The following is a 56079-nucleotide window of genomic DNA, read 5'->3' as shown; positions in this document are numbered from 1 at the left end:
TGACTCAGTCCTTGATGACCGCGGGCCGCCATGCCAGCAGGCGCCGTTCGGCGGCGCGCACGAGGGCGTCGGTGAAGAGACCGAGCAGCGCGTAGATCAGCAGGCACGCCATGATGATGTCGGTGCGCATGAAGTTCTGCGCGTTGATCGCGAGATAGCCGATGCCGCTCGACGCATTGATCTGCTCACCCACCACCAGCGAGAGCCACGCGATGCTGAGCGAATAGCGCAGGCCGACGAGAAACGAAGGCAGCGCGCCCGGCAACACGATATGGACAATCTGTTCGGTGCGCGTGAGGCCGAGCGTGCCGGCCATTTCGATGATCTTCGCATCGGCGCCGCGAATGCCCGAGAACAGATTGAGATACACGGGGATCATGCAGCCGAGCGCGACGAGCGCAATCTTGGGCGTCTCGCCGATGCCGAACCACAGGATGAACAGCGGCACGAGCGCAAGGTGCGGCAGGGTGCGGGCCATTTGCAGGAGCGCATCGACGGCGTCTTCGCCGCGTCGCGAGAGCCCGGCCAGCAGCGCGAGCCCCACGCCGAGCGAGAGTCCGATGGCGAGTCCAGTGCCCGCGCGCGCCAGCGACGCGAGCAGATGCATGCCCAGCTCGCCGCTGGCTCCGAGTTGCCATAGCGTGGCGGCGATCTGCGAAGGCGACGAGAAGCGCCGCTCGCTGACGAAGCCGGTCGTGGCGGCAAGCTCCCATGCCAGAACCAGTACGGTGGGGACCGCGAAGCGCTGCCAGCGAACCCGTGGCCTGAGCCGTGCGAGCGGCGCGCGTGGCGCATCGACGGCGATCGTTGGATGAGACATGACGAATCTCCGTGAAGGTTCAGGCGGTGGTGGCGAGCTGTCCGTCGAAGGCCGCGCTGATATTGCCGATCGACTGCTTGATCATCCCGTAGCGATAGAAGCCGTCAGCCGACTGTTGCAGCGCGCGGCGTACGTCTGCGTTGAGCGGCGCGGGCGTCGGCTTGAAGTCGGCGAGCAGGGAGCGCGCGGTGGCGGGATCGAGCTTCGTGTCCTTGACGAGCGCGGCCGCTGCCGCATCGACGTTGGCGAGCGCCCAGCGTTGCGCACGTTCGCTGCGGGCGAGGAAGTCGCGGATCGCATCGCGCTTGTCGCGCGCCGCTTTCTCGTGAACCAGCAGGAAGTTGTTGCCGCTGAAGAGGTTCGGTACATCGCTCAGATTGGCGATCGGATACGCGCCGTTCTGCTGGATGGCGAGCGTGGAGTAGGGCGCCCACGTGAGCCATGCATCGACGGCGCCGGATGCGAACGCCGGCTTCGCTGCGGTGGGATCGAGGAATACGATATTCACGTCGCTGCGCTTGAGGCCCGCTTTGTCCAGCAGGCCGTAAGTCATCAGTTCGGGGCCGCCGCCTGCGTTCACCGCGAGCTTCCTGCCCTTCAGGTCAGCCACGCGCTTGATGCCTGAATCGCGTTGCGCGAGCAGCGGAATGAAGCTCGGCGCGAACGTGATGGCGCTGACCGCGCGAGCCGGGCAGCCGGCGGCGTAGGCGAAGAGAAACACGACATCGCCGGTCTGGCCGACATCGAGCGCGTCGGCATTGAAGGCTTGCAGTTCCTGCTGGCCCGCGGGGAACTTGCTCCATTCGATTTCATACGGCAGGTTTTTGGCCTCGCCGGAGGCTTCGAGAAACGCCTTCCAGCCGATGGAGTTCATGTCGCCCACGCGCAGCACCGTCGCGGCGCGCGCCGGGCCGCCGATCATGAAGCCCGCCGCGGCGGCGAGGCCGCCCGCCATGAGCTTGCGACGGTTGCGTGATGCAGGTCGATCGGGTCTGAATGTCATGCTGTCGTCGCTCAATGTTCATAGCCAGGGTTGTGTCGATCGACGAGCCGCTTGAGAGCCTCGAAATGTTCGACGTGATAGGGACGTCCGGACCACGCCGCGCCTTCGCGCGCGTGCTCGGTGTATTGACGATGCACCCGGTCCTGCTGCTCCTGCGACAGCAGCCGCAGCGGCTTGCCGGTGGAATACGCGAGGATCTGGAAGCGCGCCGCGCGTTCGAGCAGATACAGCCGGTCATAGGCTTGCGAGACGCTGCGACCGGTGACGATCACGCCGTGATTCGCGAGGAACAGAATGCTCCTGTCGCCCAGCCGCCGTGCGAGACGCCGGCCTTCGCCGATGTCGTAGGCGAGGCCGTTGTATTCGTCGTCATAGGCGATATGGCGCAGCAACAGCAACTCCGCCTGACCGATGGGCAGCAGACGCTGATCGGCCAGACGCGTGAGCGCGGTCGTGTAGGGCATGTGGGTGTGCAGCACGGCGGCGTGGCGTACGGGATCGGCCTGATGAATCGGCAGATGAATGCACAACGCGGACTGCTCGACCACGCCTTCGCCCGCGATGCGCTGCGCATCGTAGTCGAGCGTCAGGAAGTCGCTTGCCTTGATCTCGGACCAGTGACGTCCGAAGGGCGCGACCAGAAAGCGTCCGCGCGGATCGGGCAGCGACAGCGAGAAATGATTGGCAATGCCTTCGTGCAAGTCCTGCATCACCGCGATGCGATGCGCCGCGGCCAGATCGATGCGGCCAGTGCGTTCGACCTCGGCAAGGTCTGCTTCAGCCATGCGTGTGAACTCCCTGCAGTGACGGATCGTGCAGCCGCAGGCGCGGTGAAACTGGCGCGCGGCACTGGCACGACCATAAGTCAGCCGAAGCAGCGTTCAAACGAATGGATTGTTCGATCTATATCAGGGCGTGCGCGTCGAGCTTATGACGCGAGGATCGAAGAGGCAGGCGAGGGGAGAGGCGCGGGCATGACGTGATCGTCATACTCGCGCTGTGCTGCCTTACTGGTTTTCAGCGCGCGTCGGTTGGGCCGACGCGTGGATCGCCTTGCGTTCCTTCGCGACCTGCTCCACCGACACCGCCGGTGCATGATTGCCCCAGCTCGTGCGCACGAAGGTCAGCACGTCGGCGATATCGCGATCGGTGAGGCGTTCGGCGAATCCGGGCATCGCGTAATGCGTCGGGGCTGCCTTGGTCCACGGCATGGCGCCGCCCTGAAGCACGATATGAATCAGCGAAGCGGGATCGTCGGAGTTGACGACGGTCGAGAGCGCGAGCGTCGGGAACGTCGCGTCATAACCGCTGCCGCTCGTGCGATGGCACGCCGCGCAGTTGTCGACGAAGGTCATTGCGCCATTGCCGCGATCCGTGCCCGCACGCAACGCATGCGCTGCATCGGCGTTCGCGGTCAGCGGCTGCGACGAGGCATCCACGGGCGCGAGCGTCTTCAGGTACGCGGCGATCGCGCCGAGATCGGCATCGCTCATGTGCTGCGTGCTGTTCTCGACCACTTCAGCCATGCCGCCGAACGCCGCCGTATGCGCGGTGCGTCCGCTCTTCAGGAACGCGACGATATCTGCATCGCTCCAGCTTCCGAGACCGTCCTTTTTGTCGCCGCGCAGGTTCTTCGCGAGATAGCCGTCGATCACGCCGCCCGACAGGAAGGTGTGGCCGTCGTCGGTGAGCGCCTTCTCCTGCAGGCCGACGCCGCGCGGCGTATGGCATGCGCTGCAATGCGCGAGACCTTCGACGAGATAGCGTCCGCGCGCCACCGGATCGGCGGGCAACGGTGTATCGTCGGCGATTGCGTCCGGCGCGAAGGCCATGCGCCAGAAGCGCAGCGGCCAGCGCATCGACAGCGGCCAGACGATGTCCTCTGCGCGGTTCGCCTGATTCACCGGCTGCACGCCTTGCATGAAGTACGCGTAGAGCGCCTTCACGTCCGACGGCTTGACCTTCGCGTAGGAGACGTAGGGCATCGCCGGATAGAGCGACGAACCGTTCTTCGCGATGCCATGACGCACGGCGTTGTCGAAGTCCTCGACCGAATAGTCGCCGATGCCGGTTTGCTTGTCGGGCGTGATGTTGGTCGAGTAGATGCGGCCGATCGGCGAATCGATGCCGAGCCCGCCCGCGAACGGCTTTCCGCCCTTGGCCGTGTGACAGGCCACGCAGTCTGCTGCCGCCGCGAGATAGCGGCCTTTCTCGATCAGTGCACGGTCGGCGTCGCTCGCAGCTTGCGCCTGCGGCTGCGCGACCTTCGTTTCGACGCGCGGCGCGGAAGCCGGTTGCTGCGCGAACGCGAGCGCGGCCCACGCGGCGCCCGCGACGATTGCCGACGACACTGCGATCATCGTGAGTTGTTTCTTCGTCATCGCCGTGTCCTCAAGCCTGAACCAGCGGAGCGCCAGGGTTCTTCAGGTATTGCTCGCGGATCGCCTTCGCCGAGTGATAGGCGAGTGCGGCCACGATGCCCGTCGGGTTGTAGCCCATGTTCTGCGGGAACGCGGAGGCGCCCATCACGAACACGTTCGGCACGTCCCAGCTTTGCAGGTACTTGTTGACGACGCTCGTTTCCGGCGACGACCCCATCACCGCGCCGCCCGTCGTGTGCGTGGACTGATAGACGCGGGTGTCGTAGTGCTGTCCCTTCTTGCGGATCGCGCGGAAGTACTTCTCCGGATTCATCGCCTTCGCCACGTCTTCCATGCGCGTGCCGATGTAGTCGAGCATCGCGTATTCGTTGTCGTGCCAGTCGAAAGTCATGCGCAGCAGCGGCTGGCCGTACTTGTCGCGGTAGGTCGGATCGAGATCGAGACAGGCATCGCGATACGGCATCACCGAGCCCGAGATGCCGATGGTCATGTGGCGCTGATAGGCATCGGTGACGCCCGCTTTCCAGCCGCTGCCCCAGCTCGGCGTGCCCGGAATGGTGGGCGTCTGCTTGATCGGACGTCCGCCGTAACGGATATGCCGCACACTCGCGCCGCCGACGAAGCCGAGCGGGCCGTGATCGAACTGATCGCCGTTCAGGTCGTCCATGCCGACGCCGCCCGCGCCCGTGCCGATGAACGGATTGAGTTGCGTGCCCTTGGGCAGCATCACGTTGATGGCGCCATTCATCTGATATGCGTAGTTGCGGCCGACGGTGCCCGTGCCGGTGCGCGGATCGTACGGCTTGCCGATGCCCGACAACAGCAGCAGACGCACGTTGTGCATCTGGAACGCCGCGATGATGACGAGGTCGGCGGGCTGTTCGACTTCACGGCCTTGCGCGTCGATGTACTGCACGCCCGTCGCGGTCTTGCCGTCCGGTGCGAGCAGCACCTTGGTGACGTGCGAGCGCGTGCGCAGTTCGAAGTTGGGCTTCTTGAGCAGCACCGGCAGGATGGTGGTCTGCGGCGAGGCCTTCGAATACATGTAGCAGCCGAAGTCTTCGCAGAAGCCGCAGAAGTTGCACGGCCCGAGGCGCACGCCATAGGGGTTCGTGTACGGCTGCGAGGTGTTCGCGGCGGGCGCCGGGTACGGATGGAAGCCCACTTCGCGCGCGGCCTTTTCGAACAACTGCGCGCCGAGGCTGTTCTTCAGCGGCGGCGTGGGGAATTCGGAGGTGCGCTTGCCTTCGAGGGCATTGCCGCCGGCCTGGATCTGGCCATTGAGATTGCCTGCCTTGCCGGACGTGCCGAAGACCTTCTCGGCGAAGTCGAAGAACGGTTCCATCTCGTCGTAGGTCACGCCGAAGTCCTGCACCTGCATGCCTTCAGGAATGAACTTCTTGCCGTAGCGCTCTTCATAGCGCGTGCGCAGTTGCAGTTCTTCCGGAAGCATGCGGTAGTGCATGCCGTTCCAGTGGAAGCCTGCGCCGCCGACGCCATTGCCCAGCAGGAACGAACCGTTCTGACGATACGGCGTGGCGAGATCGTCGACGCCATGACGGATCGTCACGGTTTCGCCCGAGAGGTCCTGGAACAGTTCGCCGCGCACGGCGTACTTGAGCTCGTCGATGACCTTCGGATAGTTGGCGTCCGTCGGCGTATCGCGCATTGCACCGCGTTCGAGTGCGACGACGTTGAGACCTTCATCGGTCAGTTCCTGGCCGAGAATTGCGCCGGTCCAGCCGAACCCGACGATCACGCAATCGACCTTGTCTTTCTTGATTGCCACCTGCTTACCCCCGCCTGCCGTCGATCGATACCGGGCCGTACGGATACTTCACGCCCGGCTGATCGATCCAGTCCATGAAATCCGCCCGGGCACCCGGGAAGCCGATCATCTTCCAGCCCACCATGTCCTTGTTGCCGCCGTAGATCGGATCGGCCAGGAAGCCTTCCTTGGTGTTGCCGAGGAGGTAGGAGAAGAAGGTGCGCGCGGGCACGACGTCGAATTCGATCTTCGCGTGCTCCATCTCGCCGAGGACCGTTTCCTGGGTCTTGTGATCGAGTTGCGCGAAGGTCTTGCCGCCGTACTGCTTGATGCAGTGGTCATCGCAGGACTTGATGCCGTGGCGATAGAGGTCGCGCGGCGCGAGGTTCATCTGGTAGCCCATCTCGGGCGGCTGATCCGGATGGAACGGGCCCTGCATATACCACAGCTTGCCGTGGCCATAGGGCGTTTCCATCTGCCGGTCGATGTACTCGTGCACGTTGGCTGCGAGCGCGCCGGGCCCGTGATCGTCAGCGGGGATCAGGCGATCGATGGCGGCCTGGATGAAGGCCCATTCGGCGTCGGTGAAATAGGTGGGGGCGTAGGCCTTGGCGCTCGCGGCGGGCGTGGCGGGCGGCGTGGTGTTGCTGCTGCAGGCGCTCTGCGTGAGCGCCGCGCCCGGGACCACGGTGGCCGCGGGCACGATGGCCAGCACCTGCCGCAGAAAGCGACGGCGCGGCTCTTTGTCGTTCGACATGCTCTATCTCGTCTTGGTCGTCTGTGGGGGATGCGTGTGGGGTCAGCCGCTTCTTTGGCGGAAGCGACTCCACGTCAGGGCGGAGCGGGGACGCGCCCGGTTTCGCGAAGTGTCGTGGACGACTGTTTTGGCTTCGCGGTTTGGCGGGCGGACTGGAATGTGTGTAGCAGGAGCGAACGGTTCTTTGATGCGTTGTTGCTTTGTTGCTTTGTTGCTTTGTTGCTTTCCCCGATCCGGCGTTCGCTTCTTTGGCGCGAAGTTTAGACAGGTCGGATGAATAAATAAACTATATGAAGCTATCTTTTGGAAGATAGAGTTTGTTTTTTTCAACGGCGCATCAGTCGCAGAGGGCGGCAGATGCGGGTTTGAAGCCTGGGTTCACTGCAGACGCGGGTCCTGTGACTGAGGAGCAGGTTGGCCCGGCCACGTCACCCGAATGTGCCACTCCTTCAGAAGCTCAGCAACGCCCGGCCAGGACTTCGGAATGGATGGCGGTAGGGGGCCGGGGTTGCCGTTCGGCGGAAGAGTGATCGTGGCTACCGGCCCAACGCTGGTGCGCGATGCGGGCAGCAAGATCGCGGAGATCGTGGGTTCGGTGCAGCGCGTGACGGGCGTGGTGAGCGAGATATCGTCGGCATCAGAAGAGCAACGGACTGGCATCGAACAAGCCAATATGGCCGTCACGCAGATGGACGAAGTCACGCAGCAGAACGCGGCGCTCGTCGAACAGGCGTCGGCGGCGGCCCAGGCGCTGGCTGAACAGGCGGGGGCCTTGCGCGATGCAGTCGCGGTCTTCAGGCTGCACTGTGATTCTGTCTCGGCTGCGTAAGCGGCAGGCGATTTCCGACGTTCACGAGCGGCCGACAGGAAACCTGCAGGCATCGACCGTGTATGGCAGGCGTCAGTTAGCGCGAAGTCCACGGTCGAGCTTTCGGGACGTGGTCGCATCCGCGTGCCTGTTTCGCGAAAGCGTGATGAATGGGGATCTCGCGGCCGCCGATACGAACGAGGGCTTTCGACCCCGAGCCGCCGCTCGCGCTCCAGCGGCCTGAACGACCGGACTTGAGAAATGAACGCCCCTCATTCCGTCGCGCAAGCCGGTCAAAGTTCTACGGCTTTCTACCTTGTTCGTCGCGCGCGCTCGTCACGACAATCAACACTTCGGCGTCGCTGCCGAGGCTGTGAATGCGATGCCTGACCAAGCCCGGAAACTGGGCGAAGTCACCCTGGCGCAAGATGACGGACTGATCCGCCAGTTCGATCTCAATCGCGCCCGAGAGTACGAAAAAAATCTCGTCGCCCGAATGGAACGCGGCTTCCTTCAAGTCGGCGTCTGACGAAAATCGCACGAGCAACGCCGTTGGACCGTCGCCGTCATCACTGCCGTGAGCGCGGCTAAGCGGCGCGAAATCGTAGCCGGCGCCACCCTCACGGCTGAAATTCCTGTCGCCCGTCCGCACCACGTGCACCACGCCTTGGTCTGTCTTTTCGCCGAGCAGCGTTGCCGCGGACGTGGAAAGCGCCTGCGCCACTCGCATCAGCGCAGACACCGACACGCTCTTTTCGCCGCGCTCGAAACGCGACAGATGCCCCTTGCTGATCCCTGTGCGGCTCGCGAGTTCATCAAGGGTGAGACCGCGCCGCTGCCTGAGCGCGCGCGTCAGTTCGCCAGGGTGTTGGACCTCGGAGCCAGATGCGCGCTCCGCGGGCCGTACGGCCGCGCGCCCGCGCGATTTTGCAGTCAACAAACGTTGTCTCACCGATAAACGAGGGGCCCTGTCATGCCGCCCGAGAGCGTCTTTCGAATTTATTTTGACAGGGATTTCAACGGCGATTCTAAACGAATAGACTGGCAGCACCGTGGACAACTCTGTTGTCTACCGGGCAAACCTCAGGCAAACTTCGGGCAAAAAAGGCAGCACGACGCGACAGGGAGAGGCGATGGACACGGTGGAACAGAATGCGGCAAGTCCCGCGCGGGCCAGTGCGCCGGCGGATCGGCGGATGGTGCGGGTGGCAGCGGCCTCGATGGCGGGCACGGCCATCGAAGCGTTCGATTTTCTGGCCTACGGCACGGCCGCGGCACTCGTCTTCAACAAGCTGTTCTTTCCAAGTCTTGATCCGGCGACCGGCACGCTCGCCGCATTCGGCGCGTTCGCGGCGGGTCTCTTTGCACGGCCGCTCGGCGGCATCATCTTCGGCCATTTCGGCGACAAGATTGGCCGCAAATCCATACTGATCTGGAGTCTGGTGTTGATGGGCATCTGCACGACGCTCATCGGCCTGCTGCCCACCTACGAGTCCATCGGCATCTGGGCGGCGGTCCTGCTCGTGCTGCTGCGGATCGGCCAGGGCGTGTCGTTCGGCGGCGAACTGGGCGGCGCCGTGCTGATGGCCGTCGAGCACGCGCCGGCGGGCGCGAAGTCGTTCTATGGCAGCCTGCCGCAAGCCGGCGCGCCGATCGGCATCCTGCTGTCCACTGGCGCCTTCGCGCTGGTGAACATGCTGCCCAACGCGAGCTTCATGGCATGGGGCTGGCGCATCCCGTTTCTTGCGAGCGCCGCGCTCATCGCGATCGGCGTGTTCATTCGCATGAAGGTGGAAGAGACGCCCGATTTCAAGGCCGTCAAGACCCAGCACAAGGTGGCGTCGATTCCCGCCCGCGACGTGCTCGTCTCGCACATGCGGCCGCTGTTGCTGGCGATCGGCGGCAAGCTTGCGGAAGTGACGCTGGTGTACACGATCATCGTGTTCTCGATTTCCTATGCCACCGGCAATCTCGGCTTTACCCGCGCCAACGCACTGAATGCCGTGCTGCTCGGCTCGCTCGTGCAGATCTTCACCATTCCGCTGTTCGGCTGGCTGGGCGACAGGATCGGCGCGCGGCGGCTGTATATCATCGGCACGCTGTTGCTCGCCGTGATGGCCGTGCCGCTCTTCCACGCAATGGGCACCGGCTCGCTCACGCTCTATACGCTCGCGGCCATTACGGCGCTCGCGCTGAACTACGCGATCATCTTCGGACCGCAATCGAGCCTGTATGCCGCGCAGTTTCCGCCCGAGTTGCGCTACTCCGGCATTTCGATGGGCATTCAGGTTGCCGCTGCACTCGGCGGCGGCCTCGCGCCGCTGATCGCCGCCTCGCTCGTCAAGCATCTGGGCGGTATCGGCTCGGTCGGCATCTACCTGAGCGCGCTGGGACTGATCGGCGCGCTGAGTGCCTGGCTGATGAAACCCACCTCTTCCGACTAACCCGAATGCCACTCCGGAATCCATCGCGATGATGACACTCTACGACCATCCGCTGTCCGGCAACTGCCACAAGGTCCGGATGCTGCTTGCCATGATCGGTCTACCGTATCGCAGCGAATTCGTCGACGTGCCGAACGAAGCGCATCATGCGCCGTGGTTCGGCGACATCAACCCGTTACGGCAGATTCCCGCACTGGACGATGACGGCTACCTCGTCTGCGACAGCCAGTCGATCCTTACCTATCTCGCGCACCGTCACGCGCCGCAATGGCTCGGCGATACGTCTCGAACCCATGCGCGCGTCGCGCAATGGCTGTCGTTCGCGGCGAATGAAATCGGCAACAGCCTGCAACCGGCGCGGCTGTACTACCTGCTCGGCGAGAAGGTGGATATCGAAGCGGTGAGCGCGAAGGGCAAGCGCGTGCTGGGCGTGCTCGATGCCTATCTCGCGCAGCACGCATGGCTGGCGGCCGATCGGCCCACGATCGCGGACCTCGCGTGCATGCCGTATGTCGGCCTGTCGCGCGAAGGCCATTTGCCGCTCGATGATTATCCGAACGCGACCGCCTGGATCGAGCGCATCACCGCGCTGCCCGGTTATGTCACGATGAAAGGCTTGCCGCAGCCGGCAGGCCAGCGGGCGAACTGACCAGACGAATCCGCGTATGCTCGATCAGAGCCACGCGAATCCCTGTTGGAGACTGATGATGTTGACTGAAGCAAAGCAGGCAGTGACCGAACACGCCGTCAGCGAGATGGCCGCGCGGCTGGACACGGGCAACTGGACCGAGCGCGAGAAAGTGGTGCTGACGTGCCGCATGCTGGCGATGGAAAATCACTCGGAGACGCTGGCCGGACAGATCACCGTGCGCCGCGACGACGGCACCTATCTGACCACGCCGCTCGCGGTGGCGTTCGATGAAGTCGAACCGCGCCATGTCATGCATATCGACGAATCGCTGCGTGTGATCGAAGGCGTCGGCATGCCGAATCCGGCGGTGCGGTTTCATATGTGGGTGTATCGGCGCCGGCCGGATGTGAAAAGTATCGTTCACACGCATCCGCCCTATGTCTCCACGCTGTCGATGACCGGCCGCCCGTTGCGTGTCGCGCACATGGACGCCACGCCCTTCTTCGACGATTGCGCGTTCCTCAAGGAATGGCCGGGCTTACCGATCGCGGACGATGAAGGCGAGATCATTTCGTCGGCGCTTGGCAGCCGCCGGTCGATCCTGCTCGCGCATCACGGCTTTCTGGCGGCGACGTCGTCGATCGAGGAGACCGCCTATCTCTCGCTGCTGATCGAGCGTGCCGCGCGCAACCAGATTCGCGCGGAAACACTTGGACCGATTGCGGAACTGAACCCGGTACTGGCGAAGGAATCGCATGATTTCCTGTTGCAGCCGAACGTGGTCAAGGCGAGTTTCGCGATGTTCGCGCGGCGGGTTCTGCGTCAGGATGTCGACGCACTGAAGGCGCGCTGACCCCTGCACGATACGCATGGCGCTTTGCACTTCGCGCCAAAGCTCGATACTCGGCCCCTTCGTATGACTCTTACGTAGGGTGACCGGCCGCTCGAATGACCGTGTCGGAGCGTTGCCAAACGGCCGGAGCTGGCCAGAACCCGCCACTCCGTGAACCAGGTAAATACGCACACGACGCTATCACACACCCCAAGCCACGGCATCACGCGGCATGCATGCCAACTCAAGAGCCTCTACAGCCCGACGCGCCAGATCGAGCGACGAGCGCGCCACCGCCGACCTGAAAGTCCATCTCCGCCACGCCCTCAAAACCGCATGACCATCCCCACCCCCACGACCATCAACCCCGTCCCAATCGCTCGCATCCACCCCAACGGATGCTCCGCGACCCCAATCAACCCAAAGTGATCGATCGCAACCGAAGCCACGAGGTTCGCGCAGATCGTCAACCCGTTGAGCGTCCCGACACCGACCTTCTGCACCAAGGTCAGTCCAGCAAACACCGCGACCGCCCCCACGATCCCGCCGAGCGGTGCCCACCATTTCATGCTGCGCAGGTCATCCAGCGTGGGCAATGGCACCGGCTGAATCCAGAACATGGCAATAGCCAGAAACGTCACAAGCAGAAACGACACACTCGACGCAAGCCACGGATTGACCAACGCGCCTTTGAGTTGCCCGTTGATCGGAGCGCCTGCAGCCTGAAGAATGCCGCCAAGGATGATGAAGGGATAAATCCATGCGCTGCTCATGTTTCATGTCTCCGTAGGCAAGGCAACGATCAATGTGCAAACAAGAGCCGACATCCAAGCGCCAGAACAAGCGCCGGAACCATCACAACAAACCCAACCTTCAGGAACTGCATGAAGCTCACTTCCTCGCCTTCGCGTCGAATCGACGACAGCCAGAGAATTGTCGCGAGCGAGCCGGTGATCGAAAGATTCGGTCCAAGATCGACGCCGATCAGCAGCGCATCGATGACGCGTTCCGGGCTGTGCGCCTGCAAGGCCGTCGCGCTCGCGATGAGTCCGGCGGGCAGGTTATTGATCGCGTTGCTGCCGAACGCGATGACAAGCCCCGATACCGCCGCGGCCATCGGCTGATTCTGCTGGCTTGCCTGTCGCAGTAGCGCCGAAAGTTCGCGTATGACGCCCGTATGATCGAGCACCTCGACCAATACGAAAAGCCCCGCGACGAGCGGCAATACGCTCCACGATATGTCGCTGACAAGTTCCACAGGTGACTGGCGTTCCTTGATCAACACGATCATCGTCGTGAGAATGCCGAGTACCGCAGTAGGCAGCCCGAGTTGCAGATCGAATGCCGAGACGACCAGCAGCGCAACCGCCGTCACACCCATGCTCGCCAGCGTGAGTTTGCCGTTCGTGCTGAGCGGTTCAACCGGCAGATCACGCGCGCACGAACCACTCAGATTCGCGCGCTGTGTCCACCGCAACATCACGAACGTAACGATGATCGACAACGCCGATGGCAACGCAAATCGCGCAACCCATAAACCAAGCGCCGGCGTGTGATTCGCATAAAGCACGAGGTTCGCGGGGTTGGATATCGGCAGGACGAAGCTCGCCGCATTCGCGATGAACGCGCATACGTACAGCAAGGGAAGCGGTTTCGTATTCGCCTTTTTTGCAGCCGCGAACACTGCAGGCGTGAGAACGACGGCCGCCGCGTCGTTCGACAGAAAGGTCGTCACCACCACGCCCACGAGATAGACCAGCAAGAACAGCTTGCGCGGCGATCCCTTTGCGTAATTGACGGCATGCACCGCCACCCAGTCGAACAAGCCTTCACGGCGTCCGAGTTCCGACAGCAGCATCATGCCGATGAGAAACAGATAAACGTCCGTACCCTTGCCGATCGCCTGCCAGGCAAGCTGCGCGGGAATCAGCCCGAGCACGACGAGCATGATCGCGCCGGCCACGGCCCAGACTGCTTCGGGCCAGCGGAACGGCCGCAGGATCACACCGGCAGTCGCGGCGAACGCGATGCCCCATGAAAGAAAAATCGGGTTCATGTGGTCAGAGGGGCGTCGTGTGTATCGTCGCGGACAAGGCCGCAGGCTTTTTTCAATGTCGTGCCGAAGAGGAGCCACAGCGCGAGCGACCCCGTCGATATAGCGCCAAGCACGAGAAAGGCGCTCGCATAGCCGAAGTGTTGAGCCAGCACGCCGCCCAGCGCAGGACTCAGCGCCGCGCCCGCGCCTTGCACCGTCATGACCACGCCCTGACCGACATTCACCCGCCCCGTGCCTTGCAGCAGCCGCACCACCAGCGCGGGCACCGCGACGCTCTGCAAGCCCGCGCCGATGCCGTCGAGCGCCTGAACCGGCCACACGCCCCAGGCGGTGATGAACATCGCAGCGACCAAGCCGCGCAACGGCAGCGCGAGGAACGTGATCAGGATCACGCCCCAGTAGCCGATTCGCTGAATGAGTCGGTTCGCGAAACAGGCCGCGACGACCATCACGAGTTGCGCGACGACGATCGTCTGCGCGGTGAAGGCGCTCGGATCGCCCTGATGCGCCGCGACGACCGCGAGGCCATAGAGCGGCAGCATCGCTGCATTGCCGAGATGGAACATCGCAAGCGACGCGGCGAGCAGCAGCAAGGGCCGGCACGTCAGCAGGACGCGAAAGCCGCTTGCATGCTCATGCTCAGGATTCGACGCTCCCAAGCCGCCGAGCCCCCGCGCGCTGTCGTGATCGATTGCATCGCGCCGGATGAGCAGCGTCGAGATGACCATCAGCACGGCAAACACGCCGGCCAGTCCGAACACCGCGCCGAATCCATAACGCCATCCGAGCCAGCCCGACAGCGCCGCGCCGACCACGTTGCCCGCGTGATTCGCCACCTGGTTGCGGCCGAACTGCCGGTCGAAACCCTTCTCGCGCACGATTCCCAGCGTCACGCCGGCTACGGCCGGCCCGAGCGCGGCACCTGTGACCGCAGTGAAGATCTGCGACGCCGCCACCATCCAGTAACCATGCGATACCCACAGCACGAGCGAGGCAAGCGTCGTCATCACGCCCGCGACAACAATGATGCCGCGCTTGTGATGCGTGGCATCGACCAGCGCACCCGCCGGAGAAGTCGCGAGCATGCCTGCGATACCGCCCAGCGTCATGACCGTGCCGATTGCCTCGGGAAGCCAGCCATGCGCCTGAAGAAAGACGCCGAGGAACGGCCCGATGCCCGCCTGCACATCGGCCATGAAGAAATTCAGTCCTTCGAGCGCGTACAGTGGATTCATGGCTCACCAATGGCGTCCGTTCTTGTTGGGCCCGAGCTGCGAGCCGACGATGCCGTGCTCCGGCCAGGGTTCGACGGCGTGCGCATCGGTGCCGAGCGCCGAGTGATGCTTGAGATGCCTGTCCGCGCGACCCGTCGCCGGAAGTGCGATGGAGTCTTCGCCGCTGCGTCCGTCGGCCGTGCGCGCCGTCACCGTCAAAGGCAGGCGATAGCTCGCGGTGACAGCGGGCAGGTGCGCCTGCCAGATCCCAACTTCGCCGGCGCGTGGAGCAAACTCGATGGGAATGCCTTCGAGACTGCCGGTGACGGACACGATCTCGTCATCGGACACCAGCACGCGCACACAATGCTCGTCGGTCGGGCGCGGCACCGAGCGGCTGCGATGCAACCGCCAGTCGGATGGACGCGTAATCATGACGAACGGCCACGCGGCATCCAGCGGTTGAAACTTCCAGCTCACCACACCGCCATCGACTGCCGCCACCGAAAACCCCGGGCGACCTGCGTCTTCCTCGATCTGCCCGGTGGAACGGGTCGCGGCATAGACCACCCAGCCGTCGTTGAGCAGCTCGTTGTAGTGCGTGTGGCCGGTGTCGACCATGGCCACGTTGGCGCGTGCGAACGCGTACGCCAGTGCGTGCCCGTCGGCGATATCGCCGGGATAGGCGTGCATGAAGACGACGGGCGGTTCGAGGTCCTGCGCGGACGACGCAAGTTCTGCTTCGAGCCACCGATAGTCCGCACCCGACAGCCTGAAGTCCGGACCGCCGCGCCCCGCCGAGATGACATCGAGGAAGATGCACCGGTGGCCGTTCACGAGGCGCGACATCGGCAGGGGCGCATTGGCGAAGGCGTTGAACGCGTCGAGGTGGCCGGGCTCGTAGTCGTGATCGCCGGGAATGGCATGGAGCGGCGGCTTCAGCTTCGACACCTCAGCGAAGATGCGATGAAACTGCTCAGGCGTTCCGTTGTTGGCGTTGTCGCCCGGCAGGAAGGCGAAGTCGACACGGTCGGCCAGATGGCGATTGACCTGCTCGATCATCGCCTTCAGATGGTCGAGGCTTTCGTAGCGGTCGTCGCTCGACGCATGAAGGTCGCCGAAATGCACCCAGCTCAACATCGCACACGCTCCTTGAATGAGGCACGGCCTCGTCAGACGGCCTGCGGTGCATCGACGAGTTCGGCGATTTCATCGACCTCGATCGTGCGCCCGTGCCGGTTCTTCACGCCATGACCCCACGCGTGAACATGCGCGCCCGGCATCAGATAAGCGGCCAGTTCCGCGGCGGCATGAGGCGGCATGCGCAAGGACGTGCCGTCGTCCAGCAACGCGCCGCGCAATTCGCCTTTCGGACCGAACAGCGACAGCACCACTTCGCCGGACGCGTCCATCGGTTTGCGTTCGACGTCCGGCTTGTGATGCGGCTTGCCGTCGTGATGCGGGCCTTCGTCGAGAATCACGGCGCCGCTTCGGGTGGTCAGTGAAACGGCGGCGATCATGTCGGCATCGCGAGGCTTGACGCCACGCACGCGAACAAGATCGCCGAGTGCGATGTGACGCGCGATCTGTTTCGACAGATGCGGAGGAACGTGAACCTGACGCAAGCCGACGACGAGACCGTCGACTTCACCGTGCGGGTTCAACAGAAAGCGCGTGACCTTGCCGCGCGTTTCCGGAAGGCTCGTGGGGTCGATCCAATGCATGTTCATGGTCCTCCAAGTTGTGATGGGTTTGCTTCAGGGCATCGGCGCGTTGCGGTCGTAGAGCGGAGTCAGCTTGCCCGGCGAGCCGAAGGCTGTTGCCTGTAGCGCGGTGCCGTATTGATTCTTCGTGCCATAGCCTTGCGCCGATACCGTCGCGCCCGTACGCACCAGTGTCGCGAACTGTTGCGCGACGGGTGGCGTGAGTTTGATGACGGTGCCGTCGGAGAGGATCACGCCGTCGGGTTCGCCGCGCGGCGCGGTCGTGATGTGCGCCACCTGTCCTTGCGCGCTCAGAGGCGAGAGTCCTGCTCCGCGCGCGGCCCGGGGCATCGGCGGTGCGCCGCGCATCGGCGGTTCGTCGATCACTTGACGGCCCGTCTGCGTGTCGGTGATGCGCTGGGCCGCAAAGCTGCCGCCTTCCTCGCGTTGTCCGCTCACTTGCACGAGATCGCCGCGGCGCACCGCCGATGTCAGTTGCGCGCTCATGTGCGGTGGAAAGCGCACGAGGGTGCCGTCGTCGGTCATGAAGCCATCGACATCGCCATCCGGATTGGTCAGGAAGCGCGCCACCGTGCCTTGCGTGGTCGTAACTGAAGCCGCATCGGCGAGCGGAGGCGGGGGAGGCGGCGGCGTCGGCGCTCCGGCGACGGGCGGCGGGTTCGGCGTTTCAGCAGGTTGTGCCGCACAGCCGGCGCTCGCTGCGAGCAAGGCCGTGAGCACAGCGATTCGCAACTGGGGGTACAAGGTCGATTGCATGATTCACTCCTTTCGCGTAGCGAGGAATCAATTGCAAGGGCCATGCCACTCGCGAAACGCCCGTGGGTCAAGGTGTTCGGCGATCGAGCCGGGTGGAGGTGTCAAGCAACCGGACAGCACCTGTCCGATTGCTTGACGCTTTACGCGGAAGCCTCCGACATGCCCAGCGCCGCCATGCGCGTATAAAGCGACTGGCGGCTGATGCCGAGCCGCCGCGCCGCCTCGGCGCGATTGCCGCCGGCCGCCGACAGCGCATGAACGATCAGCGCGCGCTCCAGTTGCGCCACCGCTTGCGGCAGGGGAAGCTCGAGCAGCGCGAGGGGAACCGCTTCATCCGCGCCGTCCCGCGTCGCGACCAGAAACGCGAAGTCATCACGCGTCAGCACCTGTCCGGGCGCCAGCGCGCTGGCCCGTTCGATCGCATTGGCCAGCTCCCGCACATTGCCGGGCCAGGCGAACGTGGCGAGCAGGCGTTGTGCATCGGCTGAAAGATGCTTGCGCGCGATATCGGTCGATGCGCTCGCCAGGAAATGCTCGGCAAGCGGCAGGATATCGGCGACGCGCTCGCGCAGCGGCGGCATGTGCAACGGGATCACGTTCAGCCGGAACAGCAGGTCCTGCCGGAACGCGCCCGTCTCGACCATCGCGGCGAGATCGCGATGCGTGGCGGCGACCACCCGCACATCGACCGTCACGATCCGGTTGGTGCCCAGCGGGGTGACTTGCCGCTCCTGCAGCACGCGCAGGAGCTTGGCCTGCATGGGGAGCGGCATGTCGCCGATTTCATCGAGAAAGAGCGTGCCGCCGTGCGCCTCCTCGACGCGTCCTCGCCGGTCGCTGTGCGCGCCCGTGAACGCGCCCTTGCCGTGCCCGAAGAGTTCGCTTTCGAGCAGTTCGTCGGGGATGGCGGCGCAGTTCACCGCGACGAACGGACCGTTCGCCCGCGCCGACGCACGGTGCAGCACGCGCGCCGCGATCTCTTTGCCGGTGCCCGTTTCGCCAGTGATCAGCACGGTCGAATTGCCGCTCGCCGCGCGGCCCAGGCGCTTCTGCACCTCACGCATGGTCTCGCTCACGCCGAGGAGTTGCGGCTCATGGGATCGCGCCTCGTCGGCGAATGCGCGCGCGGCGGGCGTGTCGACCCGCGCCGACAGAATGCGTTTCAGCAGCGCGGCGATCTCGTCCCGTCCGACCGGCTTGGTGAGGTGCTCGAACGCGCCGAGCCGCATCGCGCCAATGGTGTTGTCGCTGGTTGCGTGCGCGGTGAGCATCACGACCGGCACGGTCTCCAGCCCCGGCGTGTTGCGCAGCTTCTCCAGCACGGCGAGGCCGTCCGCGCCCGGCAAACGGAAGTCAAGAAAGATGCAGTCGGGCGCGGGTCGTCCGCGCAACTGCGCGAAGGCGTCGTCGCCGGAACGCGCCTCGGACGCCGCGTAGCCGAGGTCCTGCACGGTTTCCGCGAGGCCTTCGCGGAACGCGTCGTCGTCATCGATGATCAGGATGGTCGCCATGGCATGTCGATCACAAAGCGGGTCACGTTCGCATCGTCCGCGAGGAAGGCGCGGCCGCCATGTGCCGACGCAATTTCACGCACGACGGCAAGACCGAGCCCCGATCCGTCGGGGCGGCCCGTCACGAACGGCTCGAAGATCCGCTCGCGCTCGGCGGGGCGGACGCCGGGACCATTATCGATGACTTCGAGCCTGAGCCGTTCACCGCCGTCCGCCACGGCATGGGACGCGCGAATCATCACGTTCGATCCCGACGGCGTATGCCTGAGCGCGTTCACCAGAAAGTTGTCGAGCGCGCGCGCCAGTTGCGCGGGATCGAACACCGGCTGTGTCGGGCCGGGTGCGACTTCGGCGCCGAGCGTGACCCGCCTGCTTTCAGCGTGCGATTCGTGCGTATGAACGATATCGTCGAGCCACGCGCGCAGATCGACCTCACGGGCGTGGACCGTCACCGATTGCGTCAGCGCCAGCAGGCTCGTCACCTGCAATTCGATGCGTCCTACTTGCTCGATGATCGTCTTCAACGCGGCTTCCCGACGTGCAGCATCGCCGGCCAGCGCGTTCTCGGCCTTGAGCCGCATCGCGCCCGCCGGATTGCGAATCTCATGCGCGATCTGCGCCGCCATCTTTCCGAGCGTGCTGAAGCGCTCCGCCTGTGCAAGTTGCTGGTTCAACGCATCGGCATCGCGTTTGAGGCGCTCGGCGCGCTCGCCATAGCGGTTGAGCGCATCGACGATCGGGTCGAGATCGCGCTCGCCGAAACGTTCGAGCCGCTTGCCTTGCTCGAATGCGCCGTCGGGTGCGAGCGCACGTTCCAGCCGGGCGAGGTGCCGTCGCCAGCGCCTGAGCGTCAGCGCCAGGAACAGCGCCAGCACGACGATGACGGCGAGCACGCCCGCCAGAATCGCGCTGGCCCGCTCGCCGTAGGGTCCGAGCGGCGGGCGCGCGCGCGTCAGCGTCCAGGCGAACAGGTCCGCGTGACGCGGCACCGGACAGGCGATCGCGAGCACGGCGTCGCTGCCGCTCGACACGATGTCGGACTGCAACTGCCGGGCATTCGATGCGCTCTTCAGCGCACGCAGAATCAATGGCGTCTCGGCTTCGGGAATGTCGCGCTTGACGCCGCTGCCGCCATAGGTGGGGAAGGCGTACGCAATGAAGCCGTTCGATGCATTCGATGGCGGTTCACTGGTCCAGAAGCCGCCTTCGATGCCTTCGGTCTGGATCAGCACGAGATCGAGCACGGCGTGCATCAGGTCGACGTTGGTTTCGCCGGGTCGCTGCATCGACAGGTCGTAGCGCGAGGCAACCGCGGTACAGGCGGCCGCGGCTTGCTGCTTCGCGGTCACGACGCGCTCGCCCAGCGCCGACGACAACATGAGCCACACCGCGACACTCAGCAGGCCGCAGAGCACGGCGATGAGCGTCCAGAGCGTGAGCAACTGAGTGGAAAACGACGGTCTCGGCATGAATGAATGGACGATGAGGGATCCGATGTGGCGGACTGTATAGCAAGTCTTCTGCCAAGCGTACGGCGCGGGTTTTAAGCTCGTGCTGCCGAGATCGATGCGACTTCGTCCACGAGATAGTCGATCAACGCGCGCGCGGCAGGCCGTGGTCCACGGCCCGGTGGAAACACCGCGTGAACCTCGACAGGATCGAGCACCCAGTCCTCCAGAATCGCCACGAGTCGTCCGTCCGCGATCTCGTTCCGGCAGCCCCAATAGCCCACCGTCAGGATCCCCAGCCCCGCAACTGCCGCAGCCGTCGCGCCTTCGTTCACGGACGTCGCAAAGCGACCCTCGCCGCGAAACGAAACCTCGCGGCCATCCTTGCGGAGCGTCGAGCCCAGCGACGCCACGCTGGACGGCCCGAGCACGAACGCGTGGTCGCTCAGATCGGACGGTTCGAGCGGGCGGCCCGCACGCTCCAGATAACTCGGCGCGGCCACCAGCAAGCGGGCGGAACGTCCTACCAGGCGCGATCGCGCGCTGGAATCCGGCAGCGTGCCGAAGCGGATCGCCACGTCCGCACCTTCCGCGATCAGGTCCTGCCGATCGTCCGACATCAGCAGCTCGACATGCAGCGCCGGATGCAAGGCCATGAAACGGCCGATGCGCGGAATCACTTCGCGAATACCGAAGCTCGTCGACAGCGCTACCCGCAACTGCCCGCGCAGCTCCGAACTGCCGCGCGCGGCATGATCCGCCTCTTCGAGCGCTTCGAGAATCGACTCGACGCGCGTCAGATAGTCCGCGCCGGCGTCGGTCAGCTTCACGGCCCGCGTGCTGCGGGTAAAGAGCGCGGCGCCGACGTCCGCTTCCAGTTCGGCGATCTGCCTTGATACCGACGGCTGGCTCAGCCCGAGTTCGCGTCCGGCCCGGCTGAAGCTCGATGTATGGGCCACCCGCACGAAGAGTCGCAAGGTCGAGAGCTTGTCATTCATTTATCGGGTGAATAAGTGAAAGTCATCCGCGCATTCTACCGGCCTTCTTGCGAATGAATCACGATGACTTCCACGCCAGCACCGGCGATTCAATCAGGAGCGGATCATGACACTGCAAACAAAACTGGATGCCTTCAAGGCGCACTTCGAGAGCAAGGTTGCACCGGCTGAAGTCGTCGAAATTTTTCACCGGACCACTGCCGAGCTGATCGCGGGCGGCCAGGCCGAACGATCGCTCAAGGTCGGCGACCTTGCGCCGACCTTCACGCTCACCACGGCCGAAGGCGAACGCGTCTCGTCGACGGACATGCTCGAACAGGGGCCGCTCGTCGTCACGTTCTATCGCGGCGTCTGGTGCCCGTACTGCAACCTCGACTTGCAGGCCATCGAGGAAGTGGCGGACGAGATCCGCGCGCTTGGCGCGACGCTCGTTTCCCTTTCGATGCAGACCGCAGCCAACAGTCTGAAGTCGCAACGCCAGAACAAGCTCAGCTATCCGATCCTCGTCGACGAAGGCGGCAAGACGGCCGATGCCTTCGGTATCCGCTTCCGGTTGCAGGACGAACTGATCGATGCGTACAAGGGCTTCAACGTCGATCTCCCCGAAATCAACGGCGAACCGAGCTGGACCCTGCCGATGCCGGCGCGCCATGTGATTGCGCGCGACGGCAAGATTGCGTACGCCGAAGTCAGCCCCGACTACACGCAGCGCCCTGACCCGAGCGAACTTGTTGCCGCGCTTCAGCGCATGAAGGAAACCGCCTGAGGTTCGCGGGACGGCAGGCATTCACGCTTGCTGACCGGCCTTCCTTTACTCATTCATTCGGGATCTGTCATGAAGCTCTATATCGCTCGCGCTACCTGTTCTCTCGCCGTGCAAGCTGTTTTCAATGAATTGAATCTTGCACCCGAGCTCGTGCATTTCGATGAAGTTGTTGGCCAGCACGAGAGCCTGGTCGCGGGTTGATGGTTGGAGACTGGCTACGACACGCCGGGCGCCTGAAGCATCGGATAAGTAAAAAGCAGAAAGTGCGCCGCGTTCAGCCCGAAGTGCGCGAGGATCGCGGCGCCCAGGCCGCCATAGCGATACGCCAGTCCATAGCCGATACCCGCGATGGTTGCCAGCACGATCCATTGCCAGCCGCCGGGAGCATGCGCCAGCCCGAACGCGAGCGCCGCCACGCATAACGCGATGACGTCCGCGTGCGCGAAGCGCTTGAGCAGGCGCGACAGGCCGCCCTGGAGATAACCGCGAAACAGGGCTTCTTCGGTCACCGTGACCAGCAGCACATTGTTCAACATGAAGAGCCACGTGGACGCAGGCAGCTTCGGCTCCCATCTGACGAGTCCCAACGCCAGCGCAAGCAGCAAGCAGACGATCGTGGTTCCCGCGACGCCTGCCACGCCTGCTTTCAACGATGCCGCCGGTGCATGGCGCGGCCGTATCCATGGACAGGCCAGCAGCAGCCAGAATCCGACGAGCGGCTTGTCCAGATTCAGGAACATCGTGAACGGCACGGCATCTGCCGTAAAACGCTCGGGTCCGATGACGCGCAGGTTATTGAAACCCGGCATCCAGTGCATGCTCAAAGCCACGGCCAGCACGATGAAGACGGTGTGCCCGGCAAAGCGCATCCACGCCTGACGCTGCGGAGCCACGGCAAATGCGGCAGCCAGCAGCAGGCCGAGCGATAGGGCGGCAAGCGGCGTGAGTTGCCCGTTGGACAATGCCGCGGCATAGCCGACGATGAGCAGACCGGGGACGAGCCATCGCGCAGCAGGCGACCACACAGCCGGGACGGCGAGAAAGAGCGCGATGAAAGGTGCGGCGACCATGAGCATGATTCGTCGAGTATGTGTCTGTCGAGACGTGAATGATGACGGCTTCGGGTGAAAACAGTGAGGCCCGGTCTCACGCCTGACCCGGCGCCGTTCTCGCAGCGTTCCATCCGAGCGCGTTGAAGATGTCGTAACGAACGATGCCCGCGTACTCGTGGAGCGCCAGATCCGTAACAGCAAGGTTGTAAGCCAGCGGCAGCAAGGATGGCATGGCGGCCACATGATCGGCGCTCACCGGTTTCGCCTGAACGCCGAAATGAGCGAAATAAAGTGCGCCGCGTTGCAGGTGGAAGCCCGACGACACCAACACCATCTCGCCCGCATCCAGATTCTTCAGAAGTCCGCTCGTGAGCTGAGCGTTCTGCCACGTGATGAATGTAAGCCTCATTTATTAGAAGCGCGTTAGATGGCTTCATCACCGCAGCGGATGAGGGCTGTTATCGTTGCACGAACGCAGAAATACCCGCCACTAAACCCTCTGCCAGCGGAAGGTTCGGGTTCGAATACGCGGCAAGGTTATCGTCGATAGCTTCTGTATTGACCGTTTTCAACACGTGATTGGCATTCGCGACGAGCATCAATTCGGCTCGCGGATTGGCGTCCCTTAGAAGAAGCGCGTCTTGCGGGTCAACCTGAACATCGCGCGTGCCCTGCACGATGAGCACCGGCTTCGAAACGTTCGCCAGAAGAGCGGTCGGCTCGACGTTCAATTCGCTCATCAAGAACTGCTGGACCCCGGGCCTGAACAGCGGCATGAGCGCCGGATCGATTCCGCCGGCATCTACGGTCTGTCCTGCCTCCAAGGCTTCGAGTATCGACATTGCATTGCTCAGAACCGGCGCGTTTGCCGGGTTCGATCTCAACTGTTGCCTCAGCACCTGCCCCAGAGGCCGCCCTGCCGTGGACACCAGAACCAGGCCGCACAGTTCGGCGCTTTGCTGTGCAGCCGACAATGCAACCAGTCCTCCCTCGCTATGTCCCAGCACCCATACGCAGGTCGCATCGATCCGCTTACGGATCGCCGTTACCCATGACCGGATGTCTTTCGCGTAATCGTCGAGGGTGACGTCATCGGCATCGGGTATCGCCGACGCGCTGCCGTACATGCCGCGCTTGTCGATTCGAACCGACGCGATGCCCCGATCGAACAGTCCTTCCGCAAGCAGCCGATAGGTCGCCGCTTGAACGCCGAATGGATTGTTGCCGTCCCTGTCCGTCGGACCCGATCCCGGCACGATCAACACCACCGGAACATCGCTGGGCGCCGGCGACAACAACGTGCCCCTCAGCGGCCCGGCCGGCCCCGGGATTTCGATCTCCGCATGCAGCATGTCAACGCAACTGCTTGTGGAAGAACGTCGTGCCACACAAGCCGCCGTCGGGCATCAGCGCGTAGTTCGGAACGCCGCCTACGCATTGCCATCCGCTGCGCCGGTAGAGCCGTTCGGCATCGCCGCCCGTCACGGTATCCAGCACGAGCACGGACTTGCCGGCCTGACGAGCGAAGTCATCGAGTGCTTCCATCAACCGCGCGGCGATGCCTTGACGCCTCGCGTCGCGGTGAACCAGCATCTTGGCTACGTCGGCGCGGTGTGGCTGGTTTTCCGGTTGCGCGACGACCAATTGCACCGTACCGAGAACCTTGCCGTCCGCGTCCTCGGCAACCAGCAGGATCCGTTCACCGCGCGTGACACCATGCGCAACGTCCGTCCAGAAGCGGACCGCGGTCTCCCTCGAGATCGGCAGCATGAAGCTGACGGAAGCGCCTCCCTCGACGCAGTCGATGAGCACGTCGGCCAGGGCATCGATGTAGGAAGCAACCTCATCGGGATGCAGGGCACGGATGTTCATGCTTTTACTCATCGGGGCCGTCCGTAGTCAGAGAGCTTGATTGTCGACAAACATCAAGCCGTTGTCGAGTGGCCTTTCAGGGTTCGGTTGCGATGGTCGCGGTCGTCGCGGGCAGCCCCATTACTCCCCCGCCGGTGTCGAGACCGCGTGATCGAGACAAGACGCCAAGGATCCCGCCACGCTCCTCACCAGTTTCTTGTCGTCTTCGAGCGTCATCGCAGCTTCCGCGCGGGTCAGGGCAAGCCGCGACTGGTGACGCGCGGCCTCGCGAAACGCGTCATCGCCCATCTGGACGAGTGCGCAAAAGGTCTTCTGCAACCGCAACTGGATCTCGACAAAAGCAGCGCCATCGCGCGCGATGACCCGAAAAGCGTCATCGAACAGATCCCGCGAGGTGAGCGCGACGACATGGACGTGATTGAACCGGGGTTCCGCGTCTTCCCGCAGACGCGGGCCCTCGGCCCACTTCGAAAGCAGTCGCGCCTGCCGCCCGATCACGTCGATGGCCGTGCCGGGGTCATTCACAGCGGGCGACAAGGCGCGGATCGCCACTTCGCTCAGAACGACCACGCCGAAACGCGGATCCTGGTCGTAGCTGCGCCGTGTGCCGATGCGTATCGCATCCCTGATTCTCTCTTGCAGGGTTTCCGCTGTCGCTTCGCCGGCTGTGCTTGCCGGACCAAGACAGGCGATCACGGAATTCGGGTAGACGAACATGCCCGGAATGGCCAGTACGAAGACGTCGCGGCCCGACCGTTCTCCCTGTGCGTTCAGTGCCGCCATATCCACGTACTGCACATACCCTGTCACACCTGCGTGCAAACGTTCGGCGCCGTCCGGAATATCGGTGGCGGGATCCTTGAGTTCCCGGCCGCCAAGAAAGGGCTCGTCGAGCCTTGCGTCGATTGCGGCCTGGGTCGCCTGCTCGACCCTGTCGGTCGTCTCGCCGACGCGGCCCAGCAGCGTGAGATGGTTGATCCAGCGCAGCAGCGCGATGACGACCAGGATGATCACGACGATCGTCATCATGAACAGCACCGAACGTCCTTGCGGCCCGTAGGCGCCGACCTTCAGCACGACCAGCGCCACCATGCTGAACAGGAACGAGCCGATGAACGTCGACAACGCGTTCTGCGTGACGCTGTCCTGAATCAGCAGGATGGTCGCGCGCGGGGTGACGGTGTTCGTAGCCGATCCATACGCCGACGTCATGATGCTCAGGGAAAACGTGGTCACGGCCAGCATGCTCGACGCCATGATCGTCAGAATGCTGTCCACCGCATCCGCGCCGATGCTGCCTGAGAACCGCCAGGGAAGATAACGCTCCGCAACGGCGGCGGCCACGGCCGCCAGCACGCCGAGAGCGCCGATAAGCGTCGCCCTTACCCATAGCTTGCGGATGAACTGCAGCAGTATCCATTGCCAGCGTGCCAAGCGCGCCTCCGTGCGACGTTGAAATCGAAATGTCGGCGTTGGAGCACGTTGCGCGCCTGCCGGGTGGAGTCGAGCCGCTCTGATGCTTGCACTCGTGTCGCGCCGGGAATCCTGTCGACGCGCACCTGAAAATATTGCGTCACACTGTGACATTTTTTACGGCTCTCGCCGCGCCGTCGCATCCAGCGAAATCGCTTCGGCCATGACGTCCTTCAGCACCGGAGTCTTTCCCGGCATGCTGCCCACAAAGCGGCATGTGTCTTGCGTCCGTTGTCCGGGACATATGCCAGCGGAGCCTTGCCATGCCAGATATTGCCGTCATCACCGGAGCGAGCGCGGGCGTCGGTCGCGCCACTGCCGAAGAATTCGCACGGCGCGGTTACGACGTCGCTCTGCTTGCACGCGACGGCGAACGGCTCGAACGTGCGGCGCGCGACATCGCCGCGCGCTATGGCGTACGTGCGGTCGCGCGCGTCACCGATGTTGCGTCGGCGGAGCAGGTTCATGCCGCCGCCGATGCGGTCGAAGAACAGCTCGGACCTGTCGACGTATGGGTCAACGTGGCAATGGCGACCGTGTTCTCGCCGGTGTCGGCCCTCACGGCCGCCGAGGTGGAGCGCGGCACGCAGGTCACCTATCTCGGGCAGGTCTATGGAATGATGGCCGCGCTCAGGCGAATGCGAACCCGCAACCGCGGCACGATAGTCAATGTCGGCTCGGCGCTCGCCTACCGTTCGGTTCCCCTGCAATCGGTGTATTGCGGCGCCAAGTTCGCCATTCGCGGCTTTACCGACTCATTACGGTCGGAGATCATCCACGACGGTCTGGACATTCATCTCACGATGGTCGACCTGCCCGCCGTCAACACACCGCAGTTCGATTGGGCGTTGAACAAGACCGGCAGAAAGGCCCGGCCTGTCGCGCCCATCTTTCAGCCCGAGGTGGCCGCGCGAGCAATTTTCTTTGCTGCAACGCATCGGCGACGTCAGGTTTGGGTCGGCTTTCCGACGGTCAAGGCGATTCTCGCTAACCGCATTGCGCCCAGCCTGATCGACCGCTATCTGGCGCGCGCCGGCTACAGCGGACAGCTGACCGAGGAAGCAGCCCCCGCCGACGCGCCGTCGAACCTGTTCGAACCCGTATCGGGCGACTATGGTGCGCATGGGCGCTTCGACGCGCAGTCGCGCGAAGCCAGTTGGGAAATGTTCACCGACCGGCATCGCAACGCGTTCTGGGCAGCCGCCGGCGTCGGACTGCTGACGGGCGCGGCGCTGTTGATGCGAAAGCTGCGCGCCTGATCCGATTCGTACGACGCGCGGAAAGAATCCAGACATGAGTCGCCCACTTGAAGACTATGGCCTGATCGGGGATGGGCAGAGCGCCGCCCTCGTGAGCCGCGATGCCTCGATCGACTGGCTGTGCTGGCCACGCTTCGACGATGATGCATGCTTCGCTGCGTTGCTCGGCAGGAGTGAACACGGGAACTGGTCGATCATGCCGGTCGCCGAGCCAGGTGAACTCAAGCGCCGCTATTGTGACGACACGCTCGTGCTCGAAACGGACTTCGAGACGCAAGATGGCGCCGTCCGCATCATCGACTTCATGCCCTTGCGCAAGCGGTTTCCGTCGCTCGTGCGGATCGTGGTCGGACTGCGCGGCACTGTCCCGATGCGATCGACGCTGCGGCTGCGCTTCGACTATGGCCTCGTGCCACCGTGGCTAAGCAGCGAGGCGGGCGGTGTCGTCGCGCGTGTCGGACCTGATCTCATCGCGGTGCGCGCGCCGATGCAGCAAACCATTCGCGACGATGCCATCGAAGCGCAATTCGACATCAGCGCCGGCGAGCGGCTCGCATTTGTGATGAGCTACGGACCCTCGCACTTGCCGCCGCCCGAACCGATCGACGCCGAAGGGGCGCTCAGCGCAACCTTGCGGTTCTGGCGCCGCTGGATCGGCCACTTCGACGACAGCAGCACGGCCTGGCCGCAAGCGACACGTCGTTCGCTTCTGACGCTCAAGGCGCTATGCCACGGCCCGAGCGGCGGGCTGATCGCGGCGCCCACCACGTCGCTTCCCGAAGTGCCTGGCGGAGAAATGAACTGGGACTATCGCTACTGCTGGTTGCGGGATGCGAGTTTCGCGCTCGGGGCACTGCTTCGAGCAGGCTTTCACGAGGAAGCGCTCGGCTGGCGCGACTGGCTGCTGCGCGCGATTGCCGGGTCGCCCGAGCATGTACGGATCATGTATCGCGTGGATGGTTCGCGGCACGTCGAGGAACGCGTCATCGGGTCATTGCCGGGCTACCGGAGCGCAAAGCCGGTGCGGGTCGGCAATGCGGCGTCAACTCAACATCAGATCGATGCGCTTGGCGAGGTTATCCAATGCCTTGCGCTCGCGCGGCGTGGTGGCATTCCGCCTTCGCAGCGCGAAGCCGAAGTCGCGACGCGCATCGTCCTGCATCTGGAACAGGTCTGGCAGAGCGGAGGGTCGGGCATCTGGGAATCGCGCGGGACGCCGCGCCAATACACGTATTCGAAGGTGATGGTGTGGGCGGCGTTGAACAGCTTCATTGCCACGCTCGCCGATGCCGCCACGCTTGACGCGATGACTCGTGCACGCCTTGTCGCGTTGCGAGACACGGTCAGACAGGAAGTGTTGTGTGAAGGCTGGAGCGACGGTCTCGGTTCATTCGTGCAGAGCTATGGTGGTCAGGCAATCGATGCGAGTCTGTTGCGGCTGCCCGCGGTCGGGTTCATTGCCGCGACGGAACCCAGAATGGCCAGTACGATTGCGCGCGTCGAGCGGGAGCTTTCCGAAGGCGGTTTGATCCGCCGGCTCAAGGCGCCTGTCGATGCGCCTGCGGAAGGCAGCTTTCTCGCCTGTTCGTGCTGGCTCGCCGACTGCATGAGCATGCAGGGACGTCGCGACGAAGCCCTCGCGCAGTTCGAGCGCGTGTTGGCGGTGCGCAACGACCTCGGATTGCTGGCAGAAGAGTACAACGTGCCTGGCCGCCATCTCTCCGGCAACTTTCCACAGGCGCTTTCACATCTGGCGCTGGTCGACACGGCCTTGCGCCTGACCAGCAGCGCCGCCGAAAGGCCAGGTGGCTGAACTCATCAACGGAGAGGAGTTTGGCAATGACCTACGGAACCTTTCCGTCCTGGTTGCACGTTGTGTCAACAGCATCGATTGTGCTGGCGCTCGTCTGCGCCGCGATCATCGTCATCGACGAGGTCCGTCATCCGCAAAAGATGGGGGTGATGAATGCTGTGTGGCCCCTCACGGCGCTGTTCGGCTCGGTGTTATGGCTTGGCGCCTATTTCCTCTGGGGCCGCAATGTTCCAGATAGCAACGTTGCGAACGTTGACCCACCTTTCGCCGCGGCGGTATTGAAGGGGACGAGCCACTGTGGCGCCGGTTGTGCGCTCGCCGATATCGTTGTGGAGTGGGCTGCCTTCATGTTTCCGGCAATCGCTGTCTGGTTCGGGTGGCACGGCTTCTTTGCGGAAAAGACCTTCGCCGTCTGGATTCCGGATTTCCTCGTCGCTTTCCTGTTGGGCATCCAGTTTCAGTACAGCAGCATCAAGCCGATGCGCGAGCTGTCGCCGCTCCAGGCGCTGCGCGCTGCGGTCAAGGCTGACATTGCGTCGATTACGGCATGGCAGCTTGGCATGTACGGAATGATGGCCGTCATCCAGTTTCTCTGGTTCAGGCGCGTGTACGGCGGGGTTGCCAGTGTGGCCAGTCCGGAATTCTGGCTGGCGATGCAGATCGCGATGCTGGCCGGATTTGCCACCAGTTACCCGGTGAACTGGTGGCTGATCCGTCTTGGAGTGAAGGAGAAGATGTGAGCGGTCGGGTGTCCCATGATGCTGCACAACCCGCTGTGGATCGCTATAAGGTGGTGTTCATGACCTCATTGCATATTTCCATGACTCATCGACCATACCGTCCAATGACCGTGGACCCGGTGAGCGTATGCCCCGCGAGCCGCGCTTGCAGCGCCGCATAGTCCAACCCGGCGGGTAGCACGCCGGGCGCAAGATCCGTTGCGGTGACAGTCAGCAGATAGTGATGCGGCGTATCTCCCACAGGCGGACAAGGACCGCGATACGCAGCGGCCTTCGTCATGTTCAAACCTACCGACGCCGGCGCGGAAATAGCGGCGCCCGCGTCCAGCTTCGACGCTTCCGGCGCAAGGTTATAGGCGATCCAGTGCGTCACGCCAATGCCTTTCGGCCCGTTCGGGTCCGTAAGCGTGACCACGACGCTGCGTGTGGCGGGCGGCAGATCGTGCCAGGCGACGGGCAGGCTGACGTTCTCACCGCCGCACACGCCGGGACCGGCGTAGCGCGCGGCGATGGTGCCGCCGTCTTCGAATGCGGGACTGGTCACGCTGAAGCTGGCGGCGTGGGCGGTGCAGGCGAGCATTGAACTGGCGAAGGCGGCAGCGAATGAGCGGAGGAGGGGATGTGAGGCAGTCGAATCGAAAAAGCGCATGGGTAGGGCAGAGGATCCAAAAGGCCAAATCCTATCGCCGATGCATATCCCGAGTCATTCCCGCTACAACGCGACTTTATTGCCCATATGGTTAACAGCCCCTATCCCGATGCCTATCGCTGCCCTTCCACCTGCCGTTTCCACAAGGTCCAGGGCCGTTCCATCACGCCGAGATTCGTCTCCGTGCTGGCGCGGCCTTCGCCTTCATCGAGGTACGTCACTTCCCCACCCAATGCGATGGCCTTCTGCTGCATGCCCGCATTCAGCTCCGTATAAATCGCGCGATACACCGCGGCCGGCAACGAAGGCCCCGTCGCCACGAAGCCATGCCCGCGCATCAACGCCACGTCCGATGCCCCCAGCGTCTCCGCCAGCGCACGTCCCTGCGCGCCGTTGCGCACGAGCATGTCGGTGCAGCCGAAGCAATGGCGAATATCGAACACCGGCGACCCCGTCGCGAGAAAACCCGCCATGTGATAGATGGGCCGCAGCCGCACCGACGAAGCCGCGAACGGGATCACCGAAGGCGAATGGCTGTGCACCACCGCCTGCACGTCCGGCCTTGCGCGATAGATCTCGGCGTGAATCCAGGTCTCCAGATAACGCTTGCGCGTGTCGCCGTCGACGGGCTCGCAGTCGAAGTCGAGCGTGAGGATGTCTTCGGGCTGCACGAGCTCCGGCGCCATGGACTGCGCGATCAGGAACCGCAGCGGATCGCGCGGATCGCGCACGCTGACGTGACCAAAGCCATCGAGCACTTCATGCTGCGCGAGGATGTGATTGGCGGCGGCGAGGTCGTCGAGCAGGCGCGGCATGTCGAGCGCGTCGTGCGTGACGGGAGCGGCGGTGTAGGTCGTGTTCTGCGTCATGGTCAAAACTCTGCGAGTAAAGAGAAAAGTCAGACGCGCACCGCGGCCGACATCTCGATGGGAAACAGATCTTCAGGCGCCAGCCGTCGATGGCACACGCCCTGTTCGTGCGCATAGCGCAGGAAGGCATCGAGCGTGATGCGGTTCGGCTCCACGCCATAAGGCCAGGGATCGCCACCGAACAGCGCACGGGCTTCGTCGGCGCGCGCGTTCATCCATGGCAACGGAAAATGCGAGCAGGTGATGTCCGCAAGCCGCTGGAGACTGTTCTCCTTCGCCTGCGTGAAAGCCTTGAGCAGATTGCCGGCAATCCATCGATGCCGCTCGAACACCTCACGCCGCAGCACGATCAGATGCATGATCGGAAAGATGCCGGTCGCGCTGAAATACGCGCGCTCCACCGGCTCGAACGGTTCGAACATGCGCACGATCTCATCGCCGCGGCCAGGCGGCGGCGCGGGCGGACGCGCGCTCAGGATGGCGTCGATGTCGCCTGCGAGCAGCATCGCCGTCAATGAACGCTCGGGCACCGGCCGATACCGCACGCCCTCGGGCACGCGCACCTCGACCTTCTCACGGCGTCCCGCCTGATTCACACCGGCCTGAATCCATTCCACTTCATCGAGCGGCACGTGCTGATCGTGCGCCAGCCAGCCGCGCGAATACACCGACGCCGTCTGCGCCCACTCCGGCACGCCGATGCGCTTGCCACGCAGATCGCCCGGCCGCTCGATACCGCTCCCGCGCCCCACATACAGCGACGAGAGCCGAAACACGCGCGACGGAAACACCGGCAGTCCGATCAGCCGGTCATCGCCCTGCGAGCGCAGCGAGGCGTACTTGCCGAGCGACATCTCCGACACGTCCCACTCCTGGAAATGCGTCGTGCGATAGAAGATCTCCTCGACCGGCAGCACCGTGGGAATCAGGTCGATGCCCTCGGCACGCACGCGCGCGTCGAGCAGGTCGCGCACGTGATCGTAGTCATTGACGGCAAGCGATAGCGTGAGCCTGGGCATGTCAGTGTCCGAAGGCGGTGGCATCGGGCAGGCGTTCCGGCCGCTCGACGAGAAAGACCAGCACGGCCGCCGTGACCAGCGACGCCGCGAGCACGGAGAACATCGCGCCAGGACCGCCGGTTGCCTGTTGCAGCACGCCGGAAATGGCCGGGCCGCACATGGCGCCGAAGCGCGCGATGCCGAAGAACACGCCGACGCCCGTGCTGCGAATCTCGGTGGGATAGCTGACGGCGACGAGATTGTTGAGCACGGTCTGCGTGCCGATCACGAACATCCCTGCGATCACGATGATCCAGAAGACCTGCACGTTCTCCAGCAATGCAAGCATGCCGATGGCGCTCGCGCCGAGCAGCCACGCAATGGACATGGTGAGACGCCGGTTGCCGGTGCGGTCGGCGACGAACCCTGAGAGCAGGCTGCCGAACGCCGATGCGAACACGAGCAGCGAACCATACGCGAAGCTATGCGAGAGGTTCTCGCCGCGCTTGAGCAGGATGGTGGGCAGCCAGCCCGAGAGTCCATACGACGAGAACAGCGAGAGCGCGCCCATGGCCCAGAAGCACAGCGTCTGACGACGAAAGCGCACAGCGAACAGCGCGCGGAACGAGCCGGCCTTCACCGTCGGCGCGGGCACGACGACTTCGGCCGTGCGAAAGTCCGCCGCGCGCGCCGGCCAGAAGCGCGTCAGTTGCGTGCGCACCTCGTCCATGCGGTTGCGGCTGGCGAGGAACGCAATGGACTCCGGCAGCACGAATTGCAGCACGACCGCGAGGGCCATCGCCAGCGCGCCGGTGAAGTACATGCTTTGCCAGCCGAAGCGCGGCATCAGCCACGCGGCGATGAAGCCCGAGCAGGTCGCGCCGCCAATCCAGCCGAGCGAAAAGAAGCCGATGGTGAAGACGTTGTTCGAACGCTTCGGCGCGATCTCGTTGATGTAGGTCACGCACATCGGCATCAGCAGCCCGAGCGCGAGGCCCATGATGAATCGCAGCACGACGAACGAGGACAGGTCGTGCGCGAAGAGGGCGATGGCGAGGCTCATCGCGCTCGATACCCACACGCCCGGCAGGATCACCCGACGCCGTCCGAAGCGGTCGCCGAACAGTCCCGAGACCGCCGAGCCGATTGCAAAGCCGCCGAGCCCGCATGACAGCAACAGGCCGATCTGGCTCGGCGACAGATGCCAGGCCGGCGCGACGTCATGAACGATGTACGACGCGTTGTAGAGATCGAAGCCGTCGTACCAGAGGATCAGCGCGAGCAGTATGGCGAGGCGAAAGTGATACGCGCCGAGCGGCGCGGCCTGCAGCGTCTCGCGCAGGTCAACCCGATTGCGCTGAGCCGGCGTGGTGTCCAGGGTCATGCGGTGTCTCCGGATATCGGTGGCCTGTCGTTCGGACCGGATGGTTCGCGACGGCCTTTGTGGTGTTCCGGAGTTCACTTTACTGATAGCCTTTATAGCTATCAATATTGAGTTTTAAAATCAATATAAAGAAGTTCGATGCTGTCTGAAGAGTGACAAAGATGAGTGACGGAAACTGGAACGACGTGTTGAGTTGCGAAGAAGCATTGGCGCGGCTGAACATCAAGGCCGCGACGCTCTATGCCTATGTCAGCCGCGGACTGGTGCGCGCAACGCCTCACGAAGACGGACGCAAGCGGCTATATCTGCGGCGCGACATCGAACGGCTCGCCGCGCGCAAACGCGGCCGCGCACCCAGCGGCGCGGTGGCGGAATCCACGCTGCGTCTGGGCGATCCGGTGCTGCATTCGGCCATCACGCAAGTCACGCCGCACGGGCCGCGCTATCGCAATCGTCTGGCCGTGGATCTGGCGAGTTCAGGGGCAGCGTTCGAATCCGTTGTTCATCTGCTGATGACCGGCGTATGGCAAAGCGGACTCGCGGTCTGGTCGCCCATGGAGACGCCGCCCGACGTGCTGCGCGTGCTGTCGGTGCATGAAGGCGGGGTGGCGAGCGGCGATATCGGCGCGTTGCTGGGCATGGTGCCCTTCGCGTTGGGCATGCAGGGACGCGGCACGCGCGAGATTACCGATGGCGGCGCGGTGCAGGCCGCGCGGCTCATGCTGCAGAGCATGGCGGGCTGCGTCGGCTTCCTTGGGCCGGAGCGCGTGTTCTGTCCGCGTGCAGCCGATGAGAGCATCGCCGGGCAGATCCTGCGCGCGGCGGGCGCGGCGGTGACGCCCGAGACGTTGCGCGCGCTTGGCACGGCGCTCGTCGTGCTCGCGGACAACGAACTGGCGCCTGCCACGTTCTCCGCGCGTGTGGCGGCATCGACGAATGCGGATATCTTCAGTTGCGTCGCGGCGGCCATCGGCTCGCATATTGGCTTTTCGACCGGCACCGGCACCGAGAAGGTCGAGACGCTGCTGTTGTGCGAACCGTTGTCGGCGCTGGAGTCGCGCGCGGATCGCGTGCGCGAGTATGGGGCGAGCCTGTTCGGCTTCAATCATCCGCTGTATGCCGGCGGCGATCCCCGCGCGGACCTGATGCTGCAGGCGGCCGCAGAAGTCGCGGCCCGCGACGGATGCGCACCGGCGGCACGCGAAAGGACCCGGCTGACGCTGGCTTTTCTCGAACGCATGCGGCACGAACTGGACGCGCAGCCTGGCGTTGCGCTGGGTCTCGTGACCTTGGCTCGGGCGCTCGGCTTGCCTGACGGCTCGGCAACCGCCATCTGGATCGTGAGTCGCACGGCCGGATGGGTCGCGCATGTGATGGAGCAGCGCACGCAGGCGTTTTTGCTGCGCCCGCGCGCGAAGTATGAAATGCCAGCTTCCGGCGATTCCGGCACGCTGGCCTGATGAAACGGATTCAGGTCGCCACTTCCAGCACGATGTCGAAGCCGGGCCGCATTTGCTCGGCCAGCCACGTGCCTTCTTCCTGATCCTTGACGAACGTGACGAAGACGTCGTCCGGACGTTCCGCGTGAGGCATGGCGATGCTCCACGCACCACTGCCATCCTTGCGCACGGTCACGTTGTACGATGCGCTCTTGCTTGTTGCAGACATGGCGCCTCCTCGAAAGGCAATCACATCGCCGTCATCGTGATGACGGCTCTCTCAGTCATTTTTTCGGTCTTCGCCGAAGATGGATGTAATTCTGCCCGAGAAGAAATGTCTGCTGGAAGTTTTTTAAGCATCAATTTCGGACGCAAGCCTACGCGAGGGTCACGCCGAGCCGCAAATCAGCGCTCGTGATACACCGCGAGCCAGACGCTGGGCTCCGACTCATGCGTCCATGCCACGCGATGCCGGCAATGCGGCTCGATCAAGACGTAATCGCCGGGCCGCAGGTGGCGACGGCTCGCATCGGCTTCGAAGTCGAGCACGGCCTCGCCTGACAACAGCACTACCCATTCGGCGCGCGGGTCGTCGTACCAGAAGCCTTCCGGGCTGGCATGACCCATCGACACGATTCGTTCGACGGTGACGCCGGGTCCCGTCGTGAGTGCATCGACCTGTTCTTCCGCGCTGCGCTGCGTTGGCACGCTGAAAACATTTCCGCTATCGGATTGCATATCCCGGCCTTCCCCCAGATAGATCAAAAAGAATAGTGCCTCGATTGGCTTACGCCAGCGTGCCGCGATGCGAAAGCGATAGGATCATCACAAATCAACGTGCAATTGTTGGAATCATCTCGTATACACCCGTCTGGATAGGGGTTGAATGTGATTGACGCACCAAATATGTGATGCGAAGATCACATCCCAACTCGCGCATGACGACGCGAATCATAAGAATTCGCCCGCGCGGCGAAGGAGACAACAGATGAGTGAGCCGGTTGCGGTCGCGGCCGCTTCATCGGCCCGTGCGCCCTTGATCCGCGTTGCCGGCGTCACCAAGAAATTCGGCGGCGTTCAGGCGCTGCGCGGCGTGAATCTGGAAGTGCTGCCGGGCGAAGTGCACGCGCTGCTCGGCGAAAACGGCGCGGGCAAGTCCACGCTCATCAAGATCCTGAGCGGCGTCCATAGCTACGACGAAGGCTCGATCGAAATCGCCGGGCAGAAGGTCGCCTTCGATTCCCCGGCCAAATCGCGCGAAGCAGGCGTGGCCGTGGTGTATCAGGATCTGAGCCTGGTCGAATCGCTTTCGGTCGGCGCCAATCTCATGCTGGGCCGCGAGCCGCGCACCCGCTTCGGACTCGTCCGGCAGCGCGAATTGATGGCGCAAGTCAGCGCCTTCCTCCGCGAACACCACATTCCTTTGGATCCCCGCGCCCCCGTGGATTCCCTGCCGTTCGCCTACCGGCAGATGACGGAAATCTGCAAGGCGCTGATGGGCGACGTGCGCGTGCTGATCCTCGACGAACCCACCTCCGCGCTCACCGGCGGCGAGGAACAGATTCTGTTCGACGCCATCCGCACCGTGACCGCACGCGGCGTCGGCGTGATCTACGTGACGCATCGGCTGAACGAGGTGTTCCGCATTTCGCAGCGCGTGACCATCTTCCGCGACGGCGCGAACGCCGGCCATTTCGTCACCGCCGAGACTGACATGAAGCAACTCGTCGCGGCGATCGTCGGCCCGCGTCATGCCGCGATGCAAGCGCGCCAGGAGACGGCATCCGGCATCGCGCCGACGCAGACGCCGCCCCGCGCCGCGCCGGCAGCGAGCCCGCCGGTGCTGACGCTTTCGCACGTCAGCAACGCCCGTCTGCGCGATGTCAACCTGACGGTCCACAAGGGCGAGGTGCATGGTCTGGCGGGCTTGATCGGCAGTGGCCGCACCGAGATCCTGCAAACCATCTTCGGCCTGCTGCCGGTTCAGGACGGCCGCGTCGAACTCGACGGCCAGCCGCTCGCCGCCCACCGTCCCGCCGATGCCATCGCGCGCGGCATCGCGCTCGTGCCGGAAGATCGCCATGTGCAGGGACTCGTGCTGGATCATTCGATCGAACGCAACCTGACCTTGCCGCGCCTGCCGCATTTTTCGCGCGGCGGCTGGCTGCGCGCGCAGGCTGCGGCACAGCAGGCCCTGAGCGCGATGAAGCAGCTCTCCGTGAAAGCACCCGATGCCGCGACGCGCGTGAAATTTCTCTCCGGCGGCAATCAGCAGAAGGTGGTGTTCGCGAAGTGGAATCATCCGCGTCCGCAGGTGCTGCTGCTCGATGAACCGACCGTGGGCGTCGATGTCGGCGCGCGCGAGGAGATCTACGGCGTCGTGCGCGACGCGGCGCGCGCGGGCACCGGCGTCGTGGTGGTGTCGTCGGATCTCGACGAACTGCTGCGGCTGTGCGACCGCGTGTCGATCGTCGTGGAAGGTTCGATCCGGCAGACCATCGAACGCGGAGCGCTGCGCCACGCCGAAGAACTGCATCACCTCATCCAGACCTTGCGCACTCACGAAGAGCCTGCAACATGAACGATTCCGTCTCGCCCACGCCGCTGCCCGCCGGAGAACAGGCCGCATCGCGCCATTCGCGCGCGTGGCGCATCGCGCGCGCGCTCGTGCAGGGTGACCGGCCCTACATGCTGTACATCGCGTTCGCCGTGCTGCTCGTGGTGTTCAGCTTCGCCTCGCCGTGGTTCCTGTCGATCGACAACTTCCTCAACATCGGCCGGCAGACCGCGCTGGTGTCGATCATCGCGATCGGCATGACCTTCGTCATCATCGCGCGGCAGATCGATCTCTCGGTGGGCTCGTCGCTCGCGCTGTCCGGCATGGCGGCCGCGCTGGCGATGTCGCATGTCGGCGACAGCTGGATCATCGGCGCCATCGCCGGCATCGGCACCGGGGCGATCGTCGGCGCCATCAACGGACTGGTGACGACGCGCCTCAACATTCCGTCGTTCCTCGTGACGCTCGGCTCGCTCTCGGCGGCGCGCGGCCTCGCGCTGATGGTCACCACGACGCGCCCCGAAATCATCACCAACGACACCTTCATTTCCATCTTCGGCGAAGGCTCGATCTTGGGCGTCCCGGTGCCGATCCTCTGGACCTTGCTCGCGGTCATCGGCGGCGTGTTGCTGCTGCATTACAGCGTGTTCGGACGGCGTATCTATGCAGCGGGCGGCAATCCGACGGCCGCGCTGTACTCGGGCATCAACATCCGCCGCGTGACCACGCTCGCCTTCGTGCTGACGGGCGCGCTGGCAGGGCTTGCCGCGCTCGTGCTGTCGGCGCGTTCGCATGCCGCGCGGCCGGATGTGGTGCAGGGCATGGAGCTGGACGTGATCGCCTCGGTCACGCTCGGCGGATGCAGTCTGTTCGGCGGACGCGGCTTCATTCTCGGCACGCTGCTGGGCAGTCTCATCATCGGCACGCTGAACAACGGGCTCGTGCTGCTCGGCGTGAGCTCGTCGCTGCAACTCGTCATCAAGGGCATCATCATCGTCGCGGCCGTCGCCTTCACGCGCAAATGAACACATGAGCGCAGCGCGCGCGATCCCATAAGAAGCAGGAGACGCAGTAACAAGACGACCAACGGAGGGAAGTCATGAAACATCGTCGTGGATCTGGGGCAAGGCTGGCAAGCGTCGCAGCGGCGACGACCCTGGCGCTGTGTGCATCGCAGGCATTCGCGCAGTCGTGCGAGAAGCTGCCGGTGGCGTCGATCGGGCCTGCGGGCATCGTCGGACAAGGGCCGAACGGCGAGAAGGCCGCATCGGCCGATGCCGTGAAGCTGACGGACGCCGAGGCCGCCAAGGTCAAGGCGGGCAAGTTCAAGGTCGGCATTTCGATGCAGACGATGAACCTCGACTGGTCCCAGCTGCAAGTGGCGGGCATCACGGACACGCTCAAGAAATATGGCGTGGAGGTGATCGGCACGGCATCGGCGGAATATCAGGTGGACAAGCAGATCGCCGACATCGAGAACACCATCCAGCGTCATCCGGACGGCATCATTTCGATTCCCGTCGACGGCACGGCCACGGCAGCGACCTACAAGAAGGTCTCGCAGGCGGGCATCAAGCTCGTGTTCATGGACAACGTGCCGAAGGGGCTGAAGCATCCGCAGGAATACGTGGCAATGGTCTCCGCCGACAGCGAAGGCAACGGCCAGATCGCGGCGAAGGTGCTGGCCTCGTGCGTGCCGAAGGGCGGCACGGTCGGGCTGGTGAACTTCGGCGTGGACTACTTCAGCACGACGGAGCGCACCAAGGCCGTGAACGACTGGCTGAAGAAGAACCGGCCGGACATCAAGATCAAGCAGGTGGCGTTCACGGATCCGTCGAAGGTCGGGCAGATCGCGGGCGACTTCCTCACCGCGAATCCGGACGTGAAGGGCGTGTTCGCGGTGTGGGACCAGCCCGCGCTCGATACGCTGACCTCGATGCGCGCGCAAGGCATCAACACGCCGGTGACGACGGTCGATCTCGGGCTGGAATCGGCTATCGAGATCGCGAAGGGCGGGCCGCTCAAGGCGACCGGCTCGCAGCGTCCGTACGATCAGGGCGTGGCCGAAGCCATGGCGATGATGAAGGCGCTGATCGGACAGACGCCGCCTGCGTGGATCGGCGTGCAGTCGTTGCCGGTGGTGCAGTCGAACGTGCTGGAGTCGTACAAGACCGTGTTCAAGAAAGACCCGCCGCCGCAGCTTGCGGATGCGTGCAAGAAGGCGGCGCCGGCTTGTAACTGAGGCTGAAGCACTCAGGCTGAAAGAGAGCGAAGTCCGTGCGGGCTTCGCTCTTTTGCGTTTCAGACGTGGCGCGCACGAGCCGCATCACCGCCAAGCCACCGATCACCGCTACCACCACCATCGCGGCAAGCGCGACCACGCCCGTTTGAACTCCGGCTTTGGAGCGTCAACACTGCGGCCTGCGGCGCGAGGCGCTCAATGCGCAGCCGCGATCAGGCAGTCCAGCAACGAAGCCGCCGTATTGGGCAAGTCGACGCGCCGCTGCACGACGGCCGCGGTGTCGTATCCGACCCAGTCCTCGGCCAGTTCGATGATGCGGCACTGCTCCGGCGAGAAGCGCAGCGCCACGCGCCGCGGCACGATGGCAACGCCGACGTTGTTGAACGCAAGACCGCAGATCGCATCGAGATTGCGCGCCCGCGCGCGATAGCGCATCGATGCGCCGAGTTCGCGGGCGCGCGCTTCGAGTTGTTCCTGCAGGCGGCTGCCCGGGCCCAGTCCGAGGAAGTCGAAGGAGAGGAGATCGGCGAACGTGCTGCGCGTGCCGAGCGTGTCCGCGAATTGCGGACCGCACAGTGCAACGAGCGTGTCCTGCAGCAGCGGGATAACTTCCAGCGCGCCGGTTTCGACGAAGTCGCCAATGATGCCGATCTCCGCCGCGCCGCTCGTCACCGCGAAGACGATGTCCTCGCTGTGCTGCTCTTCGATGATGAGGTCGGAGTTGGGGTTGTCGCTGAAGAACGCGGGCGCGGCGTTCTGCAGGATTTCGGAGACGGCATACGTGGTGGTGTAGAGACGCACGTTGGTGCGCAGGCGGCTCGTGAAGTTGACCAGGTCTTCGTTCATGAAGTCGACCTGCTTGAGCACCTTCACCGCGTGATGCAGCAGCACGCGTCCTGCTTCCGTGGGCACGACGCCTGAGCGCGTGCGCGAGAACAGCGGCACGCCCACCTGATCTTCCATTTGCCGGATGCGCTCGCTGACCGACGCGACGGTGAGGTGAACGCGGGTTGCCGCTTTGGTCATGCTGACCGAGTCCACGACCGCCTTGAAGATGCGTAGATCAGAGACGTCGAATCGCATTGCGCTCCTTAGGAAAAACTTGAAGTCGTTCAACTTTTTCCCGATTGTACAAGCAATGTTGAGCCTCCAGACTTCAATGAAACGCCAGAATGGATCGAACATGAACACTGCAATGGATGCTGCCGACAAGACGCTCGGGACCGTGCCCCGCAAGGTATCGGGCACGGAAGTGATCGTCGCGACGACGATCGGCAACGCGCTCGAATTCTTCGACTTCACCGCTTATAACTTCTTCGCGGTGCTGCTGGGCAAGCTGTATTTTCCGACCTTGAGCCCCTTGTTCCAGCTCGTGATGTCGACTGGAACGTTCGCTATCGGCTACTTCTTCCGGCCGCTGGGCGGCGTGCTGATCGGCGCGTATGCGGACAAGATCGGCCGCAAGGCGGCATTGACGCTCACGGTGGGCATGATGGCGCTGAGTTCCGCGCTGATCGGCCTTGCCCCGACCTATGAAACCATCGGCATCTGGGCGCCGCTCCTGATCCTGTTCTCGCGCATCCTGCAAGGCATCTCGGCGGGCGGGGAAGTCGGCGCATCGACGGCGTTGCTGGTCGAATATGCAGGCCCGCACCGGCGCGGCTTCTTCGGCAGCTTCCAGTTCGCGAGCCAGAGCCTGGGCATTGCGTTCGGTGCGATCGTCAGCGCCTTGCTGTCGCGCTATCTCGATCCGCTCGCACTCGCATCATGGGGATGGCGCACCGTGTTCCTGATGGGCACCATCATCGCGCCGGTCGGCATCTACATTCGCTTGCGCATCAACGAAACGCTGCATGTCGGGGAGACGCTACGGCAGAAGCAGACGCTCAGCGGCATCCTGCGCAGCCATGTGAAGGAGCTCACGCTCGGCACGCTGCTGACCTTCGGCGGCACCTCGGCCAACTTCATCATCCTGTTCTCGCTGCCGATCATCGCGATGAAATCGCTCGGCATGTCACAGGCCGACGCAGTCCTCGCAGGCGTCGTGACGGGGATCGCCGGCTTTGTCGTCAGCCCGCTCGGCGGCCATGTGTCGGACATCGTGGGCCGCAAGCCGGTGATCTGGATCTCGCGCGTGCTGGTGATCGTCGTGGTCGTGCCGCTGTTCGTCTGGCTGAAGCACGATCCGACGCTCGCACGCCTGCTGGTCGTCGAAGGCGTGCTCGCGGCACTGGCCGCCTTCGGCGGCGCGACCGCAATCGGCAGCATGACTGAACTGTTCCCGGCGTCCGCGCGAGCCACCGGCATGGCGATCATCTATAGCCTGGGCGTGGCGTTGTCGGGCGTGGTCGCGCAATTCGTGTCCACTTACTTTGTCGGCGTCAGCGCGGACATCATGCCCGCGGCGTGGTACGTCGTGATCTGCCTGTTCCTCACGAGCTTCGTGCTGTTCTGGCTGCCCGAGACGAAGCATTCGAAGGAAGCCGCCGATGTTGCAGCGGTCTGAAGTGTTGTCTCTCTGTTCAAGGAAAATCGATGACTTATAGCATTCTGGCCCGGTGCCGTGAAACGGGCCGTTTCGGCATGGCTATCGCAACCTACTCGGTGGCGGTCGGCCAATGGTGCGATGGCCTGCATCGTCATGCGGGCGTGACGATGAGCCAGGCGTTCGTGCGCACGACCAACAACGCGCTCGCGCTGAATCTGCTGAAGCTCGGGCATTCGGCACGCTACGTCACCGACGCGCTGGTGCGCGACGACGATTTCGCCTCCTACCGGCAGATCGGCACGATTTCGGAGGATGGACGCGCCGCCTGCCACACCGGCGAACACACGCGGGGCTGGGCAGGGCATTGCGTGGGTGACGGCTTCGTGGCGATGGGCAACGTGCTGAGCGGCGAACCGGTGGTTCTCGCGATGGCGGAAACCTACGAGCACGGCGCCGCCGAGCCTTTCGAACAGCGCCTGCTGCGCGCGCTCGAAGCGGGGCGCGATGCCGGCGGTCAGAGCAACGGCAGCAGGCCGCTGGCGGAGCGCTCGGGCGCGCTGCTGGTGAGCGCATCGGACTCGCTCGACGCCGTGAACATCCGCGTCGATCTTCATGAGCGCGCAGTGGATGAACTGAGGCGCGTGTACGCGTTCTGCAGTCAGTACGCGGACTACTATCGCTCGCGCGGCGTCCATCCGCCCGGCGCGCCCGCGCAGGAGGCGTTCGAACGGGAACGCGGAATCGCCGTGGCGAACTTTTGAGGCAGCTGTTTACAAACGCCTTCTAATTCGTCAGAATCGCGCTTCGCAAATGCGAATGGTTCGCATTTGATGAACTCGACCACTGGGAATTAGATGACTTCAGCAGCGCGCGATGCCGCCAGACGCGGCAGTTGGACCTTGCGGCCCTCCACTGGTGCGGTTCTTCTGCTCTTCGCGGGCATCCAGCCCGCGCTGGCGCAGGAGAACGCCGTGCCCGCGCCCGCTGAAGCAACGCTTCCCGCCATTGCCGTGAAGGCCAAGACCGACAGCGACCAGGGCCAGCACCTGCATGACGATGTCGCGACCGGCGCGCTCGGCAACCGCTCGCAACTGGACACGCCGTATTCGACGACCATCGTCACCGGCGAGGATCTCGCTGACCGCCAGGCCAAAAAGCTCGGCGACGTCTTCGCGCAGGACGCCTCGGTGTCCGACAACAGCAACCCGTACAACGCGTGGGCGAGCTACATCACGGTGCGGGGCATGCAGCTCGACTGGCAGAACGGCTTTCGTATCGACGGTCAGCAGATCAACTCGTACGGCATCACCATGCCCTACGAGCAGCTCGAAAGCGTGCAGTTGCTGAAGGGGCTGTCGGGCTTCATGTACGGCTTCGGCGCGCCGGGCGGCGTGGTGAACTACGTGACGAAGAAGCCGCCTGTCGGCGACAAGCGGATCATGAGCGTCGATGTCGGCTATGCGTCCACCAATGTGTGGAGCGAGCATCTGGATGTCGGCGGTCGCGTGGGACCGGACAACATGTTCGGCTATCGCTTCAATGCGACACATGAGGAAGGCAAGACCTATAACGACGGCAATATCCGCCGCGACTCGTTCTCGCTCGCCGCCGATGCGCGCCTCACCCGCGATCTGACCGCCACCTTCGGCGCGTTGTATCAGGAACGTCATGCGTCGGGCATCACCACGTCGATTTCGACGGCGCAACTGACGGGCGTCGGCAATGCGCTGCCCGTGCCGCTGAGCGGCGGCAGCAGCACGCTGGTCACGCCGGACCAGCATCTGAACACCAACTTGCAGATCTACACGGCCGGCCTGCGCTACCACCTCAACCAGGACTGGACGGTCACCGCGAGCTACAGCTTCAGCAAGAGCACGCGCTATCGCAACGAAAGCACCTTCTATCTGACGGATCTGGCGGGCGACTATGACGACACGCGCTTCGAAGGCAAGGAAGGGCATCAGCTGAACCAGTGGCAGGTCATGGCGGAAGGCCTCGTGAAGACCGGGCCGTTTGCGCATCAGCTGGTGTTCGGCGCGTCTTACCAGAAGCAGACGAGCGACAACACCGCGAACTCGTTCTACGATCAGATCGGCACCGGCAATCTCTATCAGCCGAACGTCAATCGCTACGACAGCTCCGGCTTCTACACGTACCGCAACGCGGATATCGTGCAGAAGGCGCTGTTCGCGAGCGACACCATTGCGCTGACGTCACGCTGGTCCGTGCTCGGCGGCGTGCGCTTCACGAACTACGAGCAACATGGCTACGGCCTCGACGGCTCCACGACCTCGACCTATTCGAAGAACGGCGTAGCGACGCCTTCCGTTGCGCTGATGTACAAGCTCACGCCCGGCACGACGTTTTACGCGAGCTATGTCGAGTCGCTCGAGGCAGGCAACGTGGTCGGCACGACCTACGCCAACTCGGGCGCGGTGCTCAACCCGCTGCGCAGCAAACAGTACGAAGTCGGCGTGAAGACGCAAAACGAACGCTGGAGCGCGACGGCCGCGCTGTTCCGCATCGAGCGGGGCGCGCAGTACGCGAACAGCGACAACGTCCTCGTGGAAGACGGCGAGTCGGTGTTCCAGGGTGTCGAAGCCGGCACGGACGTGCGTATCGGGCGCGACTGGACCGTCGGCGGCGATGTCATGTGGATCGCGACCAAATACAAGAAGGGCTCGGATTTCGACGGCAATCGCGTGGCGGGCGCACCGGGCTTCGTCGCGGCGGCGCACGTGAATTACGCGGTGCCCGTCGTGCCGGGCCTCACGCTCGGCGCGGGCGCCAAGTTCACGGGCAATATCAGCCTGCGTCCCGCCGGCGACATCAAGGTGCCCGGCTACATGCTCTACAGTCTCGGTGCGACTTACACGACTCGGGTCGCGGGTCATACGGTCGGCGTGCGTGCGGCCATCGACAATCTGACCAACCATCGCTATTGGGAATACCAGTACGCGGACTATATCCAGCCGGGCGAGCCGCGCACGGTATCGGTGAATGCGCGGATGGAATTCTGATGAATGCTCGACCTATTCGACTGACGTAAGGCGATTAGCCACTCCCGATTGAGACGATCGCGAGCGATTGTGAGCTTCTGAAGCATGTCACGCCGGGCAAGCTTCCTTAACATGGCCTTCAGCCCGGCCATGAAAGACGCCGGATCGTGGATGCTTGTCTGGAGTTCATCATGCAGAACATCGAGCAGGTCGAGTATCTGTTTCTCGGCGGCGGCAAGGGCGGAAAATCGCTCGCGACGGAACTGGCCAAGGCGGGAAAGCGCGTTGCCGTGGTCGAGCGCGGCATGATCGGCGGATCGTGCATCAACGTGGCCTGCATTCCCACCAAGGCGCTGATCCGCAGCGCGCGGGTCGCGCATACGGTGCGGCATGCGGGTGCGTTCGGTGTCGAAGTGGGTGAGCCGCGCATCGACATGAAGCGCGTCAGCAGCCGCGTGAAGGGCGTGGTGGACGCGCTCGTCGATGTCAATCTCAACAGCTTCATTCAGGCAGGCTTCGACCTGATTCTGGGTGAAGGCCGCTTTGTCGGGCCGCGCAGGATTCATGTGGATCTCAACGATGGCGGCGTCCGCGTGCTCGAAGGCGAGCACGTGTTCATCAATACCGGCACGCATGCGGCCATTCCTTCCGTGCCCGGCTTGCGCGAAGCGGATCCGCTGACGCACGTCGAAGCCATTCGCATCGACGAGCTTCCCGGGCATCTGATCGTGATCGGCGGCGGTTATATCGGGCTGGAAATGGCGCAGGCGTTCCTGCGGCTCGGCGCGCGCGTGACCGTCTTGCAGAAGGAACCGCGCGTGGCGATGCGCGAGGACGCCGATGTCAGCGAAGCGATTGCCTCCGCGCTGAAGGAGGATGGCATCGATGTTCGCTTGAATGTCGAGATCGAGTCGGTGTCCGGGCGATCCGGCGATTCGCGCGATCCGGTGCGCGTGAAGCTCGCGAACGGAGAGCACATCGAGGGCACGCATATCCTCGCCGCGACGGGACGCATTCCGAACACGAAGGATATCGGGCTGGAACTCGCAGGCGTCGAACTCGACAGTCGTGGTTTCATCAAGGTGGATGAGAAGCTGCGGACCACGGCGTCCAACGTGTATGCGATCGGTGAAGCCGCCGGCACGCCGATGTTCACGCACGCCTCCTTCGACGACTATCGCGTGCTGAGCGCACAGCTTCGCGGCGAGGCCCGGACCACGCGCGGGCGCGAAATTCCGTATGCGCTCTTCATCGAGCCGGAGCTTGGCCGTATCGGCTTGAACGAAACGGAAGCGGCGCAGAAAGGCATCGCTGTACGTGTGGCGAAACTGCCGATGGCAGCCGTCCCGCGCGCTCGCACCAACTCGGATACGCGCGGCTTCATGAAGGCGCTGATCGCGGCCGAGTCGGACGAGATCCTCGGTTTCACGATGTTCGGAAGCGAAGCAGGCGAAGTGGTGGCAACCGTGCAGATCGCGATGCTAGGCAAACTGCCCTATACCGTGCTGCGCGACGCGCCGATCGCGCATCCCACCTTGACCGAAGGCCTGAACCTGCTGTTCGCGACCGTGCCGGCGCGCATCGCGAAGTAGCGGGTAGCAGGTATCGGGCATATTGATGCATTCCACGCTTATACTGGGCGCGACGCTTTCTTCACCTCAAACGAACGGAGAATCAAACGTGAGAACCAGCCTGGCAAGCGTTGTTGCGTCACTCGTCATTGGTGTCGTCGGGGTATCGGCGGCTCCGCTCTCCTACGGTCAGGACAACGGTTCGGCCGCCACCGGCGCAGCCCCGGCCGCGCCCGCCACCAAGGCAGAAAAGAAGGCCGCGAGAAAACAGGCGCGCGCCAAGAAGAACGCCGAACTGAAGAAGCTGGAAGACGCGGGCTATAACCCCGGACGGGCCAATGACCCGAACTATCCGCAGGATCTTCAGAACGCCCAAAGGAAGCTGAACTCCGGTCAATCGCAGTAAAAGTGCACAGGCGGCCGGTTCGCGTCAGGCTTTCGCGCCGCGCGGACCGCGCCGCTTCCGTGCGCGCTGATCGACGCCGACATCCACCGGCGTGAACGGCGCCTGAAACCGGCTGACCAGGAAGTCGATGAACGCCCGCGCGCGAGCCGTCTGGTTTCTCTGCCGCGCGTAGTAGACGAACAGATCGGCGGAAGGCAGGACGGTGTTGGGCAGCACGAGATGCAGCCGGCCGCTCTGCAGGTACTTCGCCAGGTCCCACTCGGACCGGATCAGAATGCCGTGGCCGTCCAGCGCCCAGCGCAGGACGATATCGCCGTCATTGCTCGACAGCGCGCCCTTGACCTTGATCGCCTCGATGTGATCGTTCACGATGTAGCGCCACACACCGTACGCATCGTCGTTTTGCCGATGGATGATGCAGCGATGATTCGCCAGATCTTCAACCCGCTCCGGTCTTCCATGCCGGTCGAGATATTTCGGCGACGCACACAGAAAGCGCCGATTGCTCATGATGCGCCGCGCGCTCAGACGGCTGTCCGGTAATTCGCCGAAGCGGATCGCCATGTCGAAGGCGCCTTCGATCAGATCGACAGGCCGGTCGGTGACTTCGAACTGGACTTCGACGCTCGGGAATTTCCTCACGAACTCGGACACGATCGGCGCAATCGTCGTTCGTCCAAAACCCAGCGTCGCGTTGATGCGCAGCAGACCCTGAGGGTCGCGCGTGGCGCCGGCGATTTCCTCTTCCATCTCGCGAATCTGCCCGACGATCTGCAACGCATGGCGCAGATAGGTCTCGCCTTCCGGCGTCAGGCTCACACTGCGCGTGGTCCGGTTCACGAGACGCACGCCCAGCCGCTGTTCGATGACGCTGAGCCGCTTGGTGGCAGCCGGCGGCGACAGATCCAGTGCGCGCGCCGCACCCGACAGGCTGCGAAGCTTCGCCAGCAGGATGAAGAACTCGAAATCGCTCGCGGCTTGAGTTTCAGTATTCACTCGATGTGAAGAATGAAATGAATGGAAGTGAATTTTAGCAGCGGTTTTCGAGGTTATGCTGGCCTCCCGTCGAATGCCCTGGAGCACGTACATGAAAATCGTCGAGATTCGCGAGAAAACCGTCCCGATCAGTTCGTCCATCCGCAACGCCTACATCGACTTCAGCAAGATGACGCTGAGTCTCGTCGCGGTCATCACCGACGTGATGCGCGACGGCAAGCCGGTCGTCGGATACGGCTTCAATTCGAATGGCCGCTACGGTCAGGGGAAGCTGATGCGCGAGCGCTTCATTCCGCGCATTCTCGAAGCCGATGCCGCCGCGCTCGTGAACGACGCGGGCGATAACCTCGACCCGCACAAGATCTGGGCGACGATGTTCACCAACGAGAAGCCCGGCGGTCATGGTGAGCGGTCTGTTGCCATCGGCACGATCGACATGGCGGTGTGGGACGCGGTCGCGAAGATCGAAGGCAAGCCCTTGTTCCAGCTGCTCGCGGACCGCTATGGCAACGGCCAGCCGGATCGCAAGGTCTTCGTGTATGCAGCGGGCGGTTACTACTATCCGGGCCAGGACCACGGCAAGCTGAAGGACGAGATGCGCAGCTATCTCGACCGGGGCTATACGGTGGTGAAGAAGAAGATTGGCGGCGGATCGCTCGACGAGGATCTGCGGCGTATCGACTCGATCCTGAGCGTGCTGCAGGACGGACAGAAACTTGCCGTCGATGCCAACGGCCGCTTCGACCTCGACACGGCCGTGCAGTATGCGAAAGCGCTCTCGCAATACGATCTGTTCTGGTACGAGGAAGCAGGCGATCCGCTCGACTTCGAATTGCAGGCCACGCTGCGCAACTACTACGACAAGCCGATGGCAACGGGAGAGAACCTGTTCTCGATGCAGGATGCACGCAATCTGATTCGATACGGCGGCATGCGCGCGGACCGCGACTGGCTGCAATTCGATTGCGCGCTGAGTTATGGACTCGTCGAATATCTGCGCACGCTGGACATGCTGCATCAACATGGCTGGTCGCGCACGCGCTGCATTCCTCACGGCGGGCACCAGATGTCGCTGAACATTGCCGCGGGCCTGGGCCTGGGCGGCAATGAAAGTTATCCGGACCTGTTCCAGCCTTATGGCGGCTTTCCGGATGGCGTCAAGGTGGAGAATGGCTTCGTGACCATGCCGGATTTGCCGGGTATCGGCTTCGAAGGCAAGGCGGATCTCATCGCTGAAATGAAGAAACTCTCGGCCTGAGCAAGACCTCAGCGACGATCACCGCCCACGCTTGTTCAGGCCACGTTGCCTTCGGTCTGAAAGACGCTCAGCGAACCATAGCGCTGCACCAGCGCGTCGTATTCGTTCGCGTCGTAGAACTGGCAGGTTCCCGACGTGAAGGCCTTCGCCGTAGCGATGCAGAACTGCACGGCCTCCGCCAGGTCACTTTCGTGATTGGCGTTGAGCGCCGCACCGGAAACCGGCGATTCCGCCGTGATGGCGACGCCGACCACCGGCGCGGCAGTCGCGACGCTCGGCTGCATGATGCTGTTGAAGTGGCTGATGCCGTTGTCATAAGGCGTGATGTCCTGGATGGCCAGCGGGAACGTGAACGCGTGGCGGCCCGTAGTGGACTCCATGATGTCGATGAGATCGGCGCTCATTTTCAGCACGTAGCCGCTCTTCGCCGTGGGTGAAAGGGCGAAGCCGCGCTGCTTGCTGAGGTAGTTCGCCTTGGACGCGTCCACCGAAAGAATGGCATCCATGTCGGCGTCGACTTCATACTGGTTCATGGTGGCGTTCGACACCGGCAGCGCCATCATGGGCGGTGTCTTCGAGTTGTCGATATAGCCTTGCGGACTGATATGGAAGGTGACGATCACATCGCCGGGGAGGTCGTCGCCTTTGGCTTTCATGTCGGCGAGCTTGAGCGCTGCCGCAAGTCCGCTGATGGGGCCGTCCGCGTCCGAGACCATGCCGATCTGCTGCGGGCGCGCGCCCGTGCAGCCGCTTCGGCCGTTAATGCCGAGCGTGGGCGACGTTCCGCCCAAGGTCTTGCCCGTGAGGCCGGGGATCAGCACCTTGACGAAATACGTGATCCAGCTGGGCTGCGTGCCGGGCTGGTCGTCCGCCACGGACGTGCTCGTCGCGACGACACCCAGGCTTTGATAAGGGTTGAACAAGGCAACGGCGTCCGTGCCGGTGACAATCGCGCTATCCAGTAAATCGTAAGCCGTCAGAACCTGCGAAAGAGCCATTTGGATATCCTGATTGAAATGAATTCAGTCGGACAAGAAGTGCAAAACGAATTTGCACGTTTTATCCGCGATTCAAATACGAAGAGAACTCACCCATGCTCATGCAAGGGTGGACGTCAAGATAACGTATTGGCCGAAATGAATTTGTCATTAATGTTGAAGGAAGCAATGCCGGGCGAGTGTCATCGCATTGCCTTGCTTGCGTCCGTCGGCAGGTGGCGGCGTTCTGCTTCCTTGAGCACGGCAGCGCTCGAGTTTCTATAGCCGATCATTTCCTGCCGCAGGCTGAGAAACAGGTTCAGCAACCGGATGGCGGAAGTCGCGTTGTAGCCGTTCTTGATCAACTTCTGTACGAGGTCGGTATGGCGCTGAACTTGTTCATTCGCGGATGCCAGGTGCGCGTCGGTGCCCTGTAGAAAAGCCTGCTGGTTTTCGCGTCCCATGGTTCTCTCCTTTGCGGGCTTTGGCACCATCGCGAATCTTCATATCAGCTTGCCATAGTGCTCAGCAATGGCGCTGACTGGAGCGCCCGGATGTCGCTGCAATAATGATGCCTGCTGCACGCCGTGCCAGACGACAGGGCTCGGCAGTCAGAACCTGCTATGTTGAAAGGGTGCGTATGCCTTCCTGGCGGGAGGGATGATGGACATCGCGCTTTGGCTGCACGGCCTTGGCATGGAACGTTACGTGACGGTGTTCCGCGAGAACGCCATCGACGCCGATGTGCTGCGCCATCTGACCGCGGATGATCTCAAGGATCTGGGCGTCGTGTCCGTGGGACATCGCCGCAAGCTGCTCGATGCACTGGCCGACCTGCGTGCTCACGATGACGTCTCATGCGCGAAGTTGGGCGAGCGGCGTCAGGTGACGGTGCTGTTCGCCGATCTGTGCGGCTTCACTGAAATGAGCCGCTCGGTGGATGCGGAGGAAGTCGTCGCGGTGCTCGACCGTTACTTCGAGCAGGTAGACCGCATCGTCGAGCAGCATGGCGGTCACGTCGACAAACATATCGGCGATTCCAGCATGGCCGTGTTCGGCGCGCCGGTCTCGCATGGCAACGATGTCGAACGCGCGGTGCGCGCGGCGCTCTCGATCCTCGACGCCATGCCGGCGCTGGACCGCGAACCCGATTGGCCGCTGGCGGTACACATCGGCCTTGCGGGCGGCGAGGTCGTGGCGAGCGGCACCGGTGGCGCGACCCATCGCGCGTACACCGTGACCGGCGAGACCGTCAACCTTGCCGCGCGCCTCACCGGCGCGGCCGGTCGCGGGGAAGTGCTGATCTCGGAAGGCGTGCGGCGTGCATTGGGCGAGCGTTTCGATTGCGTCGCGCGCGCGGCCCTGAGCGTGAAAGGCTTCGCGGAGCCGGTTGCGGCGTGGTGCCTTGCGGGCTTGCGGCATGCCACGCGATCCGTGCGACCGTTCGTCGGCCGCGATGACGAACTGCGCCAGTTTCGCGACATGCTCGCGGCGTGCCGGGCGAGCGGACAAGGACGGACGGTCATACTCAGCGGCGAAGCCGGGCTCGGCAAGACACGCCTGCTCGAAGAGTGGAAACGCGATGCTGCCGAAGCAGGATTTGCCGTGCATGGCGGCCTCGTGCTCGACTTCGGTGCGGCCATGGGGCGCGGCGCGTTGCAATCGATCGTGCGCGGCTTGCTCGCACTCGAAGAAGCAAGCGACGCGCAGACCAGCGGCGCGATCGAAGGCGAGGACGCGCCGTTCATCAAGGACCTGCTCGACATGCCGATGACGCTCGATGAGCGCACGGTCTTTGAGGCCATGGACAGCGCGATGCGTCTGCGTGGCCGAGCCAATGTGTTGCGCGATCTCTTGCAGCGCGCCGCGCACGAGCGTCCCCGGCTGATCTTCGTCGAAGACACGCACTGGTCGGATGTTTTGACGCGACGCGGTCTCGCCATGCTGTCGGAGGCGGCGTGCGCGTGTCCCGTCATGCTGGCGATGACAGTGCGACCCGCACACGACCTGTCCTGGCCCGAAGCGTTCAGCGCGCGCGCGTTGCAGATGGATCTCGCGCCGCTCAGCGCTGACGAAGCCGAGCGAATGGCGCGCGCGTTCCCGGCGGCGTCGAAGGATGTCGCGGAGCGCTGCATGGCGCGGGCAGCGGGCAATCCGCTGTTTCTCGAACAACTGCTCGACAATGCGCAGGATGACGAGACCAGCGGCGTTCCCGGCACGGTGCGAAGTCTCGTGCAAGCGCGCCTGGACCGGCTCGATCCCGCCGACAGGACCGCCTTGCAGGCGGCGTCGGTGCTGGGCCAGTGGGTCGAGAGCGACGTGCTGGACCATCTCGTCGATGGCGCATCGGCCGCGCTGGAACCGCTCACCGCGTCACTTCTGCTGCGCCGCGAGGGCACGGGCTTCATCTTTCATCACGCGCTGATTCGCGATGCCGTCTATGACGGCCTGCTGAAAAGCCGCCGCCGCGAGTGGCATCGCCGCGCGGCACAGTGGTACGGCGAACATGACCTGATCCTGCGCGCCGAACATCTCGATCGCGCAGCGGACCGCGAGGCGCCGCGCGCATACTGCGACGCCGCGCGCGCCCAGGCGGCCGCATACCGCTACGAAGTGGCGTTGCGGCTCGTCGAATGCGGCTTGCAGCAAGCGCGCGACGCAGCGGACCGCGTGGCGCTCGCGTGTCTGCGCGGCACGGTCCTGCATGATGCCGGCGACATGACGTCGGCGCTGGCATCGTTCGAAGCCGCGCTCGCCGATGCCGCGACGGACGCCGAGCGCTGCCAGGCGTTGATCGGACGCGCGACCGTGAAGCGGGTCATCGATGATCTCGAAGGCGCCTGGGCCGACCTTGATGAGGCCGCTCTCGTCGCGGATGCCCAGGGCTTGCTGCCGCAGGCCGCGCGCATTCATTTCCTGCGGGGCAACCTGTGTTTCCCGCGCGGCGACAGCGACGGTTGCGTGCGAGAACACGGCCAGAGTCTCGCGCTCGCCCGCGCCGCCGCCGACCCCGAACAGGAAGCGGCCGCGCTCGGCGGGCTGGGCGACGGCGAATACCTGCGCGGCCGCCTGATCAGCGCACACGATGCGTTCAGCCGCTGCATCGAGCTATGCGAACGCCACGGCTTTGGCCGGATCGAAGTCGCCAACCGCCCGATGCGTGCCATCACGGCCTGGTTCACCGGCGACGCGCGCGGCGGACTCGATGCCGCGCTGGCCAGCATCGCCGCGGCGGAGAAGGTGGGGCATCTGCGGGCGCTTGCTGTCGCGCATCACGCGGCCTGGCACTGCCTGCACGATCGCGCGGAGTGGGCGCGCGCATGGGAGCATGTCGAACCTGCGTTGCACTGCGCGCTGGAACTCAAGTCGAGACGCTTCGAAGGCGAGGCGCTGGCGCTGCGCGCCGAGTTGCAGCGCGTGGCGGGAAGGCGGCGTGAGGCGCTGGAGGATATCGACGCGGCGCTGGCTATCAGCCGGGAAACCGGCATGGCCTATCTCGGCGCGAGTTATCTCGGCACGCTTGCCCGCGTGACCCGCGATCCGGACCAACTTGACCAGGCGCTTGCGGAAGGCGAGGCCGTGCTCGCGGCCGGCGCGGTCAGTCACAATCACTTCCTGTTCCGGCGCGATGCCATCGACGCCTGTATCGATCATCGTCGCTGGGACGCCGCCCTGCATCATGCCGACGCGCTCGAAGCCTATGCTCGCCGTGAGCCGTCGCGCTTCTCCGCGTTCTTCGTGGCACGGGCGCGGGCGCTCGCGGCGGTTGGCAAGGGCACGCGAGGGCAGGCCGTGCTGAACGAAGTCGCACGTCTCGACGTCGAAGCAACAGAACTGGGCTTTCTGCTTGCGCAACGGGACATCGCCTGTGCGCTTGTCGAAGTTGAACAAAGCCGCTGAACAAGGACGCCGAGCATGAAAATGGACTGGAAGACCCGCGTCAGACTGTTCGCGCAACGGTTCTGGCAACCGACGAGCGCCTGCATGACCTGCATGCCGGGCAGCTGGCAGTTCATCACGAGCAGCGCGCACTGGGCGAACGCGCTGCGCACCGGACTGTTCACCGGGATCCTTGCGATCCTCCTGACCTTCACGCCGGCCGCGAGGCTGTTCGAAAACCGCTTCGGCAACGCGGCGCTCGTCGGCCTGCTCACGGCGATCGGCGACGTCTATGCGCACACGAGCCACTATCGTCTGCCGTTCGTGGAGCACATCATCACCGGTGTCGCTTCGGGCGTGCTGACGCTGCTCGGTTCCTACGTCTTCGAAGACCGCGCCCGCCGCGTTCGTGCGCTCTGGGCGCGCGTCTTCGCGTAGCGGTCTTCTACCAGCGCAGCAGCCTCGGCCCCAGCCACGCGCCGATCAAGGCCGGCATCAGCATGCCGGCCGCGTACCACACGCTCCAGAACGCCGGGCTCATCTCCGGGCAATGCAGGCAATACACGACCGTTGCCGTCGCGCTGGCCAGCAAGCCGGCGACGGCGCCCGCCAGCCGCAGCCGGGTAGGCGCGAGCGAGCGCATGGCCCACATCGCGGCCGGGAAGGTGGGCACGGACAGCAGCAGGATATTGAACGGACAGGTGCGCCACGTGTGGCCGAAGACGGCCGCCGCGCGCGCGGTGGGCGCGGCATGCTCGAAGATCATCCAGCCGGCGCCCCACACCGCCACGAAGGGCAGCGCGACGAGCGCCCAGGCCAGACCGGCACGCGCGCCCGGACGCCCGATGCGCGCGAGCGTAAGCAGCGCGCCGATGCCCACCGCCAGCGGAAACGCCAGCTTCGCCCAGAAGATGCCCGAGCGGGCCACTTCGCCGAGGTCGTGACGCAGCCCGAACACGAGGCTCAACAGGATCAGCGAACCCAGCGCGCCGGCCAGCAGCGCCTGCATGAAGCGGCGCGCGACCGCCGCGCGATCCACACGCGTCACTTGATTCGAGAGGAGGGAGATGAGGTCGTCGGTATTCATCGCAGTCCCCGGATTTTAGCCGCGAGCGCCTTGAGGCCGCGATGCACGCCCACCTTCACCGCCGATTCCGACAGCCCCGTGATGCGCGCCGTCTCCGTCACCGACAAGCCTTCCAGCTTCATGTGCACGATCGGCAGGCGCTGTTTGTCCGGCA

The 56079-nt window shown here is 64.1% G+C and carries 54 protein-coding genes and 1 pseudogene (2 of these 55 cut by a window edge); 21 read left to right on the top strand and 34 right to left on the bottom strand.

From position 1 onward, the window contains the following. The 7 genes from QCE62_RS20625 to QCE62_RS20595 form a co-directional block, all read right to left on the bottom strand. Position 1 carries a 1-nt sliver of an ABC transporter ATP-binding protein gene (locus QCE62_RS20625; protein WP_309922520.1) on the bottom strand. The gene continues 722 nt to the left of window position 1, outside the view, so only 1 of the gene's 723 nt is visible here; the start codon is cut by the window's left edge — 1 of its three bases falls inside, at position 1; its stop codon lies off the left edge, out of view. Positions 2-4: 3 nt separating this feature from the next. Beyond that, positions 5-820, bottom strand: coding sequence for an ABC transporter permease subunit (locus QCE62_RS20620; protein ID WP_309922517.1), 816 nt, complete (start codon positions 818-820; stop codon positions 5-7). 19 nt (positions 821-839) lie between these two features. Further along, positions 840-1823, bottom strand: a complete 984-nt coding sequence (locus tag QCE62_RS20615; RefSeq protein WP_309922514.1) for an aliphatic sulfonate ABC transporter substrate-binding protein — start codon at positions 1821-1823, stop codon at positions 840-842. 11 nt (positions 1824-1834) lie between these two features. After that, on the bottom strand, positions 1835-2608 hold the full coding sequence (locus QCE62_RS20610; protein WP_309922511.1) for a class II aldolase/adducin family protein: 774 nt from the start codon (positions 2606-2608) through the stop codon (positions 1835-1837). Between the two features lie 222 nt (positions 2609-2830). Next, positions 2831-4204 (bottom strand): cytochrome c, encoded by a 1374-nt coding sequence (locus QCE62_RS20605; RefSeq protein ID WP_309922509.1) that lies wholly within the window; start codon positions 4202-4204, stop codon positions 2831-2833. 10 nt (positions 4205-4214) lie between these two features. Next, entirely contained in the window at positions 4215-5993 is a 1779-nt protein-coding gene (locus tag QCE62_RS20600; RefSeq protein ID WP_309922506.1) for a GMC family oxidoreductase, read from the bottom strand. A gap of 4 nt (positions 5994-5997) precedes the next feature. Beyond that, a complete protein-coding gene (locus QCE62_RS20595) occupies positions 5998-6729 on the bottom strand; it encodes a gluconate 2-dehydrogenase subunit 3 family protein (protein ID WP_309922503.1) in 732 nt (243 codons plus the stop codon). A 532-nt stretch (positions 6730-7261) separates the two neighbouring features. Between QCE62_RS20595 and QCE62_RS20590 the strand changes: the two are divergent. Then, a pseudogene (locus QCE62_RS20590) lies at positions 7262-7558 on the top strand (methyl-accepting chemotaxis protein); the annotation flags it as partial. Between the two features lie 280 nt (positions 7559-7838). Here QCE62_RS20590 and QCE62_RS20585 read toward each other — a convergent pair. Further along, positions 7839-8588, bottom strand: coding sequence for an XRE family transcriptional regulator (locus QCE62_RS20585; RefSeq protein WP_309922500.1), 750 nt, complete (start codon positions 8586-8588; stop codon positions 7839-7841). Positions 8589-8670: 82 nt separating this feature from the next. On the opposite strand from QCE62_RS20585, the gene QCE62_RS20580 reads away from it, so the two are divergent. The 3 genes from QCE62_RS20580 to QCE62_RS20570 are packed head-to-tail and all read left to right on the top strand — an operon-like array spanning position 8671 to position 11465. After that, positions 8671-9981, top strand: coding sequence for an MFS transporter (locus QCE62_RS20580; protein WP_309922497.1), 1311 nt, complete (start codon positions 8671-8673; stop codon positions 9979-9981). A 28-nt stretch (positions 9982-10009) separates the two neighbouring features. After that, positions 10010-10630 (top strand): glutathione S-transferase family protein, encoded by a 621-nt coding sequence (locus QCE62_RS20575; RefSeq protein ID WP_309922495.1) that lies wholly within the window; start codon positions 10010-10012, stop codon positions 10628-10630. A 58-nt stretch (positions 10631-10688) separates the two neighbouring features. After that, complete coding sequence (locus QCE62_RS20570) at positions 10689-11465, top strand: aldolase (RefSeq protein ID WP_309922493.1); 777 nt, start codon at positions 10689-10691, stop codon at positions 11463-11465. Positions 11466-11770: 305 nt separating this feature from the next. On the opposite strand, the gene QCE62_RS20565 is transcribed toward QCE62_RS20570, so the two are convergent. The 9 genes from QCE62_RS20565 to QCE62_RS20525 form a co-directional block, all read right to left on the bottom strand. Next, entirely contained in the window at positions 11771-12217 is a 447-nt protein-coding gene (locus tag QCE62_RS20565) for a DMT family transporter (RefSeq protein ID WP_309922490.1), read from the bottom strand. Positions 12218-12246: 29 nt separating this feature from the next. Further along, entirely contained in the window at positions 12247-13500 is a 1254-nt protein-coding gene (locus tag QCE62_RS20560) for an arsenic transporter (protein ID WP_309922486.1), read from the bottom strand. After that, entirely contained in the window at positions 13497-14735 is a 1239-nt protein-coding gene (locus QCE62_RS20555; protein WP_309922482.1) for an MFS transporter, read from the bottom strand. Before QCE62_RS20555 ends, QCE62_RS20560 begins: the two co-directional genes overlap by 4 nt. 3 nt (positions 14736-14738) lie before the next feature. Beyond that, entirely contained in the window at positions 14739-15854 is a 1116-nt protein-coding gene (locus tag QCE62_RS20550) for a metallophosphoesterase (RefSeq protein WP_309922479.1), read from the bottom strand. A gap of 32 nt (positions 15855-15886) precedes the next feature. Next, positions 15887-16438, bottom strand: coding sequence for a hypothetical protein (locus tag QCE62_RS20545; protein WP_309922476.1), 552 nt, complete (start codon positions 16436-16438; stop codon positions 15887-15889). A gap of 33 nt (positions 16439-16471) precedes the next feature. Next, on the bottom strand, positions 16472-17194 hold the full coding sequence (locus QCE62_RS20540) for a hypothetical protein (RefSeq protein WP_309922474.1): 723 nt from the start codon (positions 17192-17194) through the stop codon (positions 16472-16474). A 140-nt stretch (positions 17195-17334) separates the two neighbouring features. Continuing rightward, positions 17335-18705 carry a sigma-54 dependent transcriptional regulator gene (locus QCE62_RS20535; protein WP_309922470.1) on the bottom strand — a complete coding sequence of 457 codons (1371 nt, stop codon included), beginning with the start codon at positions 18703-18705 and terminating at the stop codon, positions 17335-17337. After that, on the bottom strand, positions 18690-20174 hold the full coding sequence (locus tag QCE62_RS20530; protein ID WP_309922467.1) for a HAMP domain-containing sensor histidine kinase: 1485 nt from the start codon (positions 20172-20174) through the stop codon (positions 18690-18692). The genes QCE62_RS20535 and QCE62_RS20530 overlap by 16 nt, the downstream gene beginning before the upstream one ends. A 74-nt stretch (positions 20175-20248) precedes the next feature. Next, positions 20249-21151, bottom strand: coding sequence for a LysR substrate-binding domain-containing protein (locus tag QCE62_RS20525; RefSeq protein WP_309922465.1), 903 nt, complete (start codon positions 21149-21151; stop codon positions 20249-20251). 106 nt (positions 21152-21257) lie between these two features. On the opposite strand from QCE62_RS20525, the gene QCE62_RS20520 reads away from it, so the two are divergent. After that, positions 21258-21917, top strand: a complete 660-nt coding sequence (locus QCE62_RS20520; RefSeq protein WP_309922462.1) for a peroxiredoxin-like family protein — start codon at positions 21258-21260, stop codon at positions 21915-21917. 69 nt (positions 21918-21986) lie between these two features. Further along, positions 21987-22118: a hypothetical protein gene (locus tag QCE62_RS20515; RefSeq protein ID WP_309922459.1), complete on the top strand. Its 132-nt coding sequence runs from the start codon at positions 21987-21989 to the stop codon at positions 22116-22118. A 14-nt stretch (positions 22119-22132) separates the two neighbouring features. Here the strand turns inward: QCE62_RS20515 and QCE62_RS20510 are convergent, their stop codons facing one another. The 5 genes from QCE62_RS20510 to QCE62_RS20490 all read right to left on the bottom strand — a co-directional run bounded on the left by QCE62_RS20510 (position 22133) and on the right by QCE62_RS20490 (position 26275). Further along, positions 22133-22987 carry a CPBP family intramembrane glutamic endopeptidase gene (locus QCE62_RS20510; RefSeq protein WP_309922456.1) on the bottom strand — a complete coding sequence of 285 codons (855 nt, stop codon included), beginning with the start codon at positions 22985-22987 and terminating at the stop codon, positions 22133-22135. Between the two features lie 76 nt (positions 22988-23063). Continuing rightward, positions 23064-23378, bottom strand: a complete 315-nt coding sequence (locus QCE62_RS20505) for a YdcF family protein (protein ID WP_409017881.1) — start codon at positions 23376-23378, stop codon at positions 23064-23066. A 49-nt stretch (positions 23379-23427) separates the two neighbouring features. Next, the gene (locus QCE62_RS20500; RefSeq protein WP_309922453.1) at positions 23428-24321 is read right to left on the bottom strand and encodes an alpha/beta fold hydrolase; all 894 of its coding nucleotides are present in this window, start codon (positions 24319-24321) and stop codon (positions 23428-23430) included. Between the two features lies 1 nt (position 24322). Further along, positions 24323-24841, bottom strand: a complete 519-nt coding sequence (locus QCE62_RS20495) for a GNAT family N-acetyltransferase (protein WP_404987379.1) — start codon at positions 24839-24841, stop codon at positions 24323-24325. Between the two features lie 120 nt (positions 24842-24961). Beyond that, positions 24962-26275, bottom strand: a complete 1314-nt coding sequence (locus QCE62_RS20490) for a DUF2254 domain-containing protein (protein WP_309922448.1) — start codon at positions 26273-26275, stop codon at positions 24962-24964. Between the two features lie 302 nt (positions 26276-26577). Between QCE62_RS20490 and QCE62_RS20485 the strand changes: the two genes are divergently transcribed. Genes QCE62_RS20485 through QCE62_RS20475 form a run of 3 tightly spaced genes read left to right on the top strand, consistent with a single transcriptional unit; the run spans position 26578 to position 30126 of the window. Continuing rightward, the gene (locus QCE62_RS20485; RefSeq protein WP_309922445.1) at positions 26578-27573 is read left to right on the top strand and encodes an SDR family oxidoreductase; all 996 of its coding nucleotides are present in this window, start codon (positions 26578-26580) and stop codon (positions 27571-27573) included. Positions 27574-27607: 34 nt separating this feature from the next. After that, positions 27608-29386, top strand: coding sequence for a glycoside hydrolase family 15 protein (locus QCE62_RS20480; RefSeq protein WP_309922442.1), 1779 nt, complete (start codon positions 27608-27610; stop codon positions 29384-29386). A gap of 26 nt (positions 29387-29412) precedes the next feature. Continuing rightward, the gene (locus tag QCE62_RS20475) at positions 29413-30126 is read left to right on the top strand and encodes a DUF4396 domain-containing protein (RefSeq protein WP_309922439.1); all 714 of its coding nucleotides are present in this window, start codon (positions 29413-29415) and stop codon (positions 30124-30126) included. An 85-nt stretch (positions 30127-30211) separates the two neighbouring features. On the opposite strand, the gene QCE62_RS20470 is transcribed toward QCE62_RS20475, so the two are convergent. From QCE62_RS20470 to QCE62_RS20455, 4 genes are all read right to left on the bottom strand, one after another. Then, positions 30212-30670: a YbhB/YbcL family Raf kinase inhibitor-like protein gene (locus QCE62_RS20470; RefSeq protein WP_309922436.1), complete on the bottom strand. Its 459-nt coding sequence runs from the start codon at positions 30668-30670 to the stop codon at positions 30212-30214. Positions 30671-30888: 218 nt separating this feature from the next. Continuing rightward, complete coding sequence (locus QCE62_RS20465; protein WP_309922434.1) at positions 30889-31644, bottom strand: class II aldolase/adducin family protein; 756 nt, start codon at positions 31642-31644, stop codon at positions 30889-30891. Positions 31645-31673: 29 nt separating this feature from the next. Next, positions 31674-32663 carry a 4,5-dihydroxyphthalate decarboxylase gene (locus QCE62_RS20460; protein ID WP_309922428.1) on the bottom strand — a complete coding sequence of 330 codons (990 nt, stop codon included), beginning with the start codon at positions 32661-32663 and terminating at the stop codon, positions 31674-31676. 1 nt (position 32664) lies between these two features. Further along, on the bottom strand, positions 32665-34026 hold the full coding sequence (locus QCE62_RS20455) for an MFS transporter (protein WP_309922425.1): 1362 nt from the start codon (positions 34024-34026) through the stop codon (positions 32665-32667). Positions 34027-34187: 161 nt separating this feature from the next. Here QCE62_RS20455 and QCE62_RS20450 point away from each other — a divergent pair, with 161 nt between their 5' ends. Further along, positions 34188-35486 (top strand): citrate synthase, encoded by a 1299-nt coding sequence (locus QCE62_RS20450; RefSeq protein WP_309922422.1) that lies wholly within the window; start codon positions 34188-34190, stop codon positions 35484-35486. 10 nt (positions 35487-35496) lie between these two features. Here the strand turns inward: QCE62_RS20450 and QCE62_RS20445 are convergent, their stop codons facing one another. Both QCE62_RS20445 and QCE62_RS20440 read right to left on the bottom strand, forming a co-directional pair. Continuing rightward, positions 35497-35694 carry a hypothetical protein gene (locus QCE62_RS20445; protein ID WP_309922419.1) on the bottom strand — a complete coding sequence of 66 codons (198 nt, stop codon included), beginning with the start codon at positions 35692-35694 and terminating at the stop codon, positions 35497-35499. Between the two features lie 176 nt (positions 35695-35870). Further along, the gene (locus tag QCE62_RS20440) at positions 35871-36203 is read right to left on the bottom strand and encodes a cupin domain-containing protein (RefSeq protein WP_309922417.1); all 333 of its coding nucleotides are present in this window, start codon (positions 36201-36203) and stop codon (positions 35871-35873) included. A gap of 250 nt (positions 36204-36453) precedes the next feature. On the opposite strand from QCE62_RS20440, the gene QCE62_RS20435 reads away from it, so the two are divergent. From QCE62_RS20435 to QCE62_RS20425, 3 genes are all read left to right on the top strand, one after another. Then, positions 36454-38046 carry a sugar ABC transporter ATP-binding protein gene (locus QCE62_RS20435; RefSeq protein WP_309922415.1) on the top strand — a complete coding sequence of 531 codons (1593 nt, stop codon included), beginning with the start codon at positions 36454-36456 and terminating at the stop codon, positions 38044-38046. Beyond that, the gene (locus tag QCE62_RS20430; protein WP_309922411.1) at positions 38043-39047 is read left to right on the top strand and encodes an ABC transporter permease; all 1005 of its coding nucleotides are present in this window, start codon (positions 38043-38045) and stop codon (positions 39045-39047) included. Before QCE62_RS20435 ends, QCE62_RS20430 begins: the two co-directional genes overlap by 4 nt. Before the next feature lie 74 nt (positions 39048-39121). Continuing rightward, positions 39122-40264 carry a substrate-binding domain-containing protein gene (locus QCE62_RS20425; protein WP_309922408.1) on the top strand — a complete coding sequence of 381 codons (1143 nt, stop codon included), beginning with the start codon at positions 39122-39124 and terminating at the stop codon, positions 40262-40264. A 195-nt stretch (positions 40265-40459) separates the two neighbouring features. On the opposite strand, the gene QCE62_RS20420 is transcribed toward QCE62_RS20425, so the two are convergent. Beyond that, on the bottom strand, positions 40460-41347 hold the full coding sequence (locus tag QCE62_RS20420; RefSeq protein ID WP_309922404.1) for a LysR family transcriptional regulator: 888 nt from the start codon (positions 41345-41347) through the stop codon (positions 40460-40462). 100 nt (positions 41348-41447) lie between these two features. On the opposite strand from QCE62_RS20420, the gene QCE62_RS20415 reads away from it, so the two are divergent. The 5 genes from QCE62_RS20415 to QCE62_RS20395 all read left to right on the top strand — a co-directional run bounded on the left by QCE62_RS20415 (position 41448) and on the right by QCE62_RS20395 (position 47728). Continuing rightward, positions 41448-42770, top strand: coding sequence for an MFS transporter (locus QCE62_RS20415; RefSeq protein ID WP_309922401.1), 1323 nt, complete (start codon positions 41448-41450; stop codon positions 42768-42770). Between the two features lie 29 nt (positions 42771-42799). After that, the gene (locus QCE62_RS20410) at positions 42800-43513 is read left to right on the top strand and encodes a DUF1028 domain-containing protein (protein ID WP_309922399.1); all 714 of its coding nucleotides are present in this window, start codon (positions 42800-42802) and stop codon (positions 43511-43513) included. Positions 43514-43606: 93 nt separating this feature from the next. Then, entirely contained in the window at positions 43607-45772 is a 2166-nt protein-coding gene (locus QCE62_RS20405) for a TonB-dependent receptor (RefSeq protein ID WP_309922396.1), read from the top strand. Positions 45773-45942: 170 nt separating this feature from the next. Further along, the gene (locus tag QCE62_RS20400) at positions 45943-47343 is read left to right on the top strand and encodes an FAD-dependent oxidoreductase (protein ID WP_309922394.1); all 1401 of its coding nucleotides are present in this window, start codon (positions 45943-45945) and stop codon (positions 47341-47343) included. An 88-nt stretch (positions 47344-47431) separates the two neighbouring features. Then, on the top strand, positions 47432-47728 hold the full coding sequence (locus tag QCE62_RS20395; protein WP_404987380.1) for a hypothetical protein: 297 nt from the start codon (positions 47432-47434) through the stop codon (positions 47726-47728). 24 nt (positions 47729-47752) lie between these two features. Here QCE62_RS20395 and QCE62_RS20390 read toward each other — a convergent pair whose 3' ends face one another. Continuing rightward, positions 47753-48724 (bottom strand): LysR family transcriptional regulator, encoded by a 972-nt coding sequence (locus QCE62_RS20390; RefSeq protein ID WP_309922391.1) that lies wholly within the window; start codon positions 48722-48724, stop codon positions 47753-47755. Positions 48725-48815: 91 nt separating this feature from the next. Here QCE62_RS20390 and QCE62_RS20385 point away from each other — a divergent pair, with 91 nt between their 5' ends. Beyond that, positions 48816-49982 (top strand): mandelate racemase/muconate lactonizing enzyme family protein, encoded by a 1167-nt coding sequence (locus tag QCE62_RS20385; protein WP_309922389.1) that lies wholly within the window; start codon positions 48816-48818, stop codon positions 49980-49982. A gap of 35 nt (positions 49983-50017) precedes the next feature. Here the strand turns inward: QCE62_RS20385 and QCE62_RS20380 are convergent, their stop codons facing one another. Together QCE62_RS20380 and QCE62_RS20375 are read right to left on the bottom strand one after the other, a co-directional pair. After that, positions 50018-50980 carry a DUF1177 domain-containing protein gene (locus tag QCE62_RS20380; RefSeq protein WP_309922385.1) on the bottom strand — a complete coding sequence of 321 codons (963 nt, stop codon included), beginning with the start codon at positions 50978-50980 and terminating at the stop codon, positions 50018-50020. 182 nt (positions 50981-51162) lie between these two features. Next, positions 51163-51423, bottom strand: coding sequence for a hypothetical protein (locus tag QCE62_RS20375; RefSeq protein WP_309922382.1), 261 nt, complete (start codon positions 51421-51423; stop codon positions 51163-51165). A gap of 199 nt (positions 51424-51622) precedes the next feature. Between QCE62_RS20375 and QCE62_RS20370 the strand changes: the two genes are divergently transcribed. Next, on the top strand, positions 51623-54859 hold the full coding sequence (locus QCE62_RS20370; protein ID WP_309922380.1) for an adenylate/guanylate cyclase domain-containing protein: 3237 nt from the start codon (positions 51623-51625) through the stop codon (positions 54857-54859). Between the two features lie 15 nt (positions 54860-54874). After that, entirely contained in the window at positions 54875-55276 is a 402-nt protein-coding gene (locus QCE62_RS20365; protein WP_309814799.1) for a hypothetical protein, read from the top strand. A gap of 7 nt (positions 55277-55283) precedes the next feature. Here the strand turns inward: QCE62_RS20365 and QCE62_RS20360 are convergent, their stop codons facing one another. Beyond that, a complete protein-coding gene (locus tag QCE62_RS20360; RefSeq protein ID WP_309922377.1) occupies positions 55284-55925 on the bottom strand; it encodes a DUF1109 domain-containing protein in 642 nt (213 codons plus the stop codon). Further along, on the bottom strand, positions 55922-56079 hold the 3' portion of the coding sequence (locus QCE62_RS20355) for a sigma-70 family RNA polymerase sigma factor (RefSeq protein ID WP_309922907.1). The gene runs 391 nt beyond the window's last position; only the last 158 of its 549 coding nucleotides appear in the window; its start codon lies beyond the right edge, outside the window; it ends in the stop codon at positions 55922-55924. Before QCE62_RS20355 ends, QCE62_RS20360 begins: the two co-directional genes overlap by 4 nt.

This window comes from Caballeronia sp. LZ033, from assembly GCF_031451265.1.
Taxonomy (GTDB): Bacteria; Pseudomonadota; Gammaproteobacteria; order Burkholderiales; family Burkholderiaceae; genus Caballeronia.
This window is presented reverse-complemented; position numbering and strand designations above follow the sequence as displayed.

Excerpts from the sequence above, each read along its gene's own strand:
- QCE62_RS20620 (WP_309922517.1), bottom strand. The coding sequence starts at position 820 with ATGTCTCATCCAACGATCGCCGTCGATGCGCCACGCGCGCCGCTCGCA.
- QCE62_RS20615 (WP_309922514.1), bottom strand. The coding sequence starts at position 1,823 with ATGACATTCAGACCCGATCGACCTGCATCACGCAACCGTCGCAAGCTC.
- QCE62_RS20610 (WP_309922511.1), bottom strand. The coding sequence starts at position 2,608 with ATGGCTGAAGCAGACCTTGCCGAGGTCGAACGCACTGGCCGCATCGAT.
- QCE62_RS20605 (WP_309922509.1), bottom strand. The coding sequence starts at position 4,204 with ATGACGAAGAAACAACTCACGATGATCGCAGTGTCGTCGGCAATCGTC.
- QCE62_RS20595 (WP_309922503.1), bottom strand. The coding sequence starts at position 6,729 with ATGTCGAACGACAAAGAGCCGCGCCGTCGCTTTCTGCGGCAGGTGCTG.
- QCE62_RS20580 (WP_309922497.1), top strand. The coding sequence starts at position 8,671 with ATGGACACGGTGGAACAGAATGCGGCAAGTCCCGCGCGGGCCAGTGCG.
- QCE62_RS20575 (WP_309922495.1), top strand. The coding sequence starts at position 10,010 with ATGATGACACTCTACGACCATCCGCTGTCCGGCAACTGCCACAAGGTC.
- QCE62_RS20570 (WP_309922493.1), top strand. The coding sequence starts at position 10,689 with ATGTTGACTGAAGCAAAGCAGGCAGTGACCGAACACGCCGTCAGCGAG.
- QCE62_RS20565 (WP_309922490.1), bottom strand. The coding sequence starts at position 12,217 with ATGAGCAGCGCATGGATTTATCCCTTCATCATCCTTGGCGGCATTCTT.
- QCE62_RS20560 (WP_309922486.1), bottom strand. The coding sequence starts at position 13,500 with ATGAACCCGATTTTTCTTTCATGGGGCATCGCGTTCGCCGCGACTGCC.
- QCE62_RS20555 (WP_309922482.1), bottom strand. The coding sequence starts at position 14,735 with ATGAATCCACTGTACGCGCTCGAAGGACTGAATTTCTTCATGGCCGAT.
- QCE62_RS20550 (WP_309922479.1), bottom strand. The coding sequence starts at position 15,854 with ATGTTGAGCTGGGTGCATTTCGGCGACCTTCATGCGTCGAGCGACGAC.
- QCE62_RS20545 (WP_309922476.1), bottom strand. The coding sequence starts at position 16,438 with ATGCATTGGATCGACCCCACGAGCCTTCCGGAAACGCGCGGCAAGGTC.
- QCE62_RS20540 (WP_309922474.1), bottom strand. The coding sequence starts at position 17,194 with ATGCAATCGACCTTGTACCCCCAGTTGCGAATCGCTGTGCTCACGGCC.
- QCE62_RS20535 (WP_309922470.1), bottom strand. The coding sequence starts at position 18,705 with ATGGCGACCATCCTGATCATCGATGACGACGACGCGTTCCGCGAAGGC.
- QCE62_RS20530 (WP_309922467.1), bottom strand. The coding sequence starts at position 20,174 with ATGCCGAGACCGTCGTTTTCCACTCAGTTGCTCACGCTCTGGACGCTC.
- QCE62_RS20525 (WP_309922465.1), bottom strand. The coding sequence starts at position 21,151 with ATGAATGACAAGCTCTCGACCTTGCGACTCTTCGTGCGGGTGGCCCAT.
- QCE62_RS20520 (WP_309922462.1), top strand. The coding sequence starts at position 21,258 with ATGACACTGCAAACAAAACTGGATGCCTTCAAGGCGCACTTCGAGAGC.
- QCE62_RS20515 (WP_309922459.1), top strand. The coding sequence starts at position 21,987 with ATGAAGCTCTATATCGCTCGCGCTACCTGTTCTCTCGCCGTGCAAGCT.
- QCE62_RS20510 (WP_309922456.1), bottom strand. The coding sequence starts at position 22,987 with ATGGTCGCCGCACCTTTCATCGCGCTCTTTCTCGCCGTCCCGGCTGTG.
- QCE62_RS20505 (WP_409017881.1), bottom strand. The coding sequence starts at position 23,378 with ATGAGGCTTACATTCATCACGTGGCAGAACGCTCAGCTCACGAGCGGA.
- QCE62_RS20500 (WP_309922453.1), bottom strand. The coding sequence starts at position 24,321 with ATGCTGCATGCGGAGATCGAAATCCCGGGGCCGGCCGGGCCGCTGAGG.
- QCE62_RS20495 (WP_404987379.1), bottom strand. The coding sequence starts at position 24,841 with ATGAACATCCGTGCCCTGCATCCCGATGAGGTTGCTTCCTACATCGAT.
- QCE62_RS20485 (WP_309922445.1), top strand. The coding sequence starts at position 26,578 with ATGCCAGATATTGCCGTCATCACCGGAGCGAGCGCGGGCGTCGGTCGC.
- QCE62_RS20480 (WP_309922442.1), top strand. The coding sequence starts at position 27,608 with ATGAGTCGCCCACTTGAAGACTATGGCCTGATCGGGGATGGGCAGAGC.
- QCE62_RS20475 (WP_309922439.1), top strand. The coding sequence starts at position 29,413 with ATGACCTACGGAACCTTTCCGTCCTGGTTGCACGTTGTGTCAACAGCA.
- QCE62_RS20465 (WP_309922434.1), bottom strand. The coding sequence starts at position 31,644 with ATGACGCAGAACACGACCTACACCGCCGCTCCCGTCACGCACGACGCG.
- QCE62_RS20460 (WP_309922428.1), bottom strand. The coding sequence starts at position 32,663 with ATGCCCAGGCTCACGCTATCGCTTGCCGTCAATGACTACGATCACGTG.
- QCE62_RS20455 (WP_309922425.1), bottom strand. The coding sequence starts at position 34,026 with ATGACCCTGGACACCACGCCGGCTCAGCGCAATCGGGTTGACCTGCGC.
- QCE62_RS20450 (WP_309922422.1), top strand. The coding sequence starts at position 34,188 with ATGAGTGACGGAAACTGGAACGACGTGTTGAGTTGCGAAGAAGCATTG.
- QCE62_RS20445 (WP_309922419.1), bottom strand. The coding sequence starts at position 35,694 with ATGTCTGCAACAAGCAAGAGCGCATCGTACAACGTGACCGTGCGCAAG.
- QCE62_RS20440 (WP_309922417.1), bottom strand. The coding sequence starts at position 36,203 with ATGCAATCCGATAGCGGAAATGTTTTCAGCGTGCCAACGCAGCGCAGC.
- QCE62_RS20435 (WP_309922415.1), top strand. The coding sequence starts at position 36,454 with ATGAGTGAGCCGGTTGCGGTCGCGGCCGCTTCATCGGCCCGTGCGCCC.
- QCE62_RS20430 (WP_309922411.1), top strand. The coding sequence starts at position 38,043 with ATGAACGATTCCGTCTCGCCCACGCCGCTGCCCGCCGGAGAACAGGCC.
- QCE62_RS20425 (WP_309922408.1), top strand. The coding sequence starts at position 39,122 with ATGAAACATCGTCGTGGATCTGGGGCAAGGCTGGCAAGCGTCGCAGCG.
- QCE62_RS20420 (WP_309922404.1), bottom strand. The coding sequence starts at position 41,347 with ATGCGATTCGACGTCTCTGATCTACGCATCTTCAAGGCGGTCGTGGAC.
- QCE62_RS20415 (WP_309922401.1), top strand. The coding sequence starts at position 41,448 with ATGAACACTGCAATGGATGCTGCCGACAAGACGCTCGGGACCGTGCCC.
- QCE62_RS20410 (WP_309922399.1), top strand. The coding sequence starts at position 42,800 with ATGACTTATAGCATTCTGGCCCGGTGCCGTGAAACGGGCCGTTTCGGC.
- QCE62_RS20405 (WP_309922396.1), top strand. The coding sequence starts at position 43,607 with ATGACTTCAGCAGCGCGCGATGCCGCCAGACGCGGCAGTTGGACCTTG.
- QCE62_RS20400 (WP_309922394.1), top strand. The coding sequence starts at position 45,943 with ATGCAGAACATCGAGCAGGTCGAGTATCTGTTTCTCGGCGGCGGCAAG.
- QCE62_RS20385 (WP_309922389.1), top strand. The coding sequence starts at position 48,816 with ATGAAAATCGTCGAGATTCGCGAGAAAACCGTCCCGATCAGTTCGTCC.
- QCE62_RS20380 (WP_309922385.1), bottom strand. The coding sequence starts at position 50,980 with ATGGCTCTTTCGCAGGTTCTGACGGCTTACGATTTACTGGATAGCGCG.
- QCE62_RS20375 (WP_309922382.1), bottom strand. The coding sequence starts at position 51,423 with ATGGGACGCGAAAACCAGCAGGCTTTTCTACAGGGCACCGACGCGCAC.
- QCE62_RS20370 (WP_309922380.1), top strand. The coding sequence starts at position 51,623 with ATGGACATCGCGCTTTGGCTGCACGGCCTTGGCATGGAACGTTACGTG.
- QCE62_RS20365 (WP_309814799.1), top strand. The coding sequence starts at position 54,875 with ATGAAAATGGACTGGAAGACCCGCGTCAGACTGTTCGCGCAACGGTTC.
- QCE62_RS20360 (WP_309922377.1), bottom strand. The coding sequence starts at position 55,925 with ATGAATACCGACGACCTCATCTCCCTCCTCTCGAATCAAGTGACGCGT.